Here is a 56,476-nt window from a genome sequence, read left to right as displayed (position 1 = left end):
CCACCTACGGCTTCAGCCCCACCCACAACCCGGCCGACCTGTTCACGACGCCCGCGCACGCGCAGGTCAATAACGAGGTCAAGAAGGTTCAGCAGCCGGTCGGGTTTGCCGACATCGTCGAGCGGGTGAAGCCGTCGGTGATCTCGGTCAAGGTCAACATTCGCGAGAAGGTCGCGAAGGACGACGGCAACAATGACGATTCGCCGTTCCAGCCGGGTTCGCCGATGGAGCGCTTCTTCCGCCGCTTCGGCGGTCCGGATGGCCTGCCCCCGGGCCTGCGCGGTGGACCGCGTGGCGGTGGCGTGGTGACGGGCCAGGGCTCCGGCTTCTTCATCTCGGCTGACGGCTATGCCGTGACCAACAATCACGTCGTCGACGGCGCCGACAAGGTCGAGGTCACGACCGACGACGGCAAGACCTATTCCGCCAAGGTGATCGGCACCGATCCGCGCACCGATCTCGCGCTGATCAAGGTCGAGGGCGGCTCCAATTTCCAGTTCGCCAAGCTCTCCGACACCAAGCCGCGCATCGGCGACTGGGTGCTGGCGGTCGGCAATCCCTTCGGTCTCGGCGGCACCGTGACCGCGGGCATCGTCTCCGCCTCCGGCCGCGACATCGGCAATGGTCCGTACGACGATTTCATCCAGATCGATGCGCCCGTGAACAAGGGCAATTCGGGCGGCCCGGCGTTCGACGTGTCCGGTGAGGTGATGGGTGTGAATACCGCGATCTACTCGCCGTCCGGCGGCAGCGTCGGCATCGCGTTCTCGATCCCGGCCCAGACCGTCAAGAGCGTCGTTGCCCAACTGAAGGACAAGGGTTCGGTCAGCCGCGGCTGGATCGGCGTCCAGATCCAGCCGGTGACCTCCGACATCGCCGACAGCCTCGGCATGAAGAAGGCCGAAGGCGCGCTGGTTGCCGAACCGCAGGCCAACGGCCCCGCGGCCAAGGCCGGCATCGAGTCCGGTGACGTCATCACCGCCGTCAATGGCGAGCCGGTGAAGGATGCGCGCGAACTCGCCCGCACCATCGGTGGCCTCGCGCCCGGCAATGCCGTGAAGCTGACCGTGCTGCACAAGGGTCAGGACAAGACCGTCAACCTCACGCTCGGCCAGTTGCCGAACAATTTGGAAGCCAAGGCTGACACCGACAACAGCGACAAGGGCAGCTCGTCCCGTGGCACCGACGTGCCGAAACTGGGCCTCACTGTGGCACCTGCCAACAGCGTGGCCGGCGCCGGCAAGGAAGGCGTGGTCGTGACCGAAGTCGATCCCAAGAGTGCTGCCGCTGAGCGGGGCTTCAAGGAAGGCGACGTGATCCTCGAGGTCGCCGGCAAGTCCGTCGGCACCGCCGGTGAGGTGCGTGATGCGATCACCGCGGCGCGCAATGACAACAAGAACAGCGTTCTCATGCGCGTGAAGAGCGGCGGTTCGTCGCGCTTTGTGGCAGTGCCGCTGGCCAAGGGATAACTATCTATGAGTTGGAACGCGTCGCCGGCATTCGTCGCCCCCGCCGACGGCGCGTTCCGGGGGGCGGGCCCCTTGCTCGCTCCCTATGTTGCCTTTCGATGGAATATGCCCCCCTCTGTCGGAAGGTCTCAGGGCGGTGAGGTCCCCCAGCTTCACCGCCCACTTTTTTCAGCGCCGCATGATCCGGAAAAGTGGAAACCGGTTTTCCCCCGCGACAAACCCGGAACGGGTTTGCGCGGAGATCATGCGCCCACAAGATTCCCGGAATATTCGCGGTCGTCTTGCATGTGCAGGCCGGCCGCGCCATGCTGACAGAGGGCCCATTCCCGTGACCGCAACCGCTCCGCAAATGCGCATCCTGATCATCGAAGACGACCGCGAGTCAGCGGACTATCTGGTCAAGGCGTTCCGCGAAGTCGGCTATATCGCCGATCTCGCCTCCGACGGCGAGGAAGGCCTGTCGATGGCGGAAACCGGCGACTACGACGTGCTGGTTGTGGATCGCATGCTGCCGAAGCGGGACGGCCTGTCGCTGATCGGCATTCTGCGCGACAAGGGCAACCGGACGCCGGTCCTGATCCTCTCGGCGCTCGGCCAGGTCGACGACCGCATCAAGGGTCTGCGCGCCGGCGGCGACGACTATCTGCCGAAACCCTATTCCTTTGCCGAGCTGCTCGCGCGCGTCGAAGTGCTGTCGCGGCGCAATGTCGGGCCGGCCGAGGAGACCACCTACCGCGTCGGCGACCTCGAGCTCGATCGCCTGTCGCATCGCGTCGCCCGCGGCAAGGACGAGCTGACCTTGCAGCCGCGCGAGTTCCGCCTGCTCGAATATCTGATGAAGCACGCAGGCCAGGTGGTGACGCGCACCATGCTGCTCGAAAACGTCTGGGATTATCATTTCGATCCGCAGACCAACGTCATCGACGTCCACATCTCGCGGCTGCGCTCCAAGATCGACAAGGGCTTTGAGCGGCCGCTGCTGCATACCATCCGCGGCGCGGGGTATATGATCCGTGACGGCATTCGGTAAACTGATCCGGACCACGGCGTTTCGGCTGACGCTGGTCTACCTGTTCCTGTTCGCGCTGTTTGCCGCCTCGCTGCTGGCTTACTTTGCCTGGAACACGCGGCGGCTGATCACCGAGCAGATCACGACGACCGTCAACGTCGAGATCGGCGAGATCACCGCCATCTATAACCGTCGCGGCCTGCACGGCCTGCTGACCACCATGGGCAATCGTGCGCTGCGGCCGGGCGCCAACCTCTATCTCTTGACGGCGCCGAACGGGCAGGCGCTGGCCGGCAATGTCGGCTCGCTGGCGCCCGGCGTGATGAGCGTGCAGGGCTGGAGCGAGACCGCCTATCGCCGGTTCGACGACCAGGACAAGACCGATCACCGCGCGCTGGTGCGGGTCACCGAGATGGACAACGGTTTCCGCCTCCTGGTCGGACGCGACCTCGAGGAGCGGCGGCGGTTGTTCGGCATCGTCGCCAAGGCCGCGCAATGGTCGATCCTCGTCGTCGTCGTGCTCGGCATCGGCGGCGGCATCTTCGTCGCGCGCCGCGTGCTGCACCGGATCGACGCCATGACCGGCACCACCAAGCGCATCATGGCGGGCGATCTGTCCGGCCGGCTGCCGGTCGGCCGCAGCGGCGACGAGCTCGACCGTCTCGCGGAAAATCTCAATGTCATGCTGGAGCGCATCGAGGCGCTGATGACCGGGTTGAAGGAGGTCTCGGACAACATCGCCCACGACCTCAAGACTCCGCTGACGCGGCTGCGCAACCGCGCCGAGGAGGCGCTGGCGCGGTCGGGCTGCGAGGCCGATTATCGCGCGGCGCTGGAGCGGACGATCGAGGAATCCGACGGCTTGATCCGCACCTTCAACGCGCTGCTGATGATCGCGCGTGCCGAGTCCGGCCAGGCGCGCGGCAACATGGACGATTTCGACGGTGCCGACGTCGCCAACGGCATCCACGAATTGTACGAGCCGCTCGCCGAGGACGACGGCATGACGCTGCAGGTGAAGACTTCGCCGGCGCCGATTCACGGCAACCGGGAATTGATCAGCCAGGCGGTCGCCAACCTGGTCGAGAACGCCATCAAATATGGCAAGCCCGAACCGGGCGTGGAGCCGATGAAGGCCGATGCGCGGGAGATCCTGATCGAGGCCCGGCGCGAGGGCGATCAGGTCCTGCTCAGCGTCACCGACCACGGTCCCGGCATCCCCGAGGGTGACCGCAAGCACGCGGTGGAGCGCTTCGTCCGGCTCGAAGCCAGCCGCACCTTACCCGGGTCCGGTCTCGGCCTCAGCCTGGCCTCGGCGGTTGCCACGCTCCACGGCGGCGAGCTGCGGCTCGGCGATGCCCATCCGGGGCTGGTGGCCACCCTGGTGCTGCCGGCGCGGGCGGGCGGCAGTGACAGGCTTGCGGCTCAAACGCAGGATGTGCCACAGAAGGCGGCATGAATGCCGCCGCGCCGGGAAACGCGGATCGACACCATCTGGCCGCGCGGTTCGCGGACGGACCGCGTGTCGCCGCTCCCGTATCCGCCGATCAGCGCCTGACCGACTGGTTCGCCGAGCTCGAGCCGGCGCAATCGGCTGCGCTCGCGGCGCTGCTGGAGCACCCGTTCGCACGGGACATCTTGCGCGGCATCGCCGAATTCTCGCCCTATCTGTTCGAGCTCGCGAGGGCTGATGCCGCGCGGCTGATCCGGATCCTGTCATGCGACCCGGAGTCGCATCTTGCGAACCTGATCGAGACCACCTCGCGCGACGTGCTCGCCGCCGGCAGCGAGGCCGACGTGATGGTTCTGCTTCGCCGCATGAAGGCGGAGGCCGCGCTGATGATCGCGCTGTGCGATATCGGCGGCGTCTGGCCGGTGATGCGGGTGACGGCGGCGCTGACCGACATTGCGGTGAATTCGGTGCAGTCGGCGCTGCGATATCTGTTTCTGCAGGAGGTCGCCCGCGGCCGCATGACTGTCGTCGATCCCGAGCATCCGGAAGCGGGTTCGGGCCTGATCGTGCTTGCGATGGGCAAGATGGGCGCGGGCGAGCTGAACTATTCCAGCGACATCGACCTGATCGTGTTCTTCGATCGCGCGGCCACCTCGCTCGCCGAGGATATCGAGCCGCAGCCGTTCTTCGTCCGCGTGACCCAGGCGATGGCACGGATGCTGCAGCAGCGCTCGGGCGAGGGCTATGTGTTCCGGGTCGATCTCAGGCTGCGTCCGGACCCGGCCTCGACCCAGGTCGCGATCTCGACCGACGCGGCCTTGCATTATTACGAGCGCGAGGGGCGTACCTGGGAACGCGCCGCGATGATCAAGGCGCGGCCCTGCGCCGGCGATCCCAAGGCCGGCGAGGCGCTGATCGCCGAGCTCGCGCCGTTCGTATGGCGCAAGCATCTGGATTTTGCCGCGCTGGCCGACGTCCACGACATGAAGCGGCAGATGCAGACCTATCGCGGCCAGAGCGAGATCTCGGTCGAGGGCCACAACGTCAAGGTCGGCCGTGGCGGCATCCGCGAGATCGAATTCTTCGCCCAGACCCAGCAGCTGATCGCCGGTGGCCGCCATCCGGAGTTGCGGGTGCGGCCGACGCTGGAGGCGCTCAATGTGCTCGCCGAGAGCAACTGGATCACCTTCGAGGCGCGCGACGAGCTGACGACGGCCTACGAATTCCTGCGCCGGGTCGAGCACCGGCTGCAGATGATCGCCGACGAGCAGACCCATTCGCTGCCCGAGGAGCCGGAAGCGGTCGAGCGCTTTGCGCATTTCTTCGGCTACGCGAATCGCGAGGCCTTCGCCAGGGACCTGCTTGGCCAGCTCAAGATCGTGCAGAACCATTACGGCAAGCTGTTCGAGGGCGACGATCCGACCGGGAGCGCGAAGCTGCCGGATGTCGATTACGGGGCAGGCCCCGAAGACGGTCGCCTGATCGAGCATCTCGCCAGTCTCGGCTTCAAGAAGCCGGTCATGGTCGCCGGCACCGTGCAGCAATGGATCAAGGGTGATTATCGCGCATTGCGCGTGGAGGCGACGCGGGCGGCGTTCCTCGAATTCATTCCGGGCCTGATCGATGGGCTCGCGGATGCCGAGGAGCCTGACGATGCGGTCGCGGCGTTCGACCGTTTCCTCGGCGCGCTGCAGCGGGGCGGGCGGCTGATCTCGCTGCTGAGCCAGAACCGCGATTTCGTCGCATTGGTGGCGCTGATCCTTGGGGCGGCGCCGCGGCTCGGCGACATGCTGGCACGGCAGCCGCAGATCATGGATGGCCTGGTCGATCCGCGCTTCTTCGGCGCGATGCCGGACAAGAAGGAACTGTCGGAGCGACTTGCGGCCACGCTGCAGGATGCGTCGTCCTATGAGGACTTCCTCGATCGTCTGAGGCTGTTCGGCCAGGAGAGCCTGTTCCTGATCGGCACGCGGATCCTGTCCGGCACGGTGTCGGCGCAGCATGCCAGCACGGCCTTTGCCGACGTCGCGGAAGGCATCGTGCACACCGTGCACGGCCTCGTCACCGACCAGTTCGCCGCGCAATATGGCCGGATCAAGGGGCAGGAGACCGCGATCGTCGCGATGGGCCGGCTCGGCAGCCGCGAGATGACGGCGTCCTCCGACCTCGATTTGATCCTGCTCTACGATTTCGACAGCGAGGCGCCGGACTCCGACGGCGAGCGTTCGCTGCACGGCGCGCAGTATTTTGCCCGCTTCACCCAGCGCCTGATCAGCGCCTTCACGACCCGGACCAATTACGGCGTGCTCTATGAGGTCGACATGCGGCTGCGGCCGTCGGGGCGGGCCGGCCCGGTCGCCTCGCGGATCGATTCGTTTTCCGACTACCAGGAGCGCGAAGCGTGGACCTGGGAGCACATGGCGCTGACGCGCGCGCGCGTGATCTCGTCGTCGCCGCAGTTCCGCGAGAGGATCGAGGCGATCATCCGCAGCGTGCTGACCCGGCCGCGCGATGCAGCGTCGACCGCGGCCGACGTTGCGGACATGCGGCGCGCGATCGCGCTGGAGAAGGGCGAGGACGACGTCTGGGACCTCAAGCTCGCCGCCGGCGGGCTCGTCGACATCGACTTCATCGCGCAATATCTGCAGCTCGCGCACGCCTCAGCGAAGCCGGAGATCCTCAGCGTCTCGACGCTGCAGGTGCTCGAGCATGCCGCCAGGCTCGCGCCTGCTCGGCCAGTCCGAGGCCGAGATCCTGCGCTCGGCGGCGCGGCTCTATCATGATTTGACGCAGATCCTGCGGCTGTGCGTCACCGGCAAGTTCAATCCGGAGACCGCGGGCGAGGATCTGCGGCGCGTGATGGCGCGGGCCGGCGACGCGCCGGACTTCTCCGCGCTGGAGGCGCGCCTGCGCGAGACGCAGAGTGAAGTGCGCCGCGTCTTCAACGCGATCGTGGGCGGGGGGTAGGGAGAAGGAAGCTCGACCCGTCATCCTGATGAGCGCGTAGCGCGTCTCGAAGGATGCACGGCCACCAGCCGGGCCGTCGCCCTTCGAGACGGCCGCTTCGCGGCCTCCTCAGGGTGACGGTGATAGAGCAGGGCGGCTGGCTACGCCTGCTGCTTCAGCTTCTGCAAGGCATCGCGGACGTCGGGGTCGAGGCCGGCGCCGCCGGTGTCGAGATGGGCAAAGATCTGCTTGCGCATCCGCGGGTCCCAGAACTTCCAGATGTGCTCGGAAATGCCCTGCACGGCGCGGTCGTGCCCCTGGCTGTGGAAGAATTTCCCGATCTGGTTCGCCATATAGACCAGTTTGTCAGGCGACGACGACATAAGCGGACTCCTTGCCGGGCACCGCGCCTGTGACGCGTTCCGGATGCGTAAAGACTTCAAATCCATCCGCGCGGGCGATCGCGGCAAGCGTGATGCCGGCGGCATCCGCCATCCGTACCGCAAGCGCGGTCGGGGCCGACACGGCAGCAATCAGCGGCGCGCCGATCGCGGCGGTCTTCTGCACCATTTCGACCGAGACGCGGCTGGTCACCAGCACCACGCCATCACTTGTGACGACCTTGTCGCGGGCGAGCGCGCCGGCGAGCTTGTCGAGCGCATTGTGGCGGCCGACATCCTCGCGCAGCGCGACGATGCCGCGCGTGGCCGTCCAGAACGCGGCGGCGTGCGCGGCGCGGGTCTGGTGGTTGATCTCCTGCAGCGGCGCGACCGCCGCCACCGCAGCCATGATCTCGCGGGGCGCAAAGACGCGGCCCGCGGGCACCACCGCGGCCGGCCGGACCGCCTCGCTGATGGAATCGAGCCCGCACAGGCCGCAGCCGGTCGGGCCGGCGATGTTGCGCCGCCGCTCGGCGATCCGCTCGGCCTTGTCGGGCTTGAGCCACATCCGCAGCTCGATGCCGTCGTCGAGCTCGACGATGTCGAGGGCCTCGATCTCGTCGGCCGATTGCACGATGCCTTCGCTCAGGCTGAACCCGATTGCGAAGTCGCCGAGGTCCTCGGGCGAGCCCATCATCACGGCGTAGGTGCCGCCATTATAGGTCAGCGCCAGCGGCGTCTCCTCCGGGATCAAGCGCGCGCCCTCGCTGAAGACGCCGTCGCGCCAGACCTTCCGTATCGCCTTGTGGACAGGTTCGCGCATCGCTACTCCGCGGCTTCCACCACTGGCGCGATGCGGCGCGAGTGGCGTGCCTGCTCGTCATAGGCCTTCTGCCAGTCGGACGGACCGTTCGACGGCGAGATCTGCACGGCGGTCACCTTGTACTCCGGACAGTTGGTCGCCCAGTCCGAGAAGTCGGTCGTGATGACGTTGGCCTGGGTGTCGGGGTGGTGGAACGTGGTGTAGACCACGCCGGGCGCCACGCGATCGGTGATCTCGGCGCGCAGCGTGGTCTCGCCGGCACGGCTCGCCAGCCGTACCCAGTCGCCGTCGCGCACGCCGCGCTGCTCGGCGTCGTGCGGATGGATCTCGAGCCGGTCCTCGGCATGCCACACCACGTTCTCGGTGCGGCGGGTCTGCGCGCCGACATTGTACTGGCTGAGGATGCGGCCGGTGGTGAGCAGCAGCGGGTAGCGCGGGCCGGTGCGCTCGTCGGTCGCGATATATTCGGTGATGATGAACTTGCCCTTGCCGCGCACGAAGCCGCCGATATGCATCACCGGCGTGCCTTCCGGCGCCGTCTCGTTGCAAGGCCACTGCACCGAGCCGAGTTCATCGAGCTTGGCGTAGGAGACGCCGGTGAAGGTCGGCGTCAGCGCCGCGATCTCGTCCATGATTTCCGACGGATGGTTGTAGTGCATCTCGAAGCCCATCGCCTTGGCGAGCAGGATCGTCACTTCCCAGTCGGCATAGCCGTTGCGCGGCGTCATCACCTTGCGGACGCGCTGGATGCGGCGTTCGGCATTGGTGAAGGTACCGTCCTTTTCCAGGAAGGTCGAGCCGGGCAGGAAGACGTGGGCGTAGTTCGCGGTCTCGTTCAGGAAGAGATCGTGAACAATGACGCATTCCATCGCCGACAGCGCCGCCACCACATGCTTGGTGTTCGGGTCGGATTGCAGGATATCCTCGCCCTGCACGTAGAGCCCCATGAAGGTGCCCTCGATCGCGGCATCGAACATGTTGGGGATGCGCAGGCCCGGCTCGTTGTTGAGCTTGGCGTTCCACATCGCCTCGAACTGCTCGCGCACCGCGTCGCCGGAGATATGACGATAGCCGGGCAGCTCGTGCGGGAACGAGCCCATGTCGCAGGAGCCCTGCACGTTGTTCTGGCCGCGCAGCGGGTTCACACCGACGCCGGGCCGGCCGATATTGCCGGTGGCCATCGCGAGGTTGGCGATCGCGATCACGGTGGTCGAGCCCTGGCTGTGCTCGGTGACGCCGAGCCCGTAATAGATCGCGCCATTGCCGCCGGTGGCATAGATCCGCGCCGCCTCGCGCAGATCCTTCGGATCGACGCCGGTCATGACCGCGGTGGCTTCAGGGCTGTGCTTCGGCTCTGCGACGAAGGCGGCCCAATCCTCGAACTCGCTCCAGTCGCAGCGCTCGCGCACGAAGGCCTCGTCGACCAGCCCTTCGGTGACGATGACATGGGCGAGTGCGGTAAGCACCGCGACATTAGTGCCGGGCATCAGCGGCAGATGCAGCGCCTTCACATGCGGCGATTCCACCATCTCGGTGCGGCGCGGATCGATCACGATCAGCTTGGCGCCCTGGCGCAGCCGCTTCTTGAGGCGCGAAGCGAACACCGGGTGAGCCGAGGCAGGGTTGGCGCCGATGATCAGCACGACGTCGGTATCCTCCACCGAGTCGAAATCCTGCGTGCCGGCCGAAGTTCCAAAGGTTTGCGACAGGCCGTAGCCGGTCGGCGAATGACAGACGCGGGCGCAGGTGTCGACATTATTGTTGCCGAAGCCGGCGCGGATCAGCTTCTGCACCAGATAGGTCTCTTCGTTGGTGCAGCGCGACGAGGTGATGCCGCCGACCGCGTCGCGGCCGTATTTCTGCTGGATGCCCTTGAATTTCGCGGCGGCGAAATTCAGCGCCTCGTCCCACGACACTTCCTGCCAGGGATCCTCGATCCGCTCGCGGATCATCGGCTTCAGGATGCGCTCCTTGTGGGTGGTGTAGCCCCAGGCGAAGCGGCCCTTGACGCAGGAATGGCCGCGATTGGCCTTGCCGTCCTTCCACGGCACCATGCGCACCACTTCCTCGCCGCGCATCTCGGCCTTGAGGGCGCAGCCGACGCCGCAATAGGCGCAGGTGGTGACGACAGAGTGCTCGGGCTGGCCGATCTCGATCACGGATTTTTCGGTCAGCGTCGCGGTCGGGCAGGCCTGTACGCAGGCGCCGCAGGACACGCATTCGGAGCCGAGGAAGCTCTCGCTCATGCCGGGCGAGACGCGGCTGTCGAAGCCGCGGCCGGATATCGTCAGCGCGAAGGTGCCTTGCACTTCCTCGCAGGCGCGGACGCAGCGCGAGCAGACGATGCACTTCGAGGGATCGTAGGTGAAATAGGGATTGGATTCGTCCTTTGGCATCCAGTTGTCGTTTTCGCAGCCGTGCGATTTGGCGAAGACGTGGTTCTCGCCTTCATAACCGTAGCGCACGTCGCGCAGGCCGACCGCGCCCGCCATGTCCTGCAATTCGCAGTCGCCGTTCGCGGCGCAGGTCAGGCAGTCCAGCGGATGGTCGGAGATGTAGAGCTCCATCACGCCCTTGCGCAGCTTCTTCAGCCGCTCGCTCTGGGTATGCACGACGAGGCCAGGCATCACGGGCGTGGTGCAGGACGCGGGCGTGCCGGCGCGACCTTCGATCTCGACCAGGCAGAGCCGGCACGAGCCGAAGGCGTCGACCATGTCGGTCGCGCAGAGCTTTGGAATCTGGGTGCCGGCCTCCATCGCCGCGCGCATGATCGAGGTGCCCTCGGGCACCGTGATCTGATTGCCGTCGATGGTCAGCGTGACCATCGTCTCGGATTTGGATTTGGGCGTGCCGAAATCGATTTCCTGGATCAGCGACATCGTGATCTCCTGTTATTCCGCGGCCTGCAGCCGGGCCGGTGCGGGACCTAAATCTCCGCCAAAATCTTCCCGGAAGTGTTTCAGTGCGCTCATCACGGGGTAGGGGGTGAAGCCGCCGAGTGCGCACAGCGAGCCGAACTTCATGGTGTTACAGAGGTCTTCGATCACGGCGAGGTTTTCCGTCACGCGCTCGCCATTGATGATCTTGTTGATGGTCTCGACGCCGCGGGTCGAGCCGATCCGGCACGGCGTGCATTTGCCGCAGGATTCGACCGCGCAGAACTCCATCGCGAAGCGCGCCTGCTTGACCATGTCGACGGTGTCGTCGAACACCACGATGCCGCCATGGCCGATCAGGCCGTCGCGCGCGGCGAATGCCTCGTAGTCGAACGGCGTATCGAACAGCGCGCGGGGGAAGTAGGCGCCGAGCGGACCGCCGACCTGCACCGCGCGCACCGCCCGTCCGGTGAAGGTGCCGCCGCCAATCTCGTCGACGAGTTCGCCGAGCGTGACGCCGAACGCGGTCTCGAACAGGCCGCCATATCTGATGTTGCCGGCGAGCTGGATCGGCATCGTGCCGCGCGAACGGCCCATGCCGAAATCGGCGTAGGCCTTGGCGCCGTTGTCGAGGATGAAGGGGATCGCCGCGAACGATAGCACGTTGTTGATCACGCTCGGACGGCCGAACAGGCCCTTGTGCGCGGGCAGCGGCGGCTTGGCCCGCACGATGCCGCGGCGGCCCTCGAGGCTCTCCAGCAGCGAGGTCTCTTCGCCGCAGACATAGGCGCCGGCGCCGACCCGCACTTCGAGATCGAACTCATGCTTGGTGCCGCCGATCCGCTTGCCGAGGAAGCCGGCGCGCCGGGCGGCCACGATCGCCGCGTTCATCGCCTCGACCGCATGCGGATATTCCGAGCGAATGTAGATGTAGCCCCTGGTGGCGCCCACCGTGATACCCGCGATCGTCATGCCCTCGATCACGACGAAGGGATCGCCTTCCATGATCATGCGGTCGGCGAAGGTGCCGCTGTCGCCTTCGTCGGCGTTGCAGACGATGTATTTGCGGTCGGCGCTGGCCTGCGCCACCGTCTTCCACTTGATGCCGGTCGGGAAGCCGGCGCCGCCGCGGCCACGCAGGCCCGAGGTCGTGACGTCGGCAAGGATCTGGTCGGAGCTCAGTGTCAGCGCCCGCTCCAGGCCCTTGTAGCCGCCATGGGCGCGGTAGTCGTCGACCGAGCGCGGGTCGACCACGCCGCAGCGGACGAAGGTCAGCCGGGTCTGGCGCTTCAGCCAGGGAATCTCGTCCGTGACACCAAGCCGCAGGGCATGCTGGCCGTTGCCGGCCATCGCATCGAGCAGGGATGGCACGTCCTTAGGCGTCACCGGGCCGAACGCGATGCGGCCTTGGGCGGTCGAGAGCTCGACCATCGGCTCAAGCCAGCACAGCCCGCGCGAGCCGTTCCTGACAATCTCGATTGCTGCGCCACATGCTGCTGCGGCCTGCGCGAAGGCGAGGGCGACCTCGTCGGCGCCGACCGCGACGGCCGCGGCATCGCAGGGGACGTAAATTCGCATCGTCATCGCTGTGCCTCCGCGACCAGCGCATCGATCCGCGCTTCATCGAGCCGGCCGACCAGCCGGCCATCCAGCATCGCCGAGGGCGCGGTGGCGCAGAGCCCGAGGCAGTAGATCGGCTCCAGCGTTACGCGTTCGTCCGCCGTGGTATTCCCCAGGGAAACGCCGAGTTTGGCCTCCGCGCGCGCCGCAAGCCGATCCCCGCCGGCAGCCTGGCAGGCCTCGGCGCGGCAGAGCTTGAGGACGTGGCGTCCGGCCGGTTGTTTGCGGAAGTCATGGTAGAAGGTGAACACGCCGTGGACCTCGGCGCGGGACAGATTGAGCGCCTCCGCCACCATCGGGATCGCAGGCTCCGGCACATAGCCGAAGGCTTCCTGCAGCGCGTGCAGGATCACCAGCGTGGCGCCTTCAAGTCCGGCATGCTCGGCGATGATCTCAGCGCCGCGCGCCTTGTCCCAAGGTTCGTATCCCACCGTCATCAGCGCTTCTCACGATCCAGTTTTTGCTTTGCACATGAGAATTGGAATCCTTCGAAACATCAATAAAGCTGTCTCATGCGGCGATTGCGAAACGCGATTAATAGCGTTGCCGAATGGGTCGATCCGGGATCGCAATAATGTTCTGGAATCACGGACATTCGGGACGCTTTGGATTTCGGGATCGCACCCCGATCGTGCTACCTATGGACACGTCCGGCCGCCATTGGGGGCGCCGTTTTCCGAAGGGGTTTGAACCTTGATCGACAAGCTGGAACTTCTGCTGGCGCTGGCCAAGGAACGGCATTTCGGCCGCGCTGCGGAGGCCTGCGGGGTCACCCAACCGACGATGTCGACCAGTCTCAAGCAGCTCGAGGAGATCCTCGGCGTCATGCTGGTGCAGCGCGGATCGCGGTTTCAGGGTTTCACGCCGGAGGGCGAACGGACGCTGGACTGGGCGCGGCGCATTGTCGGCGACACGCGGGCGATGAAGCAGGAGATCGACAGCCTCAAGGACAAGCTGTCGGGCGAGATCCGCATCGCGGCGATCCCGACTGCGCTCGGCATGGTGGCTTCGCTCACCACGCCGTACCGGGCGCGCCATCCCGATGTGCGGTTTCGCATCCAGTCGTGCACGTCCGCCGACGTGCTCGGCCTGCTCGAGAATCTCGAGGTCGATGCCGGGCTGACCTACATCGAGAACGAGCCGATCGGCAAGGTCCGCACCATCCCGCTCTACAACGAGAGCTATCGTCTGCTGACGGCGCCCGATGCGATGTTCGGCGACCGCAAGCAGGTGACGTGGAAGGAAGTCGGCACCGTGCCGTTGTGCCTGCTCACGCCCGACATGCAGAACCGCCGCATCATCGATCGCGCGCTGACCTCGGTCGGCGCGGAGGCGACGCCGACGCTGACGTCGAATTCACTGCTCGTGCTCTACACCCATGTGAAGACCGGGCGCTGGGCCAGCGTGATGCCGGCCAAGCTCGCCGAGACGCTCGGCCTTGCCGATGCCGTGCGCAGCATTCCGATCGTCGATCCGGTCGTGGACTACAGCATCGGCCTGGTGATCCCGCAGCGCGATCCGATGACGCCGCTGATCGCAGCCCTGGTGCAGGTCGCACGCGAGGTCGCGCCGAAGCTGGAGAGCGTGCAGCCAGCCTAGGCCGCCTCTTGCAGCTTCGCCCGCAGGCTACGCGGATCGCGCGGCAGCGTGACGCGGACGACGGTGCCGACGCCGAGCTTGGAGCGCAGCTTCATCGAGCCGCCATGCAGGTTGGTGAGCGAGCGCGCGATCGCAAGCCCGAGGCCCGAGCCCTGGTAGCTCTTGGTGAGCTGGCTCTCGACCTGCTCGAACGGCTTGCCGAGCCGCCGCAGCGATTCCGGCGCGATGCCGATGCCGCTGTCGGCAATCAGCAGCACGATCGAGTCATCGAGCATCTGGCCGCGCACCAGCACGCGGCCGTTGTCGGGCGTGAACTTCACCGCGTTTGAGAGCAGGTTGACGATGATCTGCTTGACCGCGCGGCGGTCGGCGACGACCGAGATCGTGCTTTCGATATCCGATTCCAGAGACAGGCCCTTGTGCTCGGCGCGGCCGGAGACCACCCGCAGCGACTCGGCGAGGATGCCGGAGAGGTCGAGCGGCTCCATGTCGAACTTCATGCGGCCGGCCTCGATCTTCGACATGTCGAGGATGTCGTTGATGACCTCGAGCAGGTATTTCCCCGAGGTCAGGATGTCGTGGCAATATTCCGCGTACTTGTCCGAGCCGAGCGTGCCGAACAGGCCGCTGCCCATGATCTCGGAGAAGCCGATGATAGCGTTGAGCGGCGTGCGCAGCTCATGGCTCATGTTGGCGAGGAACTTCGACTTCGCGGCGTTGGCGTCCTCGGCGCGGGTCTTCTCCTGCGAATATTTTTCGGCGAGGTCGGCGAGCTCGACGGCCTGCCGCTCCAGCTCGGATTGCGAGCGCTGCAGGTCGATCACGGTGGCGCGCAGGCGCAGGTCGTTGTCGACCAGCTTCTGCTCGTGCGCCTTGATGCGCGTGATGTCGGTGCCGACCGAGACATAGCCGCCGTCCTTGGTGCGGCGTTCGCTGATATGCAGCCAGCTGCCGTCGTCGAGCTGCGCCTCGAAGGTGCGGGCGCCCGGCGCCGGCGCGCCGCTCTCGTGCAGGCGGGTGCGCACCTCGGGCATGCTGCCGACCTCGATCACGGTCTCATAGGAGGTGCCGGGACTCACCGCGGTATCCGGCAGCTTGTGCAGCCGCTGGAAGTGCGAGTTGCAGAGCACGAGGCGGTCCTCGGCGTCCCAGAGCACGAAGGCCTCCGGAATGGTCTCGATGGCGTCGCGCAGCCGGAGGTCGGCTTCCACCGACTTCTCGGCGAGGCTCTTCTGTTCGGTGATGTCGACGGCGATGCCGATCAGATGCAGGCCGCTGTCGGCCGCGGCGTGGCTGAGCTCGCAGCGGACGCGCAACCAGATCCAGTGGCCGCCGACATGTCGCATGCGGAAGCTCTGGTCGATGTGATCGATCTTGCCCGAGATCAGCTGCTCGGCGATGTCGAACAGGTTGATGTCGTCGGAGTTCACCAGCGCGTTGACCTCGCCGAAGGTGAGGAGGTCGTTGCGGGTATCGAGGCCGAGCAGGGTGAACATCGACTGCGACCAGAAGATCCTGCCGCGCGACAGGTCCCAGTCCCACAATCCGCAGCGGCCGCGATTGAGCGCGGTGTCGATCCGGCCGCGCACGGCGTCGTTGATCAGGTCGCCCTCGCGGGCGCGGGTCGATTGCCAGTGAAAGGCGAAGCCGAGGATCAGCACCACGAAGCTCGTGGTCGCCGACAGCGTCACCGAGAGCGCGGCGTCCGATCCCCAGATCGGCTCGTTCATCTCCTGGATGACGACGACCTGGCCGGGCAGCGACTTGACGAGTTGCGAGATCGCCAGCGCGCCGGTGCCGCCCGGCAACGTCATGTCACTGATGGCGCCCTGCTGGCCCGGTGCGACCAGGAGCTGCGCGGTGGAGACGATGTCGAGGACGCGGTCGTTCTCGCCGGCGCCGTCGATCGGCACACGGGCCAGCACGCGGTGATCGGCGCCGGTGATGATGACATGGCGGCCATCGGCGATGCCCCAGGACGGGATCAGGTCGGGCAGCAGCTCCTGCATCTGCTCGATATTGGCGAGCCGGTCGCGCCGCACCGAGGTCAGACGGTCGAGACGCTCGGCGAGGATGTCGGAGAGCGCGGCCAGGTCGCGCTTCATCGCGCCGCGCTTCTGCCGGTTCTGGTCGATCACCTGGACGAAGGCGCCGAGGCAGATCGTGATGAGGAAGGCGATGATCAGCGTAGGGACAGCGCGGCGCAGTGCAGGCTCGGCCGTCAAGAGCCTGTGATAGGCCGGTTTCGCGATCGACTGCGCCAATCCCTTGATCGAATCGGATTGGACGCAAGCGTTCGCTGCATGCGCGCGCGCCATGCCTTAGACCCCCATCTAAGCTGATTTTTTACCCGGATCGGATGCTCCCCACGTCGCTTCCGAATCATGATGATTTGAATCCAGATTTCCCGGGCTGTCGAGAGTCAACGATTCGTTAATGCGAAAAAAATCTTGTCCAAGAGAGAATCGCCGGGCGCAAAGTGAGTCCGAAACAGGAACGGCTCCGTAGAATTACGCGCGCGTCGGTTCTGCGTGACTGATCACACGCTTCACGGTTGGGAATGCGCGGCGCAGCTTGCGTTCGATCTCGTCGACGCTTTCGTGCACCTTGATCACGCTCATCGAGGGCTCGGCGCGGCAATGGAAGTTGACGATCTCGCCGGCGTCGCTGTTGCGGACCCGCACATTATGGATGTCATGGATCGCGCCACCATCGGCAAAGCCGGTCAGTGCGGCCTTGATGGCTTCGACGCGGTCGGGCGCGGCGTCGGTTCCCCAGGGCAGTTCCGGCTGCAGCGGCTCGATATGGGTGTCGACCTCGACGTCCTCGCCAAAGTCCTCGCGGATCGCGCGCTCGAGCTCGTGGGCGATGTCGTGCGCGGCGTCCAGCGCCATGTCGCTGTCGACCTCGAGGTCGATGCCGACGATCAGCTTGCCGCCGATGTCGTGGACGGTGACATGGTGGATCGCGAGACCGGAATTGCGCGCGATCACCATGATGCGCTCGCGCACGCTCTCATTGTCGCGCGCCACCGGCACCGCAGTAAAGGTGAGGTCGGCGTCCCCCAACGCCTTGGTCACCGCCTGCTGCGCCCTGCGTTTGATGTCCTCGACGCGGTCGATCGGGTAGGTGCGCGGCACGGTGACAAAGGCATCGATGAAATGCGTGGTGCCGACCATGCGGACCCGCAGCCGCTCGACGTCGACCACCCCCGGCACGGCTTCAATGGCGGCGGTGGCCTTTTCCAGCGCGCCTTCGGGCGCGCGGTCGAGCAGGGTCTCGACCGTCTCCCGCGCCATACGCAGGCCGAGCAGCGCGATCATCACGGCGACCGCAATGGCGGCTGCGGCATCGCCCCACCAGAAGCCGAGGCCGGCCAGCACCAGGCCGACGATGACGGCCGCGGATCCCATCACGTCGGAGGCGAAATGCAGCGCGTCGGCGGCCAGCGCCTGGCTCTTGGTGTCGCGCGCGGCGCGCTGCAGCGCGCGGGCGCGCCACAGATTGACCCCGATATCGAGGACAAGGACGATGAAGGGGATGGCTGAGATCGACGGCGGCGGCGCGCCCTCGCGCAGATGGCTGTAGGCCTGCACCAGGATGCCGCCGGCCAGCACATAGAGCAGGGCGATGATACCGAGCGCCGAGACGCTCTCGACCTTGCCGTGGCCGTAATGATGCTCGGCGTCGGCCGGCTGGTCCGACACCCGCACCACCGCCCAAGTGATGATGGTGGCGACCAAATCGATCGACGAGTGCAGCGCCTCTGATATCAGCGCCAGCGATCCGATCGCGATGCCGACGACGAATTTTGCGACCGCCATGCTGCCGCTGGCGAGGATCGAGATCGCGGCGACGGATGTCTTGGTCGAGGATGTGCTCATGGGCGGCGGTGTAGCAGGGAGTTGGTGAACATCAAGTGTCAGTCGTCGTTCGCCATGCGCAATCGCAACTCACTTGCAAGAGCGCGTCTCGGTAGTGGAGTTGTTGCGAACTGTTCCGAATCTCAGGACGTGCACTGCTCAAGTTCGTCGGTCGCCTGTGTTTGCGCCAATCAAGCCGTCGTCCTGGCTTTCGCCCATAGGCGCTAAAATAGGATTTGCGCGTTGAATTTGTATGTGATTCCAAGAAGGGATGAGACACGAATCGCTTGTGAACGAAGACTGGGCGCGTGTTGTTGCTCGGCTTGGTGGGGCTGAGGCTCTGGAGGTTGGCGCGCGCGAGACGAAGGCGTTTGTTCGTCCGCGCGAGATCACCAATGCGGTTGATTTGCTGCGGCTGATCCTTGCGTATTGTCTGGGCACGCGGGGTCTGCGGCTGACGGCGGCGTGGGCGACGTCGGTGGGCCTTGTCGACATCTCCAACGTGGCTCTGTTGTATCGCTTGCGTCAGTCCGGAGATTGGCTGGCGCAACTGATAGGTCAGGCACTTGCGAGTGGTGCGCCGAAGGCAAGCCGCGGTCGGCTGATCCGCATCGTTGACGCCACGACGGTCCCCAAAGCCGGAACCGAGGGCAGGCAAAACAACGCGGTGTGGCGTATCCACAGTGCGTTCGATCTTCCGCAAGAGCGCTTTGGGCACTTCGAGCTGACCGATGAGGGCGCAGGCGAGACACTGGATCGGATACCCGTGACTGCCGGCGAGATCCGTCTTGCCGACCGTGCCTACCTGCAACCAGAGCGCATGGCGCATCTGGTCGATGCCGGCGCGGACTTCGTGATCCGCGCGGGCTGGAAGAGCGCGCGTTGGCTGGATCGCAACGGCAACCTTGTCGATCTCATCGCAGAGCTGCGCAAGGCCTTGGCAGGCGGCATGATCGATCGACCGATCTGGATAGAGCGCAAGTCCGGTGCGCAACCGCTTGCTGTGCGCTTGGTCGCGGTCAAAAAGCCGGCGCATGCGGCCGCGGAGGCGCGACGCAAGGCACGCAGGACAGCCCAGAAGGGAGGCCATCAACTCTCCAGGCAAACGCTTGAGGCCGCAGATTGGGTAATCCTGGCGACCTCGCTCAAGGGCGAGGACTTCACGGCTGCTGACGTCATTGCCCTCTACCGGTTGCGATGGCGGATTGAGCTCGGCTTCAAGCGGCTGAAGAGCTTGATTGGCTTGAAGGGACCTCCCGGAACTGACCAGCGGTCCGCTAAACCCCATATCCTCGCTCACCTGCTGATCACTCTACTGCTCGAGCCGTTGGTCGACGAACTCGAGGACTCTCCCCGCTTGGACGAAGCCGCCTGACCGGACCTTCCGCATGGCGCCTGCTACGTCAGCTCATCGCCTCATTGCTCCAAGCCGTCATTCCCCAACCCACGATCGCTTGTCTGCGCAGAGCAAGCCGTGCTCTCCGGCGACATCTGCGCGAGCCCCCCAGACGCAAGCGCCGCTATCAGGCAATGATCAAACTATCTTAGCGCCTATGGGCCTTCGCCGGGACGACACGGGAAGTGTTGCGCGACCTGTGAAACATACATCCGGGTTCTCGCGGCGCGTTTCGCCCGAGCTTTGATCGGGAGGAGTGATGCGTTTTGCTGAGTTGCCCGTCGTGTCCAACGGGCAACAGTCATCGTCACCACAAGAAGGCGATCCTGCTTATCACGAGACGTCAAGCGCGCTATCATATCATTGCTTGGACAAGGCTGAACGGGAGGCTGAGGGCTGGTCGACCCTGATGGATAACCGAGACGGCAGTCTTGGATAGCATTGGACGGAAGAGGGACACGCCAATGAACTCCACACCTACTCCGAATGCAGCCGAACCTGGTGAGGGCCCGGCTGCAAGCGCCGATGAACGGCTCGCGGAAGCCCACAAGCAGATCGTCCGCGCTGATGAAGAGCTGACGCGCTTGAGTGAGCAGCTTGCAAAGATGGAGCGCGACGCTGCGCCCCCACCGCCTCCTCCGTCGGCTGAACCTGACCCACCCTCGGTCGGACTTGCTGCTTCGTCCGAACCTGCTGCTTCGTCCGGACCCTGTTCGCAATCATCTTCCGGAAGGCCAGCTTTCCGAGCCCTCGCCGCCTTGTCGCTGGCGGCGTGTGTCGTTGTCGCCGTGCTGGCTTCGCAGTCGTCTTATGGTGCGAGAGCCAAGCTGGTCGTCGCCCGCTGGGTGCCGCAGTTCGCGTCAGCGCCATCATTGCCGCCGGATCATCCGCCGCTTGCCGCGCAGCGCGCTCCATCTGCCGTTCAGATTGCCGCGGCGGAGCCCGCACCACCGCAACCGACGCCCGCGCCCTCGACCGCAATGCAGGACGCCGCACCGAAAGCAACGCAGGACACTCCGCCGCCAACTCCTGCAGCTCCCCCCGATCGCATCGATCTGCTGCAAACCATTGCCCGCGATCTCGCGAATGTGCAGCGAAACATCGAACAGCTCAAGGCGGACCAGCAGCAGACAGCCCGCGAGAACTCCAAAGCCATTGAGGGGCTCAAGGCAAGCCAGGAGGAATTGAAACGGGCGCTCGCGAAGGTTTCCGAGCAGAAGACCACATCAGCGCCTCCGACGCAGCCGGCTCCGACCCCGCGCAAGCCCCAGCGGACATATGAGCCGCCCTACGCGAGAGCGCCGCCTCGAATGCCGCCAAGGGAGTGGCTCTACGACGACTGGTAACCGTCGATGCGGTGATCATCGAGTCTCACCGCAGCAACCGTGACGATCGCGAAGCGCCCCTCGATCGGGTGGTGCGACCAGGAAAATCATGAGCGTTGTGACGGCGATGCCGGGTCCGGTGCTCGGAACGCGGCATCGGACCGTTCGGGTGAACATCGGACGCGAAAGAGCCGGGCATGGCCTTTCTGGAAGTGGAAATGCTCGGCGAACTCTCATGATCGCGCCATCGAAACTAACCAACAAGTTCCGGCATTGGCCGGCTCTTGCCCCAAAGCGATCACTTGCAATATATAGACCGATCGGTCTATATATCGACAATGAGCCGTCAAACCGCAGTGCAGGTGCCCCGTGGCCGCCCGCGAAGCTTCGACATGGAAGCCGCCGTCGAACGCGCGATGGATGTGTTCTGGTCGCGCGGCTATCACGCCACGGCGCTGCCGGACCTGCTGCGTGCAACGAAGCTCTCGCGTGGCAGTCTTTACGCCGCTTTCGGCGACAAGCACTCGCTCTTCCTGCGCGCGCTCGATCGCTACATTGCCGATGCGCTGACTCGGATGGATGTCGAACTCGACCCCCGCAAGGAACCGGTCGCCGGGCTGCGGGCCTACCTTGCCGGTTACGTCGAGCGCGCCAGCGGCGCCAATGGCCGGCGCGGATGCCTGCTGGTGGCGACAGCCATGGAACTGGCCGGCCATGATGCCGAGGTTGGCCGCCGCGTCGCGGGTTTTTTCAAAACCATGGAAGTAAGGGTGGCTGGCGTACTGTCTCGCGCGGAGGCAGCGGGCAGATTGGCCGATGGCGTCGAGCCTGCAAGTGCCGCCCGAATTCTCGTCTGTTTCGTTTGGGGGTTACGGGTGGTCGCCAAAACGGCACAGACACGGATCACATGGCAAGCCACCGCTGACGCGCTTCTCGATCGCTTCTTCAGATAAAACATAACCCATGGACGGCTTCGCTATTGGCGCGTCCATATTTGGACTGATCGGTCTTGAAAGGAATGATGCCATGACTGCCATCCAGATCGTCTGCGCAGTGGCCGTTCCCTTGCTCTGGGGTTTTCAGTTCGTGGCCATCAAGGTGGGCGTCACGGAGTTTCCGCCGCTGTTCTTCCTCGCACTGCGCTTCCTGGCGATCGCGCTGCTGCTTGTTCCGTTCGTCAAAAAACCCACGCGTCAACAGTTCGGCCCTATCGCAGCTATTTCGATCTTCCTTGGTGGACTGAACTTCGGGCTGTTCTATGTTGGTCTTGGGCTCGGCTCGGGAAGCATATCGGCCGTCGCATATCAACTCGCGCCGCCATTCACCGTCCTGCTGGCCTGGCCGCTGCTCGCGGAGAGGCCGTCTCTCGTCACGTCAGCCGGAGTGGTGCTTGCATTCGCCGGCGTGGTGGTGTTGGCGGCGGGGCCGGGGCTGTCGACCAACGCGCTTCCGCTGCTGCTTGTGGTCGGGGCAGCGTTCGCGTTCGCGGTGTCCAACGTCCTGACGAAACGTTACGGCCCTTTCGAGCCGCTGATGTTGATGGGGTGGTCGTCGCTGCTCACCGTGCCGCAGGTCATGGTGATGTCGCTGCTGCTCGAATATGGACAGCTGGCGAGCCTTGGCACGGCTGATCAGCGCGGTTGGCTGGCGCTCGCCTACACCATCTTCATCGGAGGCATCGTCGGCTTTGGCCTCTGGTTCTGGCTGATCGGGCGTTGCTCGATGGGCCGCGTCGCCCCGTTCGGTCTGCTGCTTCCGGTTTTCGCCCTGATCTCGAGCGTGATGTTCCTTGGCGAGCGCGTGACCCCGAAATTGGTTGTCGGCGGGCTGCTCGCAATCTCCGGCGTCGCCATTACACAGGTAAGACCGGCGCAACTGCGTAGGGCGGATTAGCCGACCGGGTCCGCGCGGGCCAGATGTCCTTGCGCACCTCGTCGACGATTTCTCTGACCTCCTCGATCGAGCGGGGGCGGAAGGTGTCGCCGAGATGCTCTTCACGCGCCGTCGAAGACCGCTCCACTCAGTCATTTTGCTGACGCATTCTCTGTCTTAGACGGGCGCGAAACTGAAGACACGGTGTGAGGACCGCCCCGGTTCTCATAATGGTTCCGTCGCCGGAACTGGCGCGAATCCGCCAAGAATTGGCACGCGTTAACGCCACCGCGTTCGCTTGACGATGTTTTGCGGCATCGGGAACCGGACGATCGAAAAAAATCAATCAAGGAGTTATGATGCTGTTCGGCTCGAGCGCCGCAGTTTGCGGCGCTGTCGTTGCGTTCGCCATTTTTGGCCGCGCTGCTGGAAGTGAAATCGGTGCGGTTCATTCAGGCGCCGTCGTCAACGCCGCGTGTGGGGATGCAATCGTTGGCGCGGCATCCATGTACAATCCGTTCAAGCCCGGCAAGGAGGAGGGCGGTCCGAGCACAGCCTCCGGCGAGCGCTATGATCGCTCGGTCTGGGCGGCTGCCATCAAAACGAGTTTGCGTCGGAAGTTTGGTGGGGTCCAATTTGGCGCGAGGCCGAAATATGCCCTCGTCGAGGCTGTCGGCAAGAAGGTCATCGTGAAGATAAATGACGTGGGGCCACTACGGCCTGGCCGCATCATTGACCTCAATGAGCGGACGATGCGCTATTTCGATCCAAGTCTGGAGCTCGGAGTCATTGGTGACGTGAAGGTCAGCCCGCTTGCGGGGGATTATTGGATTCCCGGACCGGTCGGCTGAACACCGCACGCGAAAGAGCCTGGGCATCGCACGCAGCAGGCGCGGATAAGCCCACCGGGTCCGTGCGAAGCGCGGCCCGATGACAGGCTCCGGCGTAATCCGCCGGTGCACCCGGAAAAAGAACGGTGGATTACGCTTCGCTAATCCGCCCTACGCACCTCGTCGCTACAGCGTCACCACGATCTTGCCGAGGTGCTTGTTGGCTTCCATGTGTTCGAATGCCTTGCCGATGTCGGCGAATTTGTAGACCTGGTCGATCGGCAGCTGCAGCTTGCGCGCCTCGACCGCGGGCCAGATGTCCTTGCGCACCTCGTCGAAGATATCTCTGACCTCCTCGATCGAGCGGGTGCGGAAGGTGACGCCGATGTACTGGATGCGGCGCGCCGCATGCAGGTCGAAATTGAAATCGCCGTGGGTGCCGCCGAGCCGGCCGACATTGACGATGCGGCCCTTGACCTTGGTCGCCTTGAGATTCTGGTTTGCGACCGGTCCCGAGATCTGATCGACGATCAGATCGACGCCTTCGCCACCGGTGGCCTGCAACACCTGATCGACCCAGCCGGGGTCCTTGGAATCCACCGCGAGATCGGCGCCGAATTCCTTTAGGCGCCCGCGGCGCATTGCATCGGTCGAAGATCCCACCACGAGCTTCGCGCCCTTCAGCTTGGCGATCTGCATCGCCATCAGGCCGACGCCGGAGCTCGCGCCCTGGATCAGCACGGTCTGGCCCGCCTGCAGCGCGCCATTGGCGACGACAGCATTGTGCATGGTGGTGAGCGCGACGGGCAGGGTGGCGGCCTCGTCGAAGTTCATGTTCGATGGGCTGCGGAACAGCCTGCCGTGATCGGCCAGCGTGTACTCGGCGAACGCCGCGCCGCCGGAGCCCATGATCTTGTCGCCGACCTTGACACCCCTGGCATCGGGGCCGAGCTCGGCGACCTCGCCGGCCCATTCCATGCCGAGCACGGTGCCGACGCCGCCGGCCGCGCCGTGGGCGTGGCCCTTGGTCATGCCGAGATCGGCGCGGTTCAGCCCGCAGGCGTGAACCTTGACCAGCACCTGCGTGCCCTTTGGCACGGGCTTCGCAACGTCGGTGATTTCAGGGCCGTTGGCTCCGTACACATAGGCTTTCATGGGCTTCTTCTCGTTGCGTCGTCGAATTCGAGATGACTCTGAATTCCGTCATCCTGAGGAGCGCGCAGCGCGTCTCGAAGGATGAACGGCCCGCCGGTGGCCGTCGACCCTTCGCGGGCCGCTGAAGAAGCGGCCGCCTCAGGGTGACGGATCACTACTCGATGCTTACTCCGCGGCCTGGCGCTTGCCCACCGACGTCATGCGGTCCAGACGCTCGCGGATGATCGCTTCCGCCTCGCTCACGATGCGCGAGATCAGTTCGGCGCAGGACGGAATGTCGTGGATCAGGCCCTGCACCTGGCCGGCCGACCAGATGCCTTCGTCGGCATCGCCGGTGGCGTAGACCATCTTGCCGCGGGCGCCGGCGACCAGCTCGCGGACGTCCTCGAACTTGGCGCCTTCCTTCTCCATCTGCACGACCTTGGTCGAGATCGCATTCTTGGCGACGCGCGAGGTGTTGCGCATGGTGCGGAAGATCAACTCGGTCTCGCGCTCGTCATTGGCGACGATACGTTCCTTCACCAGCTGATGGATCGGGCTTTCCTTGGTGCACATGAAGCGCGTGCCCATGTTGATGCCTTCGGCGCCGAGCGCCAGCGCTGCGACGAGGCCGCGGGCATCGCCGAAGCCGCCCGAGGCGATCATCGGGATCTTCACCTTGTCGGCGGCGGCCGGAATCAGGATCAGGCCGGGGGTGTCGTCCTCGCCTGGGTGGCCGGCGCATTCAAAGCCGTCGATCGAGATCGCGTCGGCGCCCATCCGCTCGGCGGACAGTGCGTGGCGGACGCTGGTGCATTTGTGCAGCACCTTGATGCCGTGCCTCTTGAACTCGTCGACATGCTCCTGCGGCTTGTTGCCGGCGGTCTCGACGATCTTGATGCCGCTCTCGATGATGACCTGGCGGTACTCGGCATAGGGCGGCGGCTTGATCGCGGGCAGGATGGTCAGGTTCACGCCGAACGGCTTGTCGGTCAGCTCGCGGCAGCGTGCGATTTCCTTGCGCAGATCGTCCGGCGTCGGCTGCGTCAGCGCGGTGATCATGCCGAGCGCGCCGGCGTTCGCGACGGCGGCAACCAGCTCCGCGCGCCCGACCCATTGCATGCCGCCCTGCACGATCGGGTGGTCGACGCCGAACATTTCGGTGAAGCGTGTCTTGATCATTCTGCCCTCGGTTTCCATCGGAATTTTCCGCTACGCGGACGGCCGCGCACGGTGTTGTTTTTGGATGTCGAGGGAAGGATGCAGTCCTGTCCGGCAAATGTCTACCGGCGACCTGCGGCGCGCCCATGCGGAAATGACGGGGCGCGGCAGTCAGGCGAGGGTGAAGTCTTTGGTCGTTTGCTCCAGGCGCCGGTGATCGGCACGCAGCGCCTGGCCGAGAGCAATGACAGCGGAGAGGCTTGTTACGCCGGCACCGCGTCCTTCTTCGACGCCGAAGTTTCCTCGTCGAACGCGGCCGCGATGTCCCGCATGCTGATGACGCCGATCAGGCTGTAATTGTCGATCACGGGCACGTGGCGAATGTGGTGCTTGGTCATGAGATGACGGATGTGCTCGAGCGTATCGCTCGAGGTGCACGACACCAGCTGCTGCACCGAGACGAACTGCGAGACCTTCATGCCGGCGCCGGCCGCGCCGTGCTCGGCAATGGCACGCACCACGTCGCGCTCGGTGAACATGCCGACGGCGGTATTGCCTTCGGTGCGAACGACATCCTTGACCACCAGCGCGCTGATATTGCTGGCGCGCATCAGTTGCGCGGCGATCGCCACCGTCTCGTTCATGCGAACCGTGGCGACGCGAGGGGTCTTCTTGCGCAGGATATCTCCGACTTGCATGGCAACCTCCTTGGTTTGTCGTTGGCGAGATTCTGGTATACAAAATGCCAATTGTCAACGTGGCTGTTGCGGAATCTATCACCAGGAAACCGCTGAAATAGGCAGAGTTGCTGACGTTTCAGAGGATTGTGACTGATGGGAGCGGGCTGGCCATCTGTCGGGCTCGGCCCATCTGGTATCTGGCATCCCTGTACTCGTCAGACGAAAGAGGCGCACCGAAGTGCGCCTCCATCAGTTCATCAGGAACTCCGGAAATTCAGGCCGGCATATCAAGCCGTCTTGGCGTTGGTTGCGGTCTCGGCTGCCGCCGCGGCAGCCTCGTTGCCGTTGATGAAGGCGCGGCGCATCGGCTTGATCACGAACAGCGCCATCAGCGCCGCGGTGGCATTGAGCGCGACCGCGATCACGAACACCGCCTGCCAGCCATAGCTGGCGGCAACGATACTGGCGGCCGGCACCAAGAGCGCGGCGGTGCCCTTCGCGGTGTAGAGCATGCCGTTGTTGGTGGTCGCGAACTTCGAGCCGAAGGTGTCGCCGGAGGTCGCCGGGAACAGCGAGTAGATCTCGCCGAACACGCCGAAATAGACCGCGGTCGCCAGCACGAACACCAGCGGGTTGTGGCCCCAGGTCGACAGCGTCAGCAGCATCAGCGCGCCGGTGCCGAACGCGATGAACATGGTGTGCTCGCGGCCGATATTGTCGGAGACCCAGCCGAAGAACGGCCGTCCGAAACCGTCGAAGATGCGGTCGAGCGAGATCGCGAAGGTCAGTGCGGCCATCTGGAAGCCGGCGAGCGAGACCGGCGTGGTGGCGATCTTGTAGTCGTGCGCGATCGGCGCGATCTGCGCCGCCGCCATCAGGCCGCCGGAGGCGACCATCACGAACACCAGATACATCACCCAGAAGATCGGGCTGCGCAGCACCTGCGGCGGCGTGAAGTCGATCTTGGTCTGCGGCAGATTGAGCTGCTTCTTCTTCGGCGGGATCGTGACCGCAGGCTTCTGGATGAAGAAGGCGAGCAGGAACACGATCAGGCCTTGCCCGATGCCGAAATCGAAGAACGCGGTCTGATAGCCGCTCGAGGCGATCATGTTGGCGATCGGCACCACGGTCAGCGCCGCGCCGGCGCCGAACCCCGCGGCGGTTGCGCCGGCGGCGAGGCCGCGGCGATCGGGAAACCATTTCAGCGCATTGCCGACGCAGGTGCCGTACACCGAGCCGGCGCCGATGCCGCCGATGACAGCGGCGGCGTAGAGCAAAGTGAGTGAATCCGCGTAGGAGTTCAGCACCCAGGACAGCGTGATCATGACGCCGCCGAACATGATGACGATCCGCGGGCCGTATTTGTCGACGAACCAGGCCTCGACCGGCACCAGCCAGGTCTCCGTCACCACGAAGATCGTGAAGGCGAACTGGATCGCCGCGCGGCCCCAGTGATGCGCGCCGTCGATCGGATCGACGAACAGCGTCCAGCCATATTGCAGGTTCGCGATCATCGCCATGCAGACGATGCCCATGACGAGCTGCAGCCAGCGGAAGCCACTGGACGAAGGTTGTGCTTGTGTTGCGGCGGCATTGCTGGAAACCATCAAATCCTCCCGAGCGCGCCTGGTCTTGTTGTGACCCAGTGTCGCAATTCTTGTGGCGTATCGTCGCAAGCGCTTGACGGAGGTTGGTATACTATATTCCAGAAAGCAAGCCCATCTTTCTGCTGCGTCGCAGCAAAACTGGCATACGACGCGTCGGCTCGGGCGCCAACTCGAGCTCCTGACGGACGCCGAAAATGAAGCGCCCGGCGTTGGCCGGGCGCTTTCGTCGGCAGAAGATTGGCGCGTTGCTTAGGCCATCGCCGCCGATTTCGCGACCACGATTCTTCGCCACGGCTTGAGCACGGCGATCGCGAGCAGTGAGGCAAGGATGTTGGCGCCGGCTGCGATGATGAACACGTTGTCCCAATGGCCCGACGACTGCTGCATGTAGTTGGCGATCGGAACCAGCAGCGCCGCGGTGCCTTTCGCGGTGTAGAGCAGGCCCGCATTCGTGGTCGCGAACTTGGCGCCGAACGTATCGGTGCAGGTCGAGGGGAACAGCGAATAGATCTCGCCCCAGGCGAAGAACACGAAGCCCGAGAGCAGCACGAACCAGACCGGGTCGTGGCCCCAGAGGTAGAGCATCCAGATGCCGAAGCCTTCCATGCCGAAGGCAATGAACATCGTGTTCTCGCGGCCGATCATGTCGGAGATCCAGCCGAAGAACGGACGCGTCAGACCGTTGAGGACGCGGTCGATGGTGGCCGCGAAGGTCACGGCCGTCATCGTCACCGCCATCAGCGTGACTGGCACGCTGTCGACCTTCCAGTCGACCGCGATCGGCTTCAGGTTCGCCGTCACCATCAGGCCGCCGGCGCCGACGATCACGAACATGAAGTACATCAGCCAGAAGATCGGCTGCCGCAGCACTTCGGTCGGCTGATAGTTGCGCCGGGTCTGGATGATGTTGGCATTCGCCACGACGGCCGGCACCTGTCCGGCCTTCGGCGCGAGCAGGAAGAAGGCGAGCAGCACGATGATGATGCCCTGGCCGAGACCGAAATAGAGGAAGGTGGTCTGGAAGCCGGAGTCCTTGATCATCGCCTGGATCGGGGCCACCGTGAGTGCGGAGCCCGCGCCGAAGCCGGCTGCGGTGATGCCCGCCGCAAGGCCGCGCTTGTCGGGAAACCATTTCAGCGCGTTGCCGACGCAGGTGCCGTAGACGCCGCCGGCGCCGATGCCGGCGATGATCATGCCGAGATAGTAGCCGTTCAGCGAGGTCGCCTGCGCGTTGATCGCCCACCCGATCGCGCAGAGGATGCCGCCGATCAGCACGACGAGGCGCGGACCGTATTTATCGACGAACCAGCCCTCGACCGGCACCAGCCAGGTCTCGAACAGCACAAAGAGCGTGAAGGCCCACTGGATCGATGCGCGATCCCATCCGAACTTCTTCTGGATGTCGGGGACGAAGAACGTCCAGCCGTATTGATAGTTTGCGATCATCACCATCGCGGCGACGCCGATCGCAAGTTGCGTCCAGCGATAGGTATCGCTGACACGCGCGGCCGCGGGGGCCGCAGTTGCCTGAACCATGTCCGACATTGATCCTCCCAGTGCGCGCTTTGTCATTCTGCTTGTGGCGCGGCTGGGTCATCTTGGTATTTGATATGCCAAGGTTCAAGCTGCGCGGAGGTTGCGTGCGCTTTTGCCGCAGAGGACTCGGGCGGTCACCGCAGCGAGAGTAATTCAGCGCGCAAAAAAAATGGCCCCGAAAATCGGGGCCATTGGTCGAAGGTTCAATGTCGCAACTTGCGACGAAACAGTCTCGGTGCAGCGCGCGGAATCCTCTGGCCTCAGAGGCCGAAGTGCGGCAGGTCGCCATTGCGGTTGGAGATCTCCGCGCTCTTCATCAGCAGGCGGTCGATCGAGGCCATCAGGCGGCCGAACAGCGTGGAGGAGGGCGTGAGCGTGAGGGCAGTGGTCTTGGACATTGGTGTCCCCTTTGGCTGGAGGGCCAGCAACGGGCCGGCTCATCATCTGCAGCCAAATTATGTATACCAGATGCCAGAAACAACGGGCTTGTTTGCATGGCAGCATGGCAGATTGTGCAATGCAACAAGACGGGTGGGTTGGCATCCCAGATTAAAGGTGAGCGCATTGAAGCCACGGCCAGTCCGGGCAAGCGCGGGCCTTCACGACGCCCGGGAATCGTGCCGCTCTCGCGCGGTGCATTTCAATGCGGCCGATCGACGTCGTCGCTGCCGTCATAAAGAAGGCCGCCTGACGGGGCGGCCTTGAGTGACTGGGTTTGCTTTTCTTCTTGGCTGATGAAGGGGTGGGGCCAGATCCCTTCAACGCGTCCAGTCTTCGCCCGCGCACAGCGTTCCCATGCAGCCGCGAACGTTCAGCGTGCCCGATGACACCAGCGTCACCGAGCTCTCATAGGTCTTGCCGTCATCGGCGTTGTAGATCCTGCCGGCCCATTTGTTCGGGCCTGCGGGCTGCATGTTGATGAAGAGCGAGATGCCCATGACCGGCCGGGTCCGCTGCGCGGGATCGGCATTCTTGTCGTCGCGCTGCGGCTTGCCGGTGGCCTTGTCGGTCGGCTCCCTCAGCCAGACGACGCGGCCGCATAGCGCGCTGCCGCAGCGCTGGACCTTGATCCTGGCGTCGCCGGACTGGGTGAGCCAGACGCCGGTCGGATCGTTGGCCTTGTCGGCGGCTTTGGCGGCATCGGCGGCGCTGCCGAGCAGCGGAATGTGGAACGCTGCCACGATCAGGCGGCGCGTGAGGTGCGCGTGGATCAGCTGTTTCAGGGCGCTGCGGAGGCCGTCAATATCTGGGGGTAACGTCATCATCCACCTTCTTCATGAAAAATTTCATGATAAACATGAAATAAATCACGTTTAAGGTTGAGTCAACAACATTACCGCAGCATGATGCGGCCCGGCCGTAACGGCCTGTGCGGGCAAAAAAATTATCGGATGGGTGCGATGAGGAAATTGGTTCGTGAGCAGCGCCAGCTTTGGTTTCGCCGGCTCGATCGGGCGTTCTGGGTGATCTGGGCCGCGCTGTCGGTGGTGCTGTGGCTGGCCTATTACCGCACCATGACGGCTCCGGTCACGGTTGCGGAAAGCCTGAGCGGCGAGCAGGCGAAGTGCGCCAGCATCGTCGCCAACCCGCTCACCATGTCGACCATGGGCCAGCTGCTGTTCTGGTCGCTGTTTGCGCTTGGGGTATCGTTTTACGCCGTGCTGATCGGCATGCTTCATCGCATGGTGAACCGATTCGCGAACGGCCGGATTTTTGTGTCCGAGACACTGCAGGGCGTCTGGTGGATGGGGATCTTTCTGGTGGTCTGGCCGTTCGTCGATACGATCACGACCAACGCGGTGATCTATGTCCTGTATCGGATCGGCGACATCAAGTTCCTGCTGCTGAACTACAACCTCGATGTCGGCACCATCGCCGGCGGTGTGTTCCTGATGGCGCTGAAGTTCGTGCTCGAGCATGCCATCCTGTTGCAGTCCGAAAACGATCTGACGATCTGAGGGTGATGCTCGTGCCCATCGTGGTGAACCTCGATGTCATGCTCGCAAAGCGCAAGCGCCGCCTCGGAGACCTCGCGGACGCGATCGGCATCTCGATCCAGAACCTGTCGATCCTGAAGACCGGCAAGGCCAAGGCGATGCGCTTCTCGACGCTGTCGGCGATCTGCCGCGAGCTCGACTGCCGGCCGGGGGACATTCTGGAATATGTGCCGGGCGATGAGGGTGAGGCCGAAGGCGGCGAAGGGGGCTAATGGCTTGCTGATTGCGCGAGCACCGAGGTTAAACCGGCCGCCAAAATCGCGCTGATGTGTGCTCGCCGAGCAGCGGCGAATGGGCGACCTCGCTCGGCGAATCCGGCAGCGTGCGATGCCCGGCTGCGAAGCGGATTTGGCTTCTCGGATGCCTTCAAGTCCGCTTGTGACCTAACGGACATGCCGACCTTGTCTTACTTGCTTCGACCTTCGACCGAGCGTGGTAAAGTGCCCGGGGATTGCGATGCGACCCTATCAATCCTTCTCTTGGGAGAGAATAGTGCGTTTGCGAGTGGCTCTTGCCGCATGCGCCATTGCGGCTTTTGGATCGTTCACGATGGCATTCGACGCGCTGGGCCAGACATCGTTCAAAGAGCAATTGGTGGGCACTTGGACGCTGCTTTCGTGGGAGCAGAAGAAAGGCGACGGCACCAAGGTCGAGCGTTATGGGACCAGCCCGAGGGGCATCGCCTTCTTTGATGCGGGTGGGCGGTACATCATCACGGTGATGCGACCAGATCGAGCCAAATACGCGAGCAATGCCTTGTGGCAAGGCACCCCTGAGGAAAACAAAGAAACGGCCGACGGCACGATAACCTACTTCGGAACGTATTCAATAAACGAGGCAGATAGCAGCATCGCAATCAAGGTCGAAGGCAGTTCCTTTCCAAACTGGAATGGCACTGATCAGAACCGCTTCGTTGCGATTGCGGGAGACCGACTGACGCTGACCGTTCGTCCTCCGGCTGGAGACGTAGTCGACGTGATTTGGAAGCGAGCGGAGTAATTGAGCCTCACGTCAGCTCTTAATCCGAAGCGGTCATCAGGGCGACAGCGAGAGTTCTTGCGCCAACAGGGAAAATGATTGCTGATGATCTCACCGACACGCGGCGGGATCGGACCGATTCGTATTCCGGATGCTGCCGCGCGTAGTGTACCATCGCTGTTAGGTCAATGGTGCTGCCCGATGGCCCCTCGTTCCGAAGTTGGCTAGCGCCTCGCTACTCACGATCGTGTGGCCATGTTTTGGTCAAAACTGCGTCCGCATTGTTGAGATGCCCACTGCAAAGGCTCGCGATGGAAAGGGCAAGGTTCGGCAAGGCCAAGATTTTCGCGTTTGGCGACGCTCGGAGCGTTGCGATCTACGCGGCCGAAATCCTGATAGTTGCCGCAATTTATGCCGGTCTTGCCGAATCCGCGCGATTGCTTCCCGCAATAAATCCAGCCGCGACACCGCTATGGCCACCAACCGGGCTTGCGCTCGCGCTGGTCCTGCTGCGCGGCTACCGGATCTGGCCCGCGATCCTGGTAGGGGCTCTCTCACCTTACCTCATGGCCGACCGATCGCTCCTGGAGGTCGGCGCCGCGCGGGATCGGCACCCTCCTAGCCGCATGTGCCGGGACATGGCTGATCGGCCGCTGGTCGAACGGTCGGCAGACGCTTGCCACACCGTCCGGTGTCGCAAAGTTTGCAATCATTTCCTTTGCGCCGACCACGATGATCAGTTCAGCCATCGCCTTGGCCGGCTTCACGCTCGCCAACGAATCGAATGTTTCCGATTCCGTCGTCGCCGGGTTGACCTGGTGGCTTGCGGACGCTGCTGAGGCCCTGGTGATTGCTCCGGTCATCGTGCTCTGGGCGACGATGCCCTTACGCATTGCTTCCAAATGGGCTCTGTTGGAATCGATCACGGTCGCTGCTCTCGCTGGTATCATCGGGCTCGCTGCTTACAGCCCGCTGATCGGTAGCGATCTCGTCAGCAACGGCCTCGACGTGTCGCTGCCGCATCGCAGCCTTCTGGGCTTTCTGGTTCTGCTGCCCTTGATCTGGGCCGGCCTGCGCGGCGATCGATGCACCGTGGCGACGGCCGCCTTGATTTTCATCGGAACTGCCGTGTGGGGGTTCTCGGTGGGGAATGATCCATTTCCGAAAATCGATCCGAACGGAGCGCTGTTATCCTTGTTCGTGCTTTCGATCATCGTGCCGGCGCCTTCGCTTGCCCTGGCCGCGGCAAGCGCGACGCGCCAGGCCAGGGAAGCCCATTTTCTTTCCGTCCAGGACCAGCTGAACAGTCAGCTTGAACGCAAAGCTTTGGCGCTCGACAGCATCAGACGACACTTCCAGACTCTTATCGAAGGCGTTGTCGACTATGCAATCTTTGCGCTTGATCGGGAAGGACACGTTACGAGCTGGAATAGCACCGCTCAAAAGATCATCGGCTACACCTCGGAAGAAATCATAGGCAAGCACTTCGGGATATTCTATCGGCCGGATGAACGCCGCGCGGGTTCACCGACACACGCGCTGGAGTCGGCAATCGAAAGCGGCAAGTACGACGTAGAGGGGTGGCGTATCAGAAAGAATGGTACGCCGTTTTTCATCACGGGCTCAGTCTCTTCGAGCCGTGATGACGCAGGAAATCTGATCGGTTTTATCAGTATCCTGCGCGACGCGACGGAGCGGCGCGACGCGGAGGAGAAGCTGGTCCAGGCGCGCGAACAGCTCGCGATGTCTCAGAAGATGGAGGCAATCGGCAAGCTGACCGGCGGGATCGCACACGACTTCAACAATCTATTGATGATCATCGGAGGAAGTGCCCAGATATTTCAACGCCTGCTTGATCCGAAACTGCCGAAGGCCATCGACGCCATACAAACCGCGGCCAAACGCGGCGAGAGTCTCACGCGCCAATTGTTGACGTTCTCTCGTCACCAGCATCTCAGCCCGACGGTCGTTGACCTGAATGCGTCCATCAAGAACATGCGGACCATGATTGAAAGCTCGCTGCGCGGGAACATCGTGTACAACGAGAACGTTGGCGACGGTGTTGCGCCGGTCAAGGTTGACCTCGCCGAACTTGAACTTGCGATCGTCAACATCGCCGTCAATGCGCGAGATGCAATGACAAGCGGCGGCACATTCACGTTGTCCGTCCACGCGGTCACCGCAAATCAGGAAACCGGCGGCGATCGCCGTGGGAAGGCCTTCTTTGCGATCGCACTTGGCGATACGGGCACCGGTATTCCGCCAAATCTGCTGTCCAAGATGTTCGATCCGTTTTTCACGACCAAGGAGGTCGGCAAGGGGACCGGGCTCGGTTTGTCCCAGGTTTATGGTTTTGCGCACCAGGCGGGCGGAACGGTGACGGCGGACAGCAAGGTCGGACAGGGAACAACGATTACAATCTATCTGCCGTCCTGTGCGGACGAGCAGATCACCAGCAAGGACCTCGCCGCTGCCCGGGCAAGGCCAAAGCAGCCGCCGCGGCAGACGGTGCTCGTTGTCGACGACAGCCCCGAAGTGGCGGATGTGACATCATCGCTGTTCGAGCATCTGGGTTATGAAACCATCTATCGAGATTCGGCCGAAGCGGCATTGAAACTGCTCGATACCGGTACGAAAATCGATCTTGTCTTCAGCGATATCGTCATGCCAGGGACCATCGATGGCGTCGGGCTCGCGAGAGAAGTTCGGTCGCGATACCCCGGTTTGCCCATAGCCCTCACAACCGGTTACAGCGATGCCGCAAAAGCAGCCCCGCCAAGTCTAAAAATCCTCCGCAAGCCATTCGATACCGAGGCACTGCGAGATTTTATCCAGGATCTTGCGCCTCCGAGATCGACGCGATCATCCGGCGTACCCTTGGCGTCAGGCACCGCCGACGCTGTGCGCAGAAGTTGACCGGCCGCACCATCGCGGGCGTTGCCCGGCGGTACCGGCGCAGTGATCGAACAGGCTATTGTCGTAAAGGCTGAATGGGTTATCCCCTGGGCAGACATGTGGCATCGAGCTCATCAATGCCCGCATCGATGCGGAGGTCAGACGACCAGCCGGAACAAAAACGGCCGCGGTTGTCCGCGGCCGTTTGTCGCTTTGATTGAGCCCAGCCGTTATTCGGCCGCCTGCTTGCGCGGCGGATCGAGCGCGCCGGAGTCGTGGATCTCGGCGACCTGGTGATCGCTGAAGCCGAGCACCTCGCGCAGGATCTCGTCGGTGTGCTCGCCGAGCAGCGGCGAGCGGGCGACTTCGCTCGGCGAATCCGACAGCTTGATCGGGTTGCCGACCGAGATGTACTTGCCGCGGGTCGGGTGATCGACCTCGACCACGGTGCCGGTCGCGCGCAGCGACTGGTCTTCGGCGATCTCCTTCATCGACAGGATCGGGCCGCAGGGGATGTCGTCCTTGTTGAGGATCTCCATCGCCTCGAATTTTGTCTTCGTCATCGTCCACTGTTCGATGCGGGCGAAGATCTCGTTCAGGCGCGGCAGGCGGGCCGCCGGCTTGGCGTAGTTCGGATCGGTCTTCCAGCTCGGCTCGCCGATCACGTCGCAGATCTTCTCCCAGACCGGGGCCTGGGTGATGAAGTAGATGTAGGCGTTCGGGTCGGTCTCCCAGCCCTTGCACTTCAGGATGCGGCCGGGCTGGCCGCCGCCGGAATCGTTGCCGGCGCGCGGCACCGCGTCGCCGAACGGGATGCCTTCGCCGTACTGGCTGTATTCCTTCAGCGGGCCATGGGCGAGGCGCTGCTGGTCGCGCAGCTTGACGCGGGCGAGGTTGAGCACGCCGTCCTGCATCGCCGCGGTGACGCGCTGGCCCTTGCCGGAGTGGGTGCGGTGATAGAGCGCGGTGACGATGCCGAGTGCGAGGTGCAACCCGGTGCCGCTGTCGCCGATCTGCGCGCCGGTGACGAGCGGCAAGCCGTCGCGGAAACCGGTGGTCGAAGCGGCGCCGCCGGTGCACTGCGCGACGTTCTCGTAGACCTTGCAATCCTCATACGGGCCGGGGCCGAAACCCTTGATCGAGGCGACGATCATCTTCGGGTTGATGCTGTGGATCTTCTCCCAGGGGAAGCCCATGCGATCGAGCACGCCGGGACCGAAATTCTCGACCAGCACGTCGCACTGCTTGATCAGCGCGGTCAGCACTTCCTTGCCCTTCGGGTTCTTGGTGTCGAGCGTGATCGAGCGCTTGTTGTGGTTCAGCATGGTGAAATACAGGCTGTCCACGTTCGGGATGTCCTGCAGCTGGCCGCGCGTAATATCGCCGACGCCGGGACGCTCGACCTTGATCACATCGGCGCCGAACCAGGCCAGCAACTGCGTGCAGGTCGGACCCGACTGGACGTGGGTGAAATCGAGAATGCGAACGCCCTTGAGCGCCTTGGTCATATCTATTGCTCCGTACTCTGTCTGCCCCTGCACCCGCAGGGAGTGATTTGGGCTAGGGGGTTACTTCTTCTTGTTCAGCACGCTTTGCGGATTGAGATTGCCGATGCGGCCGCTCTCCGAGCCCGCCGCCGGGTCAATCACCGCATTGATCAAGGTGGGCTTACCGGAATCCAGCGCCGCATTGACCGCGCGCTTCAGCTCGTCGGGCGAGGTGGCGTTGACGCCGACGCCGCCGAAGGCTTCCATCATCTTGTCGTAGCGCGAGCCCTTGACGAACACGGTGGTTGCCGGATCCTCGCCCGCGCTGTTGACGTCGGTGCCGCGATAGATGCCGTCATTGTTGAAGATCACGACGCAGATCGGCAGCTTGTAGCGGCAGATGGTCTCGACCTCCATGCCGGAGAAGCCGAACGCGCTGTCGCCTTCGACCGCGAGCACGGGCAGGCCGGTCTCGACCGCAGCCGCGATCGAATAACCCATGCCGATGCCCATCACGCCCCAGGTGCCGACATCGAGCCGCTTGCGCGGCTTGTGCATGTCGACGACGCCGCGGGCGAGATCGAGCGTGTTGGCGCCTTCGTTGACGAAGATGGTGTCGGGACGTTCCGCGATGATCGTGCGCAGCGCGCCGAGCGCACCGTGATAATCCATCGGCGACGCATTGCTCATCAGCTTCGGCGCCATCTTGGCGACGTTGTCGTCGCGCTTCTTGGCCACAGTAGCGAGCCAGTCGCCCGGTGCGGTCGTCCAGTTCGCGCCCATGGCGTCGAGGAACGCGGACACGCAGGAGCCGATATCGCCAACCACGGGGGCGACGATCTCGACGTTGGAATCCATTTCCTTCGGCTCGATGTCGACCTGGATGAACTTCTTCGGAGCTTCACCCCAGGTCTTGCCCTTGCCGTGCGAGAGCAGCCAGTTGAGGCGGGCGCCGATCAGCATGACGACGTCGGCTTCCTTCAGCACGGTCGAGCGCGCAGCACCCGCGCATTGCGGATGCAGATCGGGCAAGAGGCCCTTGGCCATGCTCATCGGCAGGAACGGCACGCCGCTTTTCTCGACGAAGTTCTTGATCGCCTCGTCGGCCTGCGCATAGGCCGCGCCTTTGCCGAGGATGATCAGCGGACGTTTTGCGTTCTTCAGCACGTCGAGCGCACGCTTGACCGCCGACGGGGCAGGGAGCTGCGCCGGCGCAGCATCGATCACCTTGACCAGCGACTTCTCGCCGGCCGCCGCGTCCATGACCTGACCGAACAGCTTTGCGGGCAGGTCGAGATAGACGCCGCCCGGACGGCCCGACACCGCGGCGCGGATCGCGCGCGCAAGGCCGATGCCGATGTCCTGGGCGTGCAGCACGCGGAACGCCGCCTTGCAGAGCGGCTTGGCGATCGCAAGCTGGTCCATCTCCTCATAGTCGCCCTGCTGCAAATCGACGATCTCGCGCTCGGACGAGCCGGAGATCAGGATCATCGGGAAGCAGTTGGTGGTGGCGTGGGCCAGCGCAGTGAGGCCGTTGAGAAAGCCGGGCGCCGACACCGTGAGGCAGACGCCGGGACGCTTGGTCAGGAAGCCGGCGATCGAGGCTGCGTAGCCGGCATTCTGCTCGTGGCGGAACGAGAGCACGCGAATGCCCGCCGCCTGGGCCATGCGGCCGAGGTCCGTGATCGGGATACCCGGCACGCCATAGACGGTGTCGATGCCGTTGAGCTTGAGCGCATCGATGACGAGGTGGAAGCCATCGGTCAATTCTTGCTCGGTGCCCGGTGCCTCGGACTTCGTAGCGGTATTCAGCATCGGCATCGTCTCCCTGATCGTTCTTTGTTCGGACGATCTGATCGTCGTCTGAAGCGGGTGTGGACTCTCAAACTTACGTGATCGGTTCTACGTGAATAATTCCTGGCCGTGCGCCTCGACATAGGCGGCGAGGCCGAGCGTGTGATCGCGGGCACGCTTTTCGGCAAGCTCGGTGTCGCGCGCTTCCAGTGCCTCGATGATCCCGAGATGCTCGGGCAGCGAGGTCGCGGTGCGGTCCTTGCGGCCGATCGTGAGCTGGCGATAGCCGCGCACATGCAGCAGCAGGTCATTGGTGAGATCGACCAGGACAGGCGATTCCGACAGCGAGATCAGCGCCTGGTGGAAGGCGATGTTGGCCTTGGAATATTCCTCGACGTGATCCTGCGGCAGGCGGTCGTCGCTGAAGTCCTTGAAGAAGTCGCGCAGCGCCGAGATGTCTTTCTTGCGCGCGGTGGTCGTGATCAGCCGCGCCGCCATGCTCTCCAGTGCCGCCCAGGCGCGGATCATGTCGACGATCTCCGCCTTGGTGCGGCGGACCACGATGATGCCGCGGCGCGGCACGGTCTTCACGAATCCGTCCTGCTCGAGCATCGCGATCGCTTCGCGGATCGGCGTGCGGCTGACGCCGAGACGCTCCGACAATGCGCGCTCGTCGAGCATCACCGGCTCCGGCGTCGCGTAGATGTCCATCTTCAGGATCGCTTCCTTCAAGGCTTCATAGGCCTTGTTCTTGAAGCTCGTCTCCGGCGCGATCCGGACGATGGCGATATCTGTGTCAGCCATGGTGGGCGACGCCTTGGTCTGTTTCGGTTCTGGCACGACTCGTCTCCTCCTCTTGGAGACGTCTTCTTAGCAGAAGAAAGTACCTTAGATTTTTGGCATGCCAAATACCAGAATGTCAAGCTGCCCATATTTTTCGATATTTTTGGGCGTCGACCGACCTTGACAATTACGTTTTTGGCATACCAAATGCCACAAAATCTGTCCCAGGAGGAAGCCAATGTCAAATTCGAAGGATGCGGTCCGCAAAATTCTCGATGCGGTCAGGGCCGACAAGCGCACGAGCCTCACCGCGCCCGAAGGCAAGGTGGTCTGCGACGCCTACGGCATTCCGGTGCCGAAGGAGGGCGTCGCCAAGTCGGCCGCCGAGGCTGCCCGGATCGCCTCCGACATGGGCTTCCCCGTGGTGATGAAGATCGTCTCGCCCGACATCCTCCACAAGACCGAGGCCGGCGGCGTCGTGGTCGGCGTCAAGAACGCCGCAGACGCCGAGAAGAGCTACGAGGCGATTCTGGCCAACGCCAAGAAATACAAGGCCGATGCCAAGATCGAGGGCATCCAGGTCCAGCAAATGCTGGGCGGCGGCACCGAGGTGATCGTCGGCTCGATCACCGACGGCTCGTTCGGCAAACTGGTCGCCTTCGGCCTCGGCGGCGTGCTGGTCGAAATCCTCAAGGACATCACCTTCCGTCTCGCGCCCGCGACCAAGGACGATGCGCTGTCGATGCTCGACGGCATCCAGGCGCATGAGATGCTGAAGGGCGTGCGCGGCGGCGAGCCGGTCAATCGCGAGGCGCTCGCCGAAATCATCGTCAAGGTGTCGCAGCTGGTCAGCGATTTCCCCGAGATCGTCGAGCTCGACCTCAATCCGGTGTTCGCCACCAGCAAGAACGCGATCGCCGCCGACGTCCGCATCGTCGTCGACTTCGACTACAAGCCGCGCCCGGCGCCGCGCCCGACCGAAGAGATCGTCGCCGCGATGAGCCGCATCATGCAGCCGAAGGGCGTTGCGGTGATCGGCGCCTCCGCCGAGGACGGCAAGATCGGCAACTCCGTGATGAAGAACCTCATCAACGGCGGCTACAAGGGCGAGATTTATCCGATCCACCCGAAGGCCGAGGAGATCCTCGGCTACAAGGCCTACAAGAGCGTCAAGGACGTGCCCGGCGTGATCGACACGGCGGTGTTCGCGATCCCGGCGAAATTCGTCGCCGGCGCGCTCGTCGAGTGCGGCGAGAAGAAAATCCCCGGCGCAGTGCTGATTCCCTCGGGCTTTGCCGAAGCCGGCGCGCCCGAATTGCAGGCCGAGATCGTCGAGGTCGGCAAGAAATACAACATCCGCCTGATGGGGCCGAACATCTACGGCTTCTACTATACCCCGGCCAACCTCTGCGCCACGTTCTGCACCGCCTATGACGTCAAGGGCCACGCGGCGCTGTCGTCGCAGTCGGGCGGCATCGGCATGGCGATCATCGGCTTCTCGCGCTCGGCCAAGATGGGCGTGTCGGCGATCGTCGGCCTCGGCAACAAGTCCGACATCGACGAGGACGATCTGCTCGCCTTCTTCGAGCAGGATCCGAACACCAATTTGATCGCGCAGCACTGCGAAGACCTGAAGGACGGCCGTGCCTTCGCGGAGGCCGCCAAACGCGTCTCCAAGAAGAAGCCGGTGGTCGTGTTGAAGGCCGGCCGCACGTCTGCGGGTGCGAAGGCGGCGTCGTCGCACACCGGCGCACTCGCCGGCAACGACAAGATCTATGAGGACGTGTTCAAGCAGTCCGGCGTGATCCGCGCGCGCTCGCTCCGGCAGCTACTCGAGTTCGCCCGCGGCGTGCCGGTGCTGCCGACGCCGAAGGGCGAGAACGTCCTGATCATCACCGGTGCCGGTGGCTCCGGCGTGCTGCTCTCGGACTCCGTCGTCGACAACGGCCTGTCGCTGATGCAGATGCCGCCGGATCTCGATGCGGCGTTCCGCAAGTTCATCCCGCCGTTCGGCGCGGCCGGAAATCCTGTGGATATCACCGGCGGCGAGCCGCCCATCACCTACGTCAACACGGTGAAGCTCGGTCTCTCCGATGAGCGCATCCACGCACTGATCCTCGGCTATTGGCACACCATTGTGACGCCGCCGATGGTGTTTGCCCGCAACATGGTCGAGGTGAAGAAGGAGATGGAGGCCAAAGGCTTCGTGAAGCCGATCGTCGCCTCGCTCGCCGGCGACGTCGAGGTCGAGGAAGCCGCCGAATATCTCTACCAGAACGGCATTCCGGCCTACGCCTATTCGACCGAGCTGCCGGTCGAGGTGCTGGGCGCCAAGTACAAATGGGCCCGCGGCGCGGGACTGCTCTGATCGTCTGATCAGCCGAACACCAGAGGCCGCCCCGGACATCGTCCGGGGCGGCCTTTCATTGGGGCGCTCCCATTCGAGCCTTTGCCGGCGATGGAGGGGGAAGGGCGACATCAGCCCGATCGTTCGAAATCAGCCCCGGCTTTCCTGCTCCGTCTTGCGCCGGTTCCGCGCGTCATCCCTTTTTCTCGACTGCGTCTTGCCCGTCAAGGCAGCTTGCCTTCCGTGTCTGATGTGCTACTGATATGTCAGATAACAATGGTGGAGGGTGCCGCGATGGAGTTGGCTGCAACAGGGATGACCGACCGCCAGCGCAAATATCGCGCGACCTACCGCGAGCGCGTGGTGGGCTGGTACAATGGCTGGCTGCACGTCGTGCTGATCTACACGATCGGCTTCACGGCGCTGTACGTCTACCTGGCCAATGTGCACGACGTGCAATGGTGGGAATACCTCACCATTCCGGTGGTGTTCCTGATTGCGAACTTCTTCGAATGGGCGGTGCATCGCTTCGTCATGCACCGGCCCTCGAACGTGCCCTTGCTGCGCGCGATCTACAGCCGCCACACCCTGATGCACCATCAGTTCTTCACCGAGGAGGAAATGCGCTTCGCCGATCATCACGACTGGCGCGTCACCTTCTTTCCGCCCTATGCGCTCGTGGTGTTTACCCTGATGTCGATCCCGCCGGCGATCGTCGCCGGCCTCGTGATCTCGGCCAATACCGGCTGGCTGCTGATCACCACGACGACGTCGATGTACCTGATCTACGAATTCATGCACTTCTGCTGCCACGTCGAGGAAAATGCCTTCGTGCGCAACATGCCGTTCGTCAACACCATCCGCCGGCATCATACCGCTCATCACAACCAGTCGATCATGATGGAGCGAAACATGAACCTGACCTTCCCGGTGATGGACTATGTGTTCGGCACCTCCGATCTCAATCGCGGCCTGCTTGGCCACATCTTCAACGGCTACAGCACGCGCTATGTGAAGACCGACATGCGACGCACGGCGCGGACGCCGCGGGTCGTGGTGAAGGAGCAATCGGTGCCGCATGCCGCAGCTTGAACCCAATCTCGCCGGCCTCGCCTGGTTCGGCCTGCTGTGGAGCGTGTGCTGCATCGGCTTCCTGCAGCTTGCTGGGATGTATCCGCTGCGCGGACGCGGCGTTCTGCCGGTGACGATGACGTCCGCATTGTGGCTGATGTTGCTCGCCGGCACGCTGGCGTTCGCCCTGGTCGAGCTGCGCTGGACCACCGTCGTTGTGGTGGGCGGTGTGCTGTTCCTGTTCCTGCCCGGGCTGTTTCAGGCGCTGCCGGACTGGTGGCGCGACGGACGCGCGGGATTGCGGCTGTCCTGTTGCGCTATGATCGCGGCGCTGGCGCTGCTGGTCGGCGTGGCCGCACCGTCGTTTCACATCTGGATGACCTGAAGGGAGGTCTCGATGCCAAGCCACATCAAGCTCATGCTGTCGCTGGCGTGCCTCGCCACGGCGGCCTGCGGATACTTCTTCATGGTCTATCTCGGACAGCAGGGACCGAGCTACGCGGTCGCCTTCCTTGGCGTATTCGCCACGGTCGCGATGTGGATATTCCCGGAGGTCGTCAAGAAGGACCTCAAGATGCATCCTCCGGGATCCTGATATGATGCTGCAGCACAGGGAGACTCCGATGGCGAGCTATGCCGGGGACCGCACCATCGACGGCATTTCCGTGCTGGTCGACGGCGAGCCGCTGTCACCGCACTACGACCAGCTTCGTCTCACCGAGCACGGCTTTGAATGGAGCTACGAGGGGCCCGAGCCGGCACAGCTGGCCTTCGCGCTGCTCCATGATCATCTGCGCGACGCGGCCGCGGCGAAGGCGCTGTACGAGAGCTTCATGCGGCGCATCGTCGCCAATTTCGGCAATGAATGGGAGCTCTCCTCGGCAGATCTCGACGAGGCGGTCGCGGCACTGCGATCCGGACAAGCGGCCTAACCCCACGCGGATTTCTCCGCCGGAGAATTCTTTGAGATGACCCTGACCTGTCGCGCGGCGGTGCTGCATCAAAGCGGAACGCCGCTCTCCATCGAGCGCGTCTCGCTTGCTGCACCGATGCCGACCGACGTCGTGGTGAAAGTGCGTGCTGCGGGGCTCTGCCACACCGATCTGGAGGTGATCGACGGGTCGCTGCGCTATCCCTTGCCGATGATCCTCGGGCACGAGGCGGCCGGTGTGGTCGAGGAGGTCGGCAGCGCGGTGCATGACGTGCGCGCCGGCGATCACGTGATCCTGTCCTGGAATCCGCATTGCGGGCATTGCTTTCACTGCGACCGCGCGCAGCCGATCCTGTGCGAGACCTATCTCGCGAGAGGCGCGGAAGGCGTGCATTTCGACGGCGCGTCGAAGGCGCAGCTCGCGGGCGGCGGCAGCCTGGCCCACCTGATGTTCCTCGGCGCGTTCTCGGAATACCTCGTGCTGCCGGCGCAGCAGGCGATCGTCGTGCCCAAGGACATCCCGTTCGACAGTGCGTGCCTGATCGGCTGCGGCGTCATGACCGGCGTTGGCGCCGCGCTGAACGTCGCCGCCATCGGCTATGGCGATACCGTGATGGTTACCGGCTGCGGCGCGGTCGGGCTGGCAGCGGTGCAGGGCGCCCGGCTCGCCGGCGCCGGTGCGATCATCGCGGTCGACCTCGACGATGCAAAGCTTGCGCTGGCGCGGCAACTCGGCGCGACGCAAGTCGTCAACGCGGCGCGCGAGGATCCGGTCCAGTTCGCCAAGGAGGCGACACGCGGGCGGGGCGCCGACGTCATCCTCGAGGCGGCGGGCCATCCCAAGGCGTTTCGGCAGACTGCGGAGGCGGTGCGGCCGGGCGGCGAGGTGATCTGGCTCGGCAAGATCGACGTCACGCAGGACGTGGGTTTCCGCTGGGGCGCGTTGATGGGGGAGAAGCGATTTCGCCGCTCGAGCTACGGCGGCGCGCGGCCACGGCGCGACTTCCCGTTGCTGGCGCAGGCCTATCTCGACGGCCGGCTCAAGCTCGACGAGCTGATCACCGGCCGCTGCAGCCTCGACGGCATCAATGACGGCTTCGAGGCGTTGCGGCGCGGCCGCTCGATCCGCACGGTCGTCGAACATTGAGGGATTACAGCGTCGAACGCGCAAAGCTTTCGATATAGTCGATCAGGCTGTCGGACGCCGCACCGGCGGCGTCGACGCGGCGCTCCGCGACGGCTTCGGCGACGTCGGCATGCAGCCGCGCCGCGAGCGGCAGATCGGCCGCTTCCTTGTAATGCTGGTACCAGAATCGGCGCGACAGGCCGTGCATCAGGCCCATGGCGCGGGAGGCGAACTCGTTGCGCGACGCCGCCGAGATCAATGTGTTGAACTGGTGATCCAGCCGCATGAACAGCAGATCGTCGGACTTTTCCGCCGCACGCCGCATGCCGGCCGCGATCTCGCAGAATTGCGCGCGCTGCTCGCTGGTGGCGCGTTCGGCGGCGCCGCGCGCCATCAGCCGTTCCAGCTCGCGGCGCACCTCGAGCAGCCGGAGCTGGGCGCGCAGGTCGATCTCCGACACCAGCACGCCGCGACGGGCCAGGATGTTGACGAGGCCGTCGCGCGACAGCCGCTGCAACGCCTCGCGGATCGGGGTGCGGCCGATGTCGAGCCGCTTGGCGAGCACGAGCTCGGACAGCGCGGTGCCGGGCGGCAGTTGCAGCGTCACGATCAGCTCTTCCAGCTCGGCATAGGCGCGATCGGTGAGGGTGACGTCGCCTTGCGGGAGACGGGCCTGCGCGGCAGCGCGCGGCTTGCCGGCGGCAGCAGACGATGGCCGCGCCGGCCGGCAGTTTCCTGCTGCGCGGGCGCGCACCGTGCTGGATCGCTTGTTCGAATCGGCCATCGGGATCTTGAGTGCTGCTGTACAGCAGATATCTCACACGCCCCGCTGGCACTGACAAGGCCGCTCGACGGGCGCTACACCGAATCCGGCCGCGTGCAGCGAACCGCAGCGCATCATCAGTGCGAAATGCTCTCCAGCGTGCGGCCGCGGGTTTCCTCGCCGAGCAACAGCACCGCCAGCGCCGCCACCACGAACGCGCCGGCGCCCAGCGCGAACACGCCGCTCTGCCCCGCCGCGGGCAGGATCACGCCGATCACATAGGGGCCGATCAGCGAACCGATCCGGCCGACCGCGGAGGCAAAACCGGTTCCCGTGGCGCGAACATGGGTCGGGTACAGTTCAGGCGTATAGGCGTAGAGCGCCGACCACATGCCGAACAGGAAGAACTGCATGCAGAGGCCGGCAATGATGAGCTGGGTCTGGTCCGCCGCCGAGCCGTAGAAGTGGCAGGCGATCGCGCCGCAGAGCAGGTTCATCACCAGCGTCGCCTTGCGGCCCCAGGATTCGACGAGCCACGCCGAGACCAGGAAGCCGGGGATGCCCGCCAGCGAGATCAGGATGGTGTAGAACACCGATTTGGTGATCGGGAATCCCTTGGCCTGCAGCAGCGCGCCGAGCCACGTGGTCAGACCGTAGAAGCCGAGCAGGGCGAAAAACCACAAGGTCCACAACATCGCGGTCCGCTTGGCGTAAATGCCCGAAAACAGCGTCCTCAGGCCGGTCACTTCGGATGTGGGAGCGGCGGCCTGGCGTACCACCGGCGGCAGATCCTTGCTGCCCAGACGATTCCGGACCCGGCTCTCAATGTCGCGCACGGTCGCTTCGGCCCGCTCGGAATAGCCGTGGGAAGCGAGCCAGCGCGGCGATTCCGGAACGTAGCGTCGCACCACGAGCACGAACACGGCCGGCATCGCTTGCACGATGAAGACCCAGCGCCAGTCGGCGGCCTGCAGCACGAAGTAGGTCAGCAGGCCCGATGCGATGAAGCCGAGCGGCCAAAACCCTTCGAGGAACGCGATGTAGCGGCCGCGGTTGCGGGCCGGCATGATCTCCGAGACCATCGACTGCGCGACCGGAAACTCCATGCCCATGCCGAAGCCGAGCAGCAGGCGGGAAGCGCCTAGCGCGGTTGCCGTCGTCGAGAGACCGCAGCACAGGCTGCCCAAGCCCCAGAAGATCATGCTGACCTGGAAGACGCGGGCGCGGCCGAAACGGTCGGCCAGCAGGCCGGCGGACGCGGCGCCTATGAACATGCCGAGGAAGCTCATGCTGGACAGCAGCCCGGCTTCCGCCGTCGACAGGCCGAAGGTCTGGCGGATCGAGCCGAGCACGAAAGTCAGCGCGGCCAGGTCCATGCTGTCGAAGAACCATGCGGTTGCGATGATACCGAAGATCCATCGCTGATAGGAGGTCAGCGGCAGGCGCTCCAGCCGTGCCGCAATGTCCGCGACCTGCTGGGCTTGCGCGGTGCGCGCGACGGCGGCTGGAGCCCGGCTTCCCGCCGCTGCGGTGACGTCGGAAATGGTCATTGCTGTCCTCCCCAAATGGACGTTGCCGGGCTCTTGTCGGCCCTGTTTCATAAAATGTCACACGGATAGCAGTGATATGTCAATTGGTGATCACACGCGAACTGGCGGGAGCGAGCCGGCCTCCGCGCCGGACAGGGCCGGGGACAAATCGGCGCGTGGCGCGGGCCCGCTGTGATCCGATCGACGTTCGATGCCGCTCGGACGTTCCGAAGCGGCATCAAAGCCCGGTTAACGGCATCTGAGAAATCGAGGCCTGTCCGATAATCCGGCTTTAATGGGGGCCGGCTAAAGGTCTCGTGGTTGCGACGTACCGGATGCCTGGAGGTATCCGATATTGGGTCCGGCGGAGGCGTTTTCCCCATCATGTCAGTTCAGGTCGATTTGGATTTTGCGAGCGACGATCGCGCACGGGCGCAGATCGGCGCGGCGGTGAGCTATCTGCTCAGGGACGCGACCGGCGCCGCGCGGGAGCATGCCGTCGAGATGATTGTCGAGATGGTGCGCGATGTCGCAAGCCGGCCGGCCGGTCTCGAAGCCGCGTCCCTTCAGCCGCTCATGAGCGGCGTCACCTATCGGGATTTTGTGATCGATGCCTACCGGCGCGATGTCGATCGCTGGCGCGCGACCATCCGCCGGTCGAACGGCAAGAAGATCCGGATCGCGTCTCCGCCGTCGGTGCGCGACGAGGCGACGACGACAGCGGATGCGATCACCGCTGAGAAGGCCATCGAGTTCGCGAGGCGCGCGATCGATATGGGCGAGGTGCTCTGACCACACCGCCCGAGGGTGCTTTCGCCGCGAAAGTCCCGGCGATGCCACCGACCCTATGCTTGGGAGGCGCGATGTGCTCCGATGCGACGGCTGCGTCGGTTCCGGAGCCGTCCAGCGGAATCTTGATCCATCCCATCCCGGCAGAGAGAAGCCATGCCTTCCGAACTCCGTTCGCCCCGTCTGGCGGTCCTGATTGACGCCGACAATGCATCTGCAAGGATCGCCGATGCGCTGTTCGAGGAGATCGCCAAGATCGGCGAGGCCAGCGTGCGCCGTATCTATGGTGACTTCTCCAATCCGAGGTCCAAGGGCTGGGCCGACATTCTGTCCAAGCACGCCATCATCCCGCAGCAGCAATTCGCCTATACGACCGGCAAGAATGCATCCGACATTACCCTGGTGATCGACGCGATGGACCTCCTGCACAGCGGCCGGTTCGACGGCTTTTGCCTGGTGTCGTCGGACAGCGATTTCACCCGGCTCGCCGCCCGCATCCGCGAGCACGGCATCGACGTGTTCGGGTTCGGCGAGCAGAAGACGCCGGAGAGTTTTCGGCAGGCCTGCCGCAGGTTCGTCTATACGGAGAATTTGCGCGGCGGGGTGACTAGCAATCAGGATGCGGCGGTGCGTGCCCAGCCGTTGCAGCCGCCGGACGCCGCCACGCCCATCCTCAAGAAGGTGATCGGCCAGATGGCCAGCGAGGACGGCTGGGTGACGCTTGGCGAGGTCGGACGGCAGCTGGCCAATCTGGCGTCGGATTTCGATCAAAGGACTTACGGCTTCCGCACCCTGAGCGAATTGGTGCGCAGGACAAATGCCTTCGAGATCGAACAGCCCAAGGGCGGGACGACGCGAATCCGCATCAAGCAGACGGCCGCACCGCCTCCAAGACGGCGAACGCCAAGACGACGAGCCGATCAAAAGCCGCCGGCATGAAAGGCGCGCAGCGCGCTCCCGCTCTGAACCATCTCTGAATCTGAACCAATGATGAATGCCGCTTCGGGCACGATCCGGAGCGGCATTTTTCATTTTTGCTGGAACTAAGGCGAGTTGCAGTGGAACTGGAATTTGCGCGCAAGTTGTCGCGTTGGAACTGGAACGTCTCGTTCCCTGCGATGTTGAAGGGGCGTCTCATAGCTCGGAGGAGGAGAATCATGAACAAGCGTTTTGCCGTGTCCCTTGTCGCCGCTGCGTCGCTGCTCGCGTCCGGCTCGGCTTTCGCACAGTCCACGACCGCGGCGGGCGCCGCGAACGGTGCGCGAACCGGTGGCGAGATCGCAGGCCCGGTTGGCGAGATCGTCGGCGGCACGGTTGGTGCAGCGGTCGGCGCCGGCCTCGAGATTCCGAATGCGGTGATCACGTCGATCCCGCGCGACGAGCCGTCGGTCGTGGTGCGCGAGCGCGTCGTGGTCGGCGAACCGCTGCCCGACACCGTCGTGCTGCGTCCGGTGCCGCGCCACACCGAATATCGCTACGCTGTCGTGAATGATCGCCGCGTGATCGTCGAGCCGCGCACCCGCCGGGTCGTCAAGATCATCGACTGATCGCGCTGATGTGTCCAACTGCAAAGATCCTCGCGGGCTTGTCGCCCGCGGGGATTTTCGCATGGCACAGGCCCGCTTTTTTCATGAGGCGCCTGGTTGGCCTGACGGCGCGATCGCCTAGACTGGTCCGCAACAAGCGGACGCAGCCAGTGTCCGCACCAAACAAGAGCAGGGTAGAAACATGGGTCGGAAGATCGCGATCGTCGGCGCCGGTGCGGTCGGCGGCTATGCCGGTGCGCATATGGTGCAGGCGGGTGAGGACGTCACCTTCATCGATCCCTGGCCCGAGCATGTCGCGCACATGCGCAAGCACGGACTGCGCGTCACGCATGCGATGGATGTTGCGGAGTTCTCGGTGCCGGTGCGCGCGCTTGATGTCACCGACGTCCAGCAGCTGGCAAAGGAAAAGCCCGTCGACATCGCCTTCGTCTGCATGAAGTCCTACGACACCGCCTGGGCGACCATGCTGATCCGGCAATATCTCGCGCCGGACGGCTATGTCGTCTCGCTGCAAAACTGCATGAATGAAGAGACGATCGCTGGCATCGTCGGCTGGGGCAAGACGCTCGGCTGCATCGCGAGCAGCATCACCGTCAATCTGCCGGAGTCCGGGCACATCCACCGCGGCGCCGGCAAGGGTGGCACGGCGCACACCGTGTTTCGCGCCGGCGAGGTGCATGGCCGCATCACCGCGCGGGCGGAGGAGGTCTGCCGCCTGGTCGGCTACTCCGATAGCGCCAAGGTCACCTCCAATCTCTGGGGCGAGCGCTGGTCCAAGCTCGTCGCCAACGTGATGGGCAACGGGCTCTCGGCCTGCACGGGCCTAGCGGGCGGCGAGGTGCTGCAAAGCGAACCGCTGCGCCGCTTCTCGACGCGGCTCGGCAGCGAGGCGATCCGAGTCGGCCAGGCGCATGGCTATCAGCTCGAAGAGATCCTGCATCTGCCGCCGGAGACGATCGCGCGGGCGGGCGAGGGCGACGCGGCCGCGACCCGCGCCTGCGACGAGCAGCGCTTCAAGGATAGTAAGCGCACTTCATCAGCGCAGCGCCCCTCGATGGGCCAGGACATGCAGAAGGGGCGGCGCACCGAGATCGAATTCCTCAACGGCTTTGTGGTGCGCGAGGGCGAGAAGCTCGGCCTCGCCTGCAATGCCAACGCCGCGCTGACCGACATCGTCAAGCGCGTCGAACGCGGTGAGCTCGCGCCGGACCCACGGCACATCACGGAGTTGCGGATGAATTGAGGGCGAACGCCTTGGGGTCGATTGCCGTCATTGCGAGGAGCGAAGCGACGAAGCAATCCATCTTTCGGCGTAGCGGCGAGATGGATTGCTTCGCTACGCTCGCAATGACGGGCGGGGATGTCGCGGCAGTTCGCTCACAGCAGCTGCCTGACTCCCATCCCGTGCATGAAGCGCTCGCGGATCTGCACGGGGTCGCGCCTTGTCGTGCCGGTGCCGGGCTTGTCGTCGATGCGGACGCCGATCAGCGTCGGGCCGGAGGCCTGTTTCGACTGTTCGATCAGCCGCTCGAAATCGTCCTCGTCGGCGGCCCAGGAGCTGTTCGCGATCCCGCTGGCGAGCGCGACCGCGACGATGTCGGTATGAACAGCCGCCGGCGTCGGCTGACTGCCGGTGATCTGGTAGATGCCGTTGTCCATCACCACCATGGTGAGATTCTTCGGCGCCAGCGTCGCGATGGTCGAGAGGCAACCGAGCTGCATCAGCAGCGAGCCGTCGCCTTCGAGCGCGAACACGCGGCGCTTCGGCTGCGCCAGCGCGACGCCGAGCGCGATCGGGAACGCAAGTCCCATGCTGCCCAGCATGTAGAAATTCTCAGGGCGGTGGCCGGCGGCCCAGAGATCGAAGTTGGTGTTGCCGATGCCGCCGATCACGGCCTCGTCCTTCAGTCCGGCGACGAGGCGTCGGGTGAGATCGAAGCGGTTCATCACCTTGGTGTTGCGCGCTTGTGTGCTGGTCATGGCTGATCTCACTTGTCGAAGGTCTTGCCGCCGGTGAGCAGCGGCGAGAGGATCAGCGCCACCGGCGCCTGGGTGGTGATCGCCTGCTTGATCGAGCGGTCGGCGATGAATTCGAGCTCGTCGAGCCTGGTGATGGTGTGATGTTCCATCGCCAGCGAATCCAGCACCGGGCGCATGGTGCGGCAGACCAGCGCCTGGCCGTAGTTGAACTCGCCGAGCGTGCCGCGCTCGGAGACGAACATGATCAGCGGGATCTGGTAGGGCACGGCGAGCGAGGCCAGCACATTGGCAAGCGTGGCAAAGCCCGACGTCTGCATCAGCACGGCGCCGCGCGTGCCCGCCATCCAGGCGCCGGAGACGATGCCGACGGCCTCTTCCTCGCGCGCGGTCGGAAACGTCGTGAAATACGGATCGGCGTGCAGGTCCTTGATCAGCGTGGTCAGCACCCGGTCGGGCACATAGGGCACCAGCTTGATCTCGTTCCGCTTCAGCGTCTGCCGCACGATGCCGTGCCAGGTGGTCGCCGACTGGGCTTTATCCTTGGACGAGGCTTGTTCCGCGGCCGCCATCCTGTTCTCCCTCTCGCGCGACGCTGATGATCGCTTGCGCCATGAAACTTGACGCGGTGCGTGTGATTGTCAACATGTCGCGCCCGCAACGCGATCTGCGGAATTGGACCATCGCAGCGTCGAACCGGCATGCCATACAGGCGGTAACGCTCAAGGGAAGAACGATCACGGGACGGGAGGCGTCGATGGCCGGATGGGTCTGGCGGACCGCCATTGCGGCAGCAGCCACGGTCGTGGCCGGCCTTGCGTCCGCGCAGCCATATCCGGCAAAGGCCGTTCACATTCTCGTCCCATACCCGCCCGGCGGCGGCGTCGACGTGCTGACGCGGACGCTGGCCGAATCCGTGTCGAAAACCTGGACGCAGTCGATCGTGGTCGAGAACCGGCCGGGCGCCGGCGGGGTGATCGCCTCGCAGGCGATCGTGAGCTCCGCGCCCGATGGCTACAACCTGATCATGGTGGCGAGCGGCCACGCCACCAATCCGTTCCTCTATCCCAAGCTGCCGTACGACACGTTCAAGGATTTTTCGCCGATTTCGCTGCTCGCCTCGTCGCCGAATGTGCTGCTGGTGCGCGCGGACTCACCGTACAAGTCGGTCAGCGATGTCATCGCCGCTGCGAAGGCGAAGCCCGGCAGCCTGTCGTTTGCCCATGCCGGCAACGGCACCTCGACCCATCTGGCCGGCGAGCTCTTCAACAGCCTTGCCAGGATCGATCTCAACGCGATCCCCTACAAGGGCGGCGCGCCTGCGATCAACGATCTGCTCGGCGGACAAATTCCGATGTCGTTCAACAACGGGCCGGAATCGGTCGGGCAGTTGCAGGCCGGCACGGTGCGCGCGCTGGCGGTGACGACGGGCTCGCGTGCGCCGTTCCTGCCCGACGTGCCCAGCGTGTCGGAGGCCGTGCCGGGCTATGACACCGAGGTGTGGTGGGGCCTGCTCGGGCCCGGCGACATGCCCGCTGATCTCGTCGCGAAGATCTCGCATGATTTCGTCGCGGCGGTAAATACCGATGCCATGAAGGAGCGTCTCGGAAAGCTCGGCGCGATCCCGATCGGCTCCACGCCGGACCAGTTCGCCGCCAAGATCAAGGCCGACTACGACAAATGGGGGCCGATCATCAAGGCCGCCGGCATGAAGGCGGAGTAAGTCGATGGCTGCGCCCGAGATTCCCGCCTGCCTGCCGCCGCGTCCGGTGACGCCGCCGCGAGAAAAGCTGCCGCCAAAGGCCTGCGACACGCATGCGCATGTGTTCGGCCCCGCGGACCGCTTTCCCTATGCCGCCGATCGCAGCTACACGCCGCCGGACGCGCCGCTCGCGACCTATCTCGGCATGCTCGATGCGCTGGGTTTCACCCGCGGCGTGCTGGTGCAGGGCAGCGCGCATGGCCACGACAATTCGGCGATGCTGGATGCGTTGCAGCACGAGCCGGCGCGGCTGCGCGGCGTTGCGGTGGCCGATGCCGATGTGGCGGCGGGCACGCTGCGGCAATGGCATGTGCTCGGCGTGCGCGGCTTGCGCTTCAACCATTTCTTCCGCGGCGGGCAATTGCATTATCGCGGCGGCATCCCCCTCGATGTCGCCAAGACGCACGCGGGCGTGATGGCCGAGCTCGGATGGCATCTGCAGCTCTGGATCGACGTGAAGGATCTGCCTGACACGGTCCCGATGCTGAAAGCGCTGGGTCTGCCGGTCGTCGTCGACCACATGGGCCGCACCGATGCTGCCTCCGGGATCAACACCACCGGCTTCCAGAGCCTGCTGCGCGCGGTCGGCGAGGGCTGGTGCTGGGCCAAGCTCTCGGGCGCACATCGGCTGAGCCGGCGAGCGCCGGACTATCCGGATGCGCGGCCGTTCCACGAGGCACTGGTATCAGCCAACTCCGAACAGCTGGTGTGGGGCGGCGACTGGCCGCATCCGCGCGTCGAGGGCGAGATGCCCGACGCCGGCCATTTGCTGACGCTGTTCCAGGAGTGGACGCCGGACGCCGCGACCCGCCACCGCATCCTCGTCGACAATCCCGCACGACTCTATGGCTTCCCAAACTGAAAGCTGCCCGAAGACATGACCGTCAACAACAAGCGCGTGTTCTACGTCAAATACCTCGCCCACGAGATCTACGTCGACATCCTGAAAAAGCGGCCGGATGTCCGGCTCGACCGTCTCGAGAACGAGACGCCGGAGGCGCAATTCGCCCCCGTTCTGGCGGACGCGCATGCCTACCAGATCGGCGCTGCCCGCGATGAGCTGGCGCCGCATTTCCATGCCCATGCGGAGCTGTTGAAGCGCGCGCCGAACCTTCTGATCGTGTCCTCGAACGGCGCCGGGTTCGATCCCGTCGACGTCGATGCCTGCACGGCTGCGGGCGTACTGGTGGTCAACCAGTCCGGCGGCAACGCCAACTCGGTCGCCGAGCACGCGCTCGGCATGATGCTGACGCTGTCGAAGCGCATCATTCAGTCCGATCGCAGGCTGCGGCGCGAGGCCAACGTCAACCGCAACGACCTGATCGGCAACGAGCTGAACGAGAAGACCGTCGGCATTGTCGGCCTCGGCAATGTCGGCCGCCGCATCGCCGAGCTGTGCAAGGGTCTGCTGCACATGAAGGTGATCGCCTACGATCCCTATCTCACGGCCGAGGAGATGGCGAAGCGGGGCGGGCAGAAGGTCGAGCTCGACGATCTCCTGCGCCGCGCGGACTTCGTCTCGATCTCCTGTCCGCTGGACAACAACAGCCGGGGCATGATCGGCGCGCGCGAATTCGCGCTGATGCAGCCGCACGCCTATTTCGTCACCACCGCGCGCGGCTTCATCCATGACGAGAAGGCACTGGAAGAAGCACTGCGGGACAAGCGCATCGCCGGCGCGGGCCTCGACGTCTGGGCCAAGGAGCCGCCGCCGCCGGATCATCCCCTCTTGCAGTTCGACAATGTGCTGGCGAGCCCGCACACCGCCGGCGTCACCCGCGAGGCGCGCATCAACATGGGCCGCATCGCAGCCGAACAGATCCTCGATGCACTCGACGGCAAGCGCCCGCCGCGCATCATCAATCCAGAGGTCTGGCCGGTTTACGCCAGAAGGTTCGAGAGGGCGTTCGGGTTCATGCCGGGGTAGGTCGACGGTCGTTGCTGTCAGGCCTCCGCCTTGCGGGGCCGCGGCAGCGCGCGGCCAAAATATCGAAAACAACCCCATGCAAAGGAGATGACGGCTGCCGGCGGTTCGACCAGGCAACTTGACGCGTCGGGCAACTCAGGGGTAAATTTCCAATATCCAGAAATTGTGCAAGCGCCCGGCCTTGCGGGGAGAGTACCGCAAGGGCGGAGGGAACTGTCCCGCCAGTGCGTGCCTCACGCAAACGGCCAGTCGTGCGAGCGTTGTTGCGCGCGCAAAAACACCGGAGAAAATTTCCTTCGTCGTAGCCTCGATCGAGGCAATAAACCCACTGCCAAAGCACCACCTTACAACGCGTCCGTTGTTATTTCCCCTGAGATATCGACGACTTAGCCTGAAGTCGCCATTTTCCCTTTCTGCCCGCCTGTTCTGGGCACGGAAGGAAGAAGTTCATGCGACAGGTCCAGTCATTGCTCCGCAACGCGCCCGCCCGGATCGGCCGCCGTCTTGCGCAGATCGTCGCGATCGCCGCCGCCAGCCTGCCGCAGGCCGGCGCGTAGTTTTCCATCCCGCGGCGGCGCACCCGAGTCGAATTTACTCAACCCCATTCCGCGTTAGTGCTAACGTGGTACCCCCTAGGCTCTGCCGGCGCAGCAGGGAGGGTTCCATGTCACGCTTCGTCGTTCAGTTCATGAAGGACGTGCTCGGCGGCAACGGCCGCCAGCGCGAGGTTTGCCAGGGCGAACTCGAGGTCGACGCCTCGAGCGAAGGCCAGGCCACCGAGATGGCCAAGCTCAAATTCTGTCAGGAACAGGCGCTCTGCGACTGGTCACTGCACGCCGACCGCATCCGGATCGAAGCGGCCGACTTGCAAGTGAATTAATGCGTCCAGAGCCCCGTTCCGATCGAATCGGAACGGGGCTCTGGATTTTTTGTTTGACGCGATTTGTTGACGCGAACCGGTATCCACTTCGCGCTCGAAACGCTTTGGCCGATTACTCCGGCAGGATGCGCACCGCACCCTTCGCCGCGCTGCTTGCGAACGCCGCATAGGCCTTCAGCGCGGTCGAGACCGCGCGCTTGCGTGGTGCCGCCGGCTTCCACGCCGCATTGCCCTTGGCTTCCATCGCCGCGCGGCGGCGCTTGAGCTCGGCATCGTCGACCTTGAGGTTGACCTTGCGGTTCGGGATGTCGAAC

At 64.4% G+C, this 56,476-nt stretch carries 49 protein-coding genes and 1 pseudogene (2 of these 50 cut by a window edge); 28 read left to right on the top strand and 22 right to left on the bottom strand.

The annotated features are described in order from the left end of the window. From ACVW1C_RS06170 to ACVW1C_RS06155, 4 genes and pseudogenes are all read left to right on the top strand, one after another. Positions 1 to 1,469: the 3' portion of a Do family serine endopeptidase gene (locus ACVW1C_RS06170; RefSeq protein WP_456757643.1), read on the top strand. Its footprint begins 115 nt before the window's first position; the window shows 1,469 of its 1,584 coding nt (coding positions 116-1,584); the start codon falls outside the window, past its left edge; its stop codon occupies positions 1,467 to 1,469. Positions 1,470 to 1,818: 349 nt separating this feature from the next. Continuing rightward, entirely contained in the window at positions 1,819 to 2,499 is a 681-nt protein-coding gene (locus tag ACVW1C_RS06165; RefSeq protein ID WP_212311653.1) for a response regulator transcription factor, read from the top strand. Further along, positions 2,483 to 3,937 (top strand): ATP-binding protein, encoded by a 1,455-nt coding sequence (locus ACVW1C_RS06160; RefSeq protein ID WP_456757642.1) that lies wholly within the window; start codon positions 2,483 to 2,485, stop codon positions 3,935 to 3,937. Before ACVW1C_RS06165 ends, ACVW1C_RS06160 begins: the two co-directional genes overlap by 17 nt. Continuing rightward, positions 3,934 to 6,898 (top strand): annotated as a pseudogene (locus ACVW1C_RS06155) (bifunctional [glutamine synthetase] adenylyltransferase/[glutamine synthetase]-adenylyl-L-tyrosine phosphorylase). Before ACVW1C_RS06160 ends, ACVW1C_RS06155 begins: the two are co-directional and overlap by 4 nt. 140 nt (positions 6,899 to 7,038) lie before the next feature. Here the strand turns inward: ACVW1C_RS06155 and ACVW1C_RS06150 are convergent. From ACVW1C_RS06150 to ACVW1C_RS06130, 5 genes are read right to left on the bottom strand one after another with little or no spacing between them, the layout of a single operon-like run. Next, on the bottom strand, positions 7,039 to 7,260 hold the full coding sequence (locus ACVW1C_RS06150) for a formate dehydrogenase subunit delta (protein WP_173641858.1): 222 nt from the start codon (positions 7,258 to 7,260) through the stop codon (positions 7,039 to 7,041). Further along, complete coding sequence (fdhD, locus tag ACVW1C_RS06145; protein WP_456757641.1) at positions 7,244 to 8,080, bottom strand: formate dehydrogenase accessory sulfurtransferase FdhD; 837 nt, start codon at positions 8,078 to 8,080, stop codon at positions 7,244 to 7,246. The genes ACVW1C_RS06150 and fdhD overlap by 17 nt, the downstream gene beginning before the upstream one ends. A 2-nt stretch (positions 8,081 to 8,082) precedes the next feature. Beyond that, the gene (fdhF, locus tag ACVW1C_RS06140) at positions 8,083 to 10,959 is read right to left on the bottom strand and encodes a formate dehydrogenase subunit alpha (protein WP_456757640.1); all 2,877 of its coding nucleotides are present in this window, start codon (positions 10,957 to 10,959) and stop codon (positions 8,083 to 8,085) included. Between the two features lie 12 nt (positions 10,960 to 10,971). Further along, complete coding sequence (locus ACVW1C_RS06135) at positions 10,972 to 12,540, bottom strand: NADH-ubiquinone oxidoreductase-F iron-sulfur binding region domain-containing protein (RefSeq protein WP_456757639.1); 1,569 nt, start codon at positions 12,538 to 12,540, stop codon at positions 10,972 to 10,974. Further along, complete coding sequence (locus ACVW1C_RS06130; protein ID WP_456757638.1) at positions 12,537 to 13,013, bottom strand: formate dehydrogenase subunit gamma; 477 nt, start codon at positions 13,011 to 13,013, stop codon at positions 12,537 to 12,539. Before ACVW1C_RS06130 ends, ACVW1C_RS06135 begins: the two co-directional genes overlap by 4 nt. Positions 13,014 to 13,269: 256 nt before the next feature. On the opposite strand from ACVW1C_RS06130, the gene ACVW1C_RS06125 reads away from it, so the two are divergent. After that, positions 13,270 to 14,175 (top strand): LysR family transcriptional regulator, encoded by a 906-nt coding sequence (locus ACVW1C_RS06125; RefSeq protein WP_456757637.1) that lies wholly within the window; start codon positions 13,270 to 13,272, stop codon positions 14,173 to 14,175. Here ACVW1C_RS06125 and ACVW1C_RS06120 read toward each other — a convergent pair. Together ACVW1C_RS06120 and ACVW1C_RS06115 are read right to left on the bottom strand one after the other, a co-directional pair. Beyond that, positions 14,172 to 16,493 carry an ATP-binding protein gene (locus tag ACVW1C_RS06120; protein ID WP_456757636.1) on the bottom strand — a complete coding sequence of 774 codons (2,322 nt, stop codon included), beginning with the start codon at positions 16,491 to 16,493 and terminating at the stop codon, positions 14,172 to 14,174. The two genes, ACVW1C_RS06125 and ACVW1C_RS06120, sit on opposite strands and share 4 nt — an antisense overlap. Before the next feature lie 192 nt (positions 16,494 to 16,685). Then, complete coding sequence (locus ACVW1C_RS06115; protein ID WP_456757635.1) at positions 16,686 to 18,059, bottom strand: cation diffusion facilitator family transporter; 1,374 nt, start codon at positions 18,057 to 18,059, stop codon at positions 16,686 to 16,688. Between the two features lie 268 nt (positions 18,060 to 18,327). Between ACVW1C_RS06115 and ACVW1C_RS06110 the strand changes: the two genes are divergently transcribed. The 5 genes from ACVW1C_RS06110 to ACVW1C_RS06090 all read left to right on the top strand — a co-directional run bounded on the left by ACVW1C_RS06110 (position 18,328) and on the right by ACVW1C_RS06090 (position 23,482). After that, positions 18,328 to 19,413, top strand: a complete 1,086-nt coding sequence (locus ACVW1C_RS06110) for an IS4 family transposase (protein WP_456756830.1) — start codon at positions 18,328 to 18,330, stop codon at positions 19,411 to 19,413. Between the two features lie 485 nt (positions 19,414 to 19,898). Continuing rightward, positions 19,899 to 20,780: a hypothetical protein gene (locus tag ACVW1C_RS06105; RefSeq protein WP_456757634.1), complete on the top strand. Its 882-nt coding sequence runs from the start codon at positions 19,899 to 19,901 to the stop codon at positions 20,778 to 20,780. A 371-nt stretch (positions 20,781 to 21,151) separates the two neighbouring features. Beyond that, positions 21,152 to 21,712, top strand: coding sequence for a TetR/AcrR family transcriptional regulator (locus ACVW1C_RS06100; protein ID WP_456757633.1), 561 nt, complete (start codon positions 21,152 to 21,154; stop codon positions 21,710 to 21,712). A gap of 73 nt (positions 21,713 to 21,785) precedes the next feature. Next, on the top strand, positions 21,786 to 22,652 hold the full coding sequence (locus ACVW1C_RS06095) for a DMT family transporter (RefSeq protein ID WP_456757632.1): 867 nt from the start codon (positions 21,786 to 21,788) through the stop codon (positions 22,650 to 22,652). 335 nt (positions 22,653 to 22,987) lie between these two features. Further along, the gene (locus ACVW1C_RS06090; protein ID WP_456757631.1) at positions 22,988 to 23,482 is read left to right on the top strand and encodes an RlpA-like double-psi beta-barrel domain-containing protein; all 495 of its coding nucleotides are present in this window, start codon (positions 22,988 to 22,990) and stop codon (positions 23,480 to 23,482) included. A gap of 165 nt (positions 23,483 to 23,647) precedes the next feature. On the opposite strand, the gene ACVW1C_RS06085 is transcribed toward ACVW1C_RS06090, so the two are convergent. The 7 genes from ACVW1C_RS06085 to ACVW1C_RS06055 form a co-directional block, all read right to left on the bottom strand. Continuing rightward, on the bottom strand, positions 23,648 to 24,616 hold the full coding sequence (locus ACVW1C_RS06085) for a zinc-binding dehydrogenase (protein ID WP_456757630.1): 969 nt from the start codon (positions 24,614 to 24,616) through the stop codon (positions 23,648 to 23,650). Between the two features lie 165 nt (positions 24,617 to 24,781). Next, complete coding sequence (locus ACVW1C_RS06080; RefSeq protein WP_173641873.1) at positions 24,782 to 25,777, bottom strand: NAD(P)H-dependent flavin oxidoreductase; 996 nt, start codon at positions 25,775 to 25,777, stop codon at positions 24,782 to 24,784. A gap of 242 nt (positions 25,778 to 26,019) precedes the next feature. Continuing rightward, entirely contained in the window at positions 26,020 to 26,454 is a 435-nt protein-coding gene (locus tag ACVW1C_RS06075; protein WP_456757629.1) for a CBS domain-containing protein, read from the bottom strand. A 269-nt stretch (positions 26,455 to 26,723) separates the two neighbouring features. Beyond that, entirely contained in the window at positions 26,724 to 28,043 is a 1,320-nt protein-coding gene (gene oxlT, locus ACVW1C_RS06070) for an oxalate/formate MFS antiporter (protein WP_456757628.1), read from the bottom strand. A gap of 249 nt (positions 28,044 to 28,292) precedes the next feature. Next, a complete protein-coding gene (gene oxlT, locus ACVW1C_RS06065) occupies positions 28,293 to 29,588 on the bottom strand; it encodes an oxalate/formate MFS antiporter (protein ID WP_456757627.1) in 1,296 nt (431 codons plus the stop codon). Positions 29,589 to 29,839: 251 nt separating this feature from the next. Next, positions 29,840 to 29,977 carry a hypothetical protein gene (locus tag ACVW1C_RS06060; protein ID WP_456757626.1) on the bottom strand — a complete coding sequence of 46 codons (138 nt, stop codon included), beginning with the start codon at positions 29,975 to 29,977 and terminating at the stop codon, positions 29,840 to 29,842. Positions 29,978 to 30,337: 360 nt separating this feature from the next. Further along, a complete protein-coding gene (locus tag ACVW1C_RS06055) occupies positions 30,338 to 30,844 on the bottom strand; it encodes a DUF2147 domain-containing protein (protein ID WP_456757625.1) in 507 nt (168 codons plus the stop codon). 135 nt (positions 30,845 to 30,979) lie between these two features. Between ACVW1C_RS06055 and ACVW1C_RS06050 the strand changes: the two genes are divergently transcribed. From ACVW1C_RS06050 to ACVW1C_RS06035, 4 genes are all read left to right on the top strand, one after another. Beyond that, positions 30,980 to 31,537, top strand: a complete 558-nt coding sequence (locus ACVW1C_RS06050) for a DUF2975 domain-containing protein (protein WP_456757624.1) — start codon at positions 30,980 to 30,982, stop codon at positions 31,535 to 31,537. Between the two features lie 11 nt (positions 31,538 to 31,548). Beyond that, the gene (locus ACVW1C_RS06045) at positions 31,549 to 31,788 is read left to right on the top strand and encodes a helix-turn-helix domain-containing protein (protein ID WP_176535116.1); all 240 of its coding nucleotides are present in this window, start codon (positions 31,549 to 31,551) and stop codon (positions 31,786 to 31,788) included. Positions 31,789 to 32,125: 337 nt separating this feature from the next. Continuing rightward, positions 32,126 to 32,575 (top strand): lipocalin-like domain-containing protein, encoded by a 450-nt coding sequence (locus ACVW1C_RS06040; protein WP_456757623.1) that lies wholly within the window; start codon positions 32,126 to 32,128, stop codon positions 32,573 to 32,575. A 585-nt stretch (positions 32,576 to 33,160) separates the two neighbouring features. After that, positions 33,161 to 35,470: a PAS domain S-box protein gene (locus ACVW1C_RS06035; protein ID WP_456763002.1), complete on the top strand. Its 2,310-nt coding sequence runs from the start codon at positions 33,161 to 33,163 to the stop codon at positions 35,468 to 35,470. A 209-nt stretch (positions 35,471 to 35,679) separates the two neighbouring features. Here the strand turns inward: ACVW1C_RS06035 and frc are convergent, their stop codons facing one another. The 3 genes from frc to ACVW1C_RS06020 all read right to left on the bottom strand — a co-directional run bounded on the left by frc (position 35,680) and on the right by ACVW1C_RS06020 (position 39,534). Continuing rightward, a complete protein-coding gene (gene frc, locus ACVW1C_RS06030) occupies positions 35,680 to 36,957 on the bottom strand; it encodes a formyl-CoA transferase (RefSeq protein WP_456757622.1) in 1,278 nt (425 codons plus the stop codon). 60 nt (positions 36,958 to 37,017) lie between these two features. Continuing rightward, a complete protein-coding gene (gene oxc, locus ACVW1C_RS06025) occupies positions 37,018 to 38,751 on the bottom strand; it encodes an oxalyl-CoA decarboxylase (protein WP_456757621.1) in 1,734 nt (577 codons plus the stop codon). An 87-nt stretch (positions 38,752 to 38,838) separates the two neighbouring features. Then, the gene (locus ACVW1C_RS06020; protein ID WP_456763001.1) at positions 38,839 to 39,534 is read right to left on the bottom strand and encodes a GntR family transcriptional regulator; all 696 of its coding nucleotides are present in this window, start codon (positions 39,532 to 39,534) and stop codon (positions 38,839 to 38,841) included. A gap of 217 nt (positions 39,535 to 39,751) precedes the next feature. On the opposite strand from ACVW1C_RS06020, the gene ACVW1C_RS06015 reads away from it, so the two are divergent. From ACVW1C_RS06015 to ACVW1C_RS05990, 6 genes are all read left to right on the top strand, one after another. Next, entirely contained in the window at positions 39,752 to 41,881 is a 2,130-nt protein-coding gene (locus ACVW1C_RS06015) for an acetate--CoA ligase family protein (protein ID WP_456757620.1), read from the top strand. A gap of 273 nt (positions 41,882 to 42,154) precedes the next feature. Next, entirely contained in the window at positions 42,155 to 42,952 is a 798-nt protein-coding gene (locus ACVW1C_RS06010; protein ID WP_456757619.1) for a sterol desaturase family protein, read from the top strand. Then, complete coding sequence (locus tag ACVW1C_RS06005; RefSeq protein ID WP_456757618.1) at positions 42,939 to 43,316, top strand: hypothetical protein; 378 nt, start codon at positions 42,939 to 42,941, stop codon at positions 43,314 to 43,316. The genes ACVW1C_RS06010 and ACVW1C_RS06005 overlap by 14 nt, the downstream gene beginning before the upstream one ends. A gap of 12 nt (positions 43,317 to 43,328) precedes the next feature. After that, positions 43,329 to 43,526, top strand: coding sequence for a hypothetical protein (locus ACVW1C_RS06000; RefSeq protein WP_456757617.1), 198 nt, complete (start codon positions 43,329 to 43,331; stop codon positions 43,524 to 43,526). A 28-nt stretch (positions 43,527 to 43,554) separates the two neighbouring features. Next, positions 43,555 to 43,863 (top strand): DUF6166 domain-containing protein, encoded by a 309-nt coding sequence (locus ACVW1C_RS05995; protein WP_456757616.1) that lies wholly within the window; start codon positions 43,555 to 43,557, stop codon positions 43,861 to 43,863. Positions 43,864 to 43,899: 36 nt separating this feature from the next. After that, positions 43,900 to 45,009: a Zn-dependent alcohol dehydrogenase gene (locus ACVW1C_RS05990; RefSeq protein WP_456757615.1), complete on the top strand. Its 1,110-nt coding sequence runs from the start codon at positions 43,900 to 43,902 to the stop codon at positions 45,007 to 45,009. A gap of 4 nt (positions 45,010 to 45,013) precedes the next feature. On the opposite strand, the gene ACVW1C_RS05985 is transcribed toward ACVW1C_RS05990, so the two are convergent. After that, on the bottom strand, positions 45,014 to 45,772 hold the full coding sequence (locus ACVW1C_RS05985) for a GntR family transcriptional regulator (RefSeq protein ID WP_456757614.1): 759 nt from the start codon (positions 45,770 to 45,772) through the stop codon (positions 45,014 to 45,016). A 116-nt stretch (positions 45,773 to 45,888) separates the two neighbouring features. Then, entirely contained in the window at positions 45,889 to 47,301 is a 1,413-nt protein-coding gene (locus ACVW1C_RS05980; protein WP_456757613.1) for an MFS transporter, read from the bottom strand. A gap of 363 nt (positions 47,302 to 47,664) precedes the next feature. Here ACVW1C_RS05980 and ACVW1C_RS05975 point away from each other — a divergent pair, with 363 nt between their 5' ends. The 4 genes from ACVW1C_RS05975 (at position 47,665) to ACVW1C_RS05960 (ending at position 50,859) form a co-directional block, all read left to right on the top strand. After that, entirely contained in the window at positions 47,665 to 48,072 is a 408-nt protein-coding gene (locus tag ACVW1C_RS05975) for a hypothetical protein (protein ID WP_173641891.1), read from the top strand. A gap of 153 nt (positions 48,073 to 48,225) precedes the next feature. Beyond that, a complete protein-coding gene (locus tag ACVW1C_RS05970; RefSeq protein WP_456757612.1) occupies positions 48,226 to 49,008 on the top strand; it encodes an NYN domain-containing protein in 783 nt (260 codons plus the stop codon). Positions 49,009 to 49,226: 218 nt separating this feature from the next. Continuing rightward, positions 49,227 to 49,616 carry a DUF1236 domain-containing protein gene (locus ACVW1C_RS05965; RefSeq protein ID WP_456757611.1) on the top strand — a complete coding sequence of 130 codons (390 nt, stop codon included), beginning with the start codon at positions 49,227 to 49,229 and terminating at the stop codon, positions 49,614 to 49,616. A 181-nt stretch (positions 49,617 to 49,797) separates the two neighbouring features. Next, positions 49,798 to 50,859 (top strand): ketopantoate reductase family protein, encoded by a 1,062-nt coding sequence (locus ACVW1C_RS05960; RefSeq protein WP_456757610.1) that lies wholly within the window; start codon positions 49,798 to 49,800, stop codon positions 50,857 to 50,859. Between the two features lie 134 nt (positions 50,860 to 50,993). Here the strand turns inward: ACVW1C_RS05960 and ACVW1C_RS05955 are convergent, their stop codons facing one another. Both ACVW1C_RS05955 and ACVW1C_RS05950 read right to left on the bottom strand, forming a co-directional pair. Further along, positions 50,994 to 51,596, bottom strand: a complete 603-nt coding sequence (locus ACVW1C_RS05955; RefSeq protein WP_456757609.1) for a thiamine pyrophosphate-dependent enzyme — start codon at positions 51,594 to 51,596, stop codon at positions 50,994 to 50,996. 8 nt (positions 51,597 to 51,604) lie between these two features. Continuing rightward, on the bottom strand, positions 51,605 to 52,165 hold the full coding sequence (locus ACVW1C_RS05950) for a thiamine pyrophosphate-binding protein (RefSeq protein ID WP_456757608.1): 561 nt from the start codon (positions 52,163 to 52,165) through the stop codon (positions 51,605 to 51,607). A gap of 185 nt (positions 52,166 to 52,350) precedes the next feature. On the opposite strand from ACVW1C_RS05950, the gene ACVW1C_RS05945 reads away from it, so the two are divergent. The 4 genes from ACVW1C_RS05945 to ACVW1C_RS05930 all read left to right on the top strand — a co-directional run bounded on the left by ACVW1C_RS05945 (position 52,351) and on the right by ACVW1C_RS05930 (position 56,162). Further along, a complete protein-coding gene (locus ACVW1C_RS05945) occupies positions 52,351 to 53,316 on the top strand; it encodes a Bug family tripartite tricarboxylate transporter substrate binding protein (RefSeq protein WP_456757607.1) in 966 nt (321 codons plus the stop codon). 4 nt (positions 53,317 to 53,320) lie between these two features. Beyond that, positions 53,321 to 54,217, top strand: a complete 897-nt coding sequence (locus ACVW1C_RS05940; RefSeq protein WP_456757606.1) for an amidohydrolase family protein — start codon at positions 53,321 to 53,323, stop codon at positions 54,215 to 54,217. Positions 54,218 to 54,232: 15 nt separating this feature from the next. Next, positions 54,233 to 55,282, top strand: coding sequence for a hydroxyacid dehydrogenase (locus ACVW1C_RS05935; protein ID WP_456757605.1), 1,050 nt, complete (start codon positions 54,233 to 54,235; stop codon positions 55,280 to 55,282). A 664-nt stretch (positions 55,283 to 55,946) separates the two neighbouring features. Beyond that, positions 55,947 to 56,162: a hypothetical protein gene (locus tag ACVW1C_RS05930; protein ID WP_456757604.1), complete on the top strand. Its 216-nt coding sequence runs from the start codon at positions 55,947 to 55,949 to the stop codon at positions 56,160 to 56,162. Between the two features lie 112 nt (positions 56,163 to 56,274). Here the strand turns inward: ACVW1C_RS05930 and ilvD are convergent, their stop codons facing one another. Continuing rightward, a protein-coding gene (ilvD, locus tag ACVW1C_RS05925; RefSeq protein ID WP_456757603.1) for a dihydroxy-acid dehydratase crosses the window boundary here: on the bottom strand, positions 56,275 to 56,476 show its end. 1,643 nt of this gene lie beyond the right edge of the window; 202 of the gene's 1,845 nt are visible here — the last part of the coding sequence; the start codon falls outside the window, past its right edge; the stop codon is at positions 56,275 to 56,277.

This window comes from Bradyrhizobium sp. USDA 4011 (assembly GCF_054063415.1).
Note: the sequence above shows the minus strand (reverse complement) of the source record. Positions and strands in the feature narration are given on the sequence as shown.

Excerpts from the sequence above, each read along its gene's own strand:
- ACVW1C_RS05965 (WP_456757611.1), top strand. The coding sequence starts at position 49,227 with ATGAACAAGCGTTTTGCCGTGTCCCTTGTCGCCGCTGCGTCGCTGCTC.
- fdhD (WP_456757641.1), bottom strand. The coding sequence starts at position 8,080 with ATGCGCGAACCTGTCCACAAGGCGATACGGAAGGTCTGGCGCGACGGC.
- ACVW1C_RS05945 (WP_456757607.1), top strand. The coding sequence starts at position 52,351 with ATGGCCGGATGGGTCTGGCGGACCGCCATTGCGGCAGCAGCCACGGTC.
- ACVW1C_RS06060 (WP_456757626.1), bottom strand. The coding sequence starts at position 29,977 with ATGTCCAAGACCACTGCCCTCACGCTCACGCCCTCCTCCACGCTGTTC.
- ACVW1C_RS06040 (WP_456757623.1), top strand. The coding sequence starts at position 32,126 with ATGGCATTCGACGCGCTGGGCCAGACATCGTTCAAAGAGCAATTGGTG.
- ACVW1C_RS05995 (WP_456757616.1), top strand. The coding sequence starts at position 43,555 with ATGGCGAGCTATGCCGGGGACCGCACCATCGACGGCATTTCCGTGCTG.
- ACVW1C_RS05955 (WP_456757609.1), bottom strand. The coding sequence starts at position 51,596 with ATGACCAGCACACAAGCGCGCAACACCAAGGTGATGAACCGCTTCGAT.
- ACVW1C_RS06055 (WP_456757625.1), bottom strand. The coding sequence starts at position 30,844 with ATGATGACGTTACCCCCAGATATTGACGGCCTCCGCAGCGCCCTGAAA.
- ACVW1C_RS05980 (WP_456757613.1), bottom strand. The coding sequence starts at position 47,301 with ATGACCATTTCCGACGTCACCGCAGCGGCGGGAAGCCGGGCTCCAGCC.
- ACVW1C_RS06095 (WP_456757632.1), top strand. The coding sequence starts at position 21,786 with ATGACTGCCATCCAGATCGTCTGCGCAGTGGCCGTTCCCTTGCTCTGG.
- ACVW1C_RS06075 (WP_456757629.1), bottom strand. The coding sequence starts at position 26,454 with ATGCAAGTCGGAGATATCCTGCGCAAGAAGACCCCTCGCGTCGCCACG.
- ACVW1C_RS06085 (WP_456757630.1), bottom strand. The coding sequence starts at position 24,616 with ATGAAAGCCTATGTGTACGGAGCCAACGGCCCTGAAATCACCGACGTT.
- ACVW1C_RS06100 (WP_456757633.1), top strand. The coding sequence starts at position 21,152 with ATGGAAGCCGCCGTCGAACGCGCGATGGATGTGTTCTGGTCGCGCGGC.
- ACVW1C_RS06105 (WP_456757634.1), top strand. The coding sequence starts at position 19,899 with ATGAACTCCACACCTACTCCGAATGCAGCCGAACCTGGTGAGGGCCCG.
- fdhF (WP_456757640.1), bottom strand. The coding sequence starts at position 10,959 with ATGTCGCTGATCCAGGAAATCGATTTCGGCACGCCCAAATCCAAATCC.
- ACVW1C_RS06130 (WP_456757638.1), bottom strand. The coding sequence starts at position 13,013 with ATGACGGTGGGATACGAACCTTGGGACAAGGCGCGCGGCGCTGAGATC.
- ACVW1C_RS06000 (WP_456757617.1), top strand. The coding sequence starts at position 43,329 with ATGCCAAGCCACATCAAGCTCATGCTGTCGCTGGCGTGCCTCGCCACG.
- frc (WP_456757622.1), bottom strand. The coding sequence starts at position 36,957 with ATGACCAAGGCGCTCAAGGGCGTTCGCATTCTCGATTTCACCCACGTC.
- ACVW1C_RS06090 (WP_456757631.1), top strand. The coding sequence starts at position 22,988 with ATGATGCTGTTCGGCTCGAGCGCCGCAGTTTGCGGCGCTGTCGTTGCG.
- ACVW1C_RS05970 (WP_456757612.1), top strand. The coding sequence starts at position 48,226 with ATGCCTTCCGAACTCCGTTCGCCCCGTCTGGCGGTCCTGATTGACGCC.
- oxc (WP_456757621.1), bottom strand. The coding sequence starts at position 38,751 with ATGCTGAATACCGCTACGAAGTCCGAGGCACCGGGCACCGAGCAAGAA.
- ACVW1C_RS06165 (WP_212311653.1), top strand. The coding sequence starts at position 1,819 with ATGCGCATCCTGATCATCGAAGACGACCGCGAGTCAGCGGACTATCTG.
- oxlT (WP_456757628.1), bottom strand. The coding sequence starts at position 28,043 with ATGGTTTCCAGCAATGCCGCCGCAACACAAGCACAACCTTCGTCCAGT.
- ACVW1C_RS05940 (WP_456757606.1), top strand. The coding sequence starts at position 53,321 with ATGGCTGCGCCCGAGATTCCCGCCTGCCTGCCGCCGCGTCCGGTGACG.
- ACVW1C_RS05950 (WP_456757608.1), bottom strand. The coding sequence starts at position 52,165 with ATGGCGGCCGCGGAACAAGCCTCGTCCAAGGATAAAGCCCAGTCGGCG.
- ACVW1C_RS06135 (WP_456757639.1), bottom strand. The coding sequence starts at position 12,540 with ATGACGATGCGAATTTACGTCCCCTGCGATGCCGCGGCCGTCGCGGTC.
- ACVW1C_RS05930 (WP_456757604.1), top strand. The coding sequence starts at position 55,947 with ATGTCACGCTTCGTCGTTCAGTTCATGAAGGACGTGCTCGGCGGCAAC.
- ACVW1C_RS06020 (WP_456763001.1), bottom strand. The coding sequence starts at position 39,534 with ATGGCTGACACAGATATCGCCATCGTCCGGATCGCGCCGGAGACGAGC.
- ACVW1C_RS05960 (WP_456757610.1), top strand. The coding sequence starts at position 49,798 with ATGGGTCGGAAGATCGCGATCGTCGGCGCCGGTGCGGTCGGCGGCTAT.
- ACVW1C_RS06010 (WP_456757619.1), top strand. The coding sequence starts at position 42,155 with ATGGAGTTGGCTGCAACAGGGATGACCGACCGCCAGCGCAAATATCGC.
- ACVW1C_RS05975 (WP_173641891.1), top strand. The coding sequence starts at position 47,665 with ATGTCAGTTCAGGTCGATTTGGATTTTGCGAGCGACGATCGCGCACGG.
- ACVW1C_RS06150 (WP_173641858.1), bottom strand. The coding sequence starts at position 7,260 with ATGTCGTCGTCGCCTGACAAACTGGTCTATATGGCGAACCAGATCGGG.
- ACVW1C_RS06050 (WP_456757624.1), top strand. The coding sequence starts at position 30,980 with ATGAGGAAATTGGTTCGTGAGCAGCGCCAGCTTTGGTTTCGCCGGCTC.
- oxlT (WP_456757627.1), bottom strand. The coding sequence starts at position 29,588 with ATGTCGGACATGGTTCAGGCAACTGCGGCCCCCGCGGCCGCGCGTGTC.
- ACVW1C_RS06005 (WP_456757618.1), top strand. The coding sequence starts at position 42,939 with ATGCCGCAGCTTGAACCCAATCTCGCCGGCCTCGCCTGGTTCGGCCTG.
- ACVW1C_RS05935 (WP_456757605.1), top strand. The coding sequence starts at position 54,233 with ATGACCGTCAACAACAAGCGCGTGTTCTACGTCAAATACCTCGCCCAC.
- ACVW1C_RS06115 (WP_456757635.1), bottom strand. The coding sequence starts at position 18,059 with ATGAGCACATCCTCGACCAAGACATCCGTCGCCGCGATCTCGATCCTC.
- ACVW1C_RS06080 (WP_173641873.1), bottom strand. The coding sequence starts at position 25,777 with ATGATCAAGACACGCTTCACCGAAATGTTCGGCGTCGACCACCCGATC.
- ACVW1C_RS05985 (WP_456757614.1), bottom strand. The coding sequence starts at position 45,772 with ATGGCCGATTCGAACAAGCGATCCAGCACGGTGCGCGCCCGCGCAGCA.
- ACVW1C_RS05990 (WP_456757615.1), top strand. The coding sequence starts at position 43,900 with ATGACCCTGACCTGTCGCGCGGCGGTGCTGCATCAAAGCGGAACGCCG.
- ACVW1C_RS06015 (WP_456757620.1), top strand. The coding sequence starts at position 39,752 with ATGTCAAATTCGAAGGATGCGGTCCGCAAAATTCTCGATGCGGTCAGG.
- ACVW1C_RS06120 (WP_456757636.1), bottom strand. The coding sequence starts at position 16,493 with ATGGCGCGCGCGCATGCAGCGAACGCTTGCGTCCAATCCGATTCGATC.